Here is a 56,569-nt window from a genome sequence, read left to right on the forward strand (position 1 = left end):
AAGAACGTCCTCGACCGACGGTCCTGGAGCACACGAGAGGAACTACGGCTGGCGATCGTGTCCTGGATCGAGGGGAAGTACCACCGCAAACGCCGTCAACGCCGGCTCGGGAAACTCACCCCCGTCGAGTTCGAACTCATCATGAAACCAACCGCAACACTGGCGGCATAAACCCGGAGGTCAACCAAACCTTCAGCAGTCCCCAGCGGGGGTAGAAGTCCGCTCATCATCGAGGACCCCGACGTCTATCCCCAGCTACCCCCCATCACCGGCGCGCCCACACTCAACTCTGAAGAGCCAGTGAAAGACGCCGTAGTTGCGCCCCTTAGTCCCATTGGTGACAGACATCTGAAGTTTCGAACCATCGTCTGTGACGCTGAGTCCCTGATTGGCTCGGTACCAACGAGGGCCATCGCCTTCGGTGACGAAGATGGGTCCCATCGAAGCCTTTCCAAAATCCTCTGCGCGCATACCAAGGATGCCGCCTAGGGTCATATCCCGCCCGAAGAAACCAGTGAGGCTCTTGTCGTTGACAAGCTTGATGTCGACGAGCTTGGGGGTCTGGCTCGGATCCGTCACGGGAATCTGCTCGCCATCGCGCTCAACGGTCAGCCCATAATTGAGAATCCAGGTCTGAGCGATCATCGGGTCAAGGCGTTCGTTGCCCTCCCCAACGGAACCCGTATCGTGTTTAACGCCAGTTGGCATCACAAAGGACAGAACCGAGTAAAAGCGGCCATATACGGCTGCACTGTCCCCAGCAGCGTCGCGTGCCGACTTGGTGGCGTAGAACGCGCCTGTCGTTGCGTTGTAGTAACCGGAGAGCTTGAGCCCATCATCTCGGGGTCCTGTGTGCTATTGAAGAGATTGTAGTGACCCTCCACCGTTCCAGAAACGGATTGAGGGACTTCGGAGGTCTTGGCGCTCTGCTCGCTGTCCTCAACCAGCCATGAGGTGCGTTTAACCGTCACTTCATCTTTGTTGCCCGTCCTTGCCTGGGTGATCACAAGAGTGTTTGTGGAGACACCCGGGTTGGAGTCTACGACCGTCTGGTCACCACTTAGTGTGACGTAGGGGATATCATCAATAACGACCGTTTTGATCTTGGTGTTCAATAGCCATGATTGGTAGCCATCGACGTTATAGGCGCCATCAAAGACCCAGCCGTCCATGGTGGTGTAACTCGCCGAGGTCTTTGTGATCAGAAACTCGTGGTGCACCACTGTGTTCGTGAAGCCACTGTAGGTGCTGTCCTTGTTGATCTCGATAGCGGTCTCAACCTCGAAGGTGAGGTTCTGATTGGTCAGCGGGTTCTCATCGGCCGGCGTCATCTTGACGGAGGCGAGAGTTGAGTTCTCGGCGGCCTAGTTCTCAGCTCTGCCGCTGCTATCAGTGGCAGATGCTGTGCGGGGGGGGGGTAGTACGAGGGACGCTACTGCCAGGAGCAGCGTGAACAGCGCTAAGGGTGAGCGCACGACGCGTGTCATGCCTGCTGTCCTTCCAGGTTGAAGGCTCGGCCGCAGCCAGTCAGGGGAGGGAGAGGGAAAGTCGGGGAGGCCAAGGACTGTGTACAGGTCATGAAAAGGCTAAGTGACGGGCGAAGGGTGCAGCAAGCGGCGTCGCCAGGCGAACCGAGAGCCTGGAGCGCGCACGGGCAAGCCCCCGGGGGTACCCGGTTCACCTGCTGTGGTGAGCTGGGCGCCGCCCGGGGGCTTGCGTGCCGCGTGCCGGCTGCTCAGATCCAGGAGCCGAGCCACATATGCATGCGCCAGAAGCTGTAGCTCACGGTCTGGCCCGTCCAGATCGGCCACCACAGCACAGCACAGACCAGTGCTGCGACGACTACGGCTCCCACCAGCCACACGCCCTCGGTTCGTGTGCGCCACACCGGTACCCCGGTCCAGGCCTCGGGTAGGCCGCGCCGCGTTGGGCGCATCCCGAATCCCACCTGGGTCGCGAGCCAGCCCCGCGGCGCGGGACGCTCGGGACCGATCCTGCCCTCTGCCAGAGCGCCCTCCTGCGCCAGGGCCAGAGGAGAGCCGGGAACGGGCCTCAGCCAGCCGGTCATCACCCCGAGGGCCAAGGTGAGTACGAGGACCACGAAGGGCACGAAGGCCACCGTGTAGAAGGTGAAGATCGTGCGGTCACCGTAGAGGAACCAGGGCAGGTACAGGCCTACGTACCCGATGAGCGCCGCCCACATGCGCCAGTCACGCCGTCGCCATGCCAGCACGACCAGGCAGAAGGCGAGCGCCACCACGGCGCTCCACCACACGGCGATGTTCCCGATCGAGGTCACGGCCTGGACGCACTGGTCCGAGCCGCAGCCTGCCCCCGTCATCTCCTCGGTTCCCCGCCAGTAGAAGGAGGTCGGGCGCCACTGCACCAGCCAGCCGATCGGCTTGGACATATACGGGTGGGTGGAGTCCAGGCTGACGTGGAAGCGGTACATGGACAGGTGGTACTCCAGCAGGTCGTTGAGGGAGTCAGGCAGCCAGGACCGCACGGGCGTGCCCGCCTGGCGCATCTGCTCGGCCCACCCGTGCTTGTAGGCGCCCGCGTGCGTGAACCATGACCACCAGCCGGCCACGTACACGGCAAAGGCCACGGGCACCAGGTGGAGGAAGTCCAGGCCTCCACGGTGGAGGATGCCGTCAGCCAGCCAGCTGCGCGCCTCAAGCCGACGCAGGGCCGTGAGGTCCCAGACCACCACGAGGATTCCCACCGCGGCTAGCAGGTAGGCGCCGGACCACTTGATCGAGCAGGTCAGTCCTGCGTTCAGCCCTGCTGCCAGCAGCCAGGGCCGCAGCAGCGGAAGTGGAGCCCAGGCGCCGGGCAGGGTCCCATCGAGCCCGGCAGCGAGCCGGGAGCGGAACCACTCGCGGTCACGCACCAGGCAGTAGACGGTCAGCAGCCCGAACAGCCCGATGAACACGTCCAGCAGGCCGATGCGCGACTCGGTGATCCCGACGCCGTCGACCGCCAGCAGCAGTCCTGCCACCCCGGCCAGGGCCGGAGAGTGGGTGAGCCGGAGCGTGAGCCGGGCCAGCAGCGCCACGGTGAGGATCCCGGCCACCGCGGGCATGAAGCGCCAGCCAAAGGAGGAGTCCGCCCCAAAGATCTCCATCCCCAGCCCAATGAGCCACTTCCCCAGCTGCGGGTGGACGATGTAGGAGGGGTCCGTCGTCAGGGCTGAGAAGTCCCCCTTGGCGAACAGGGCGTCCGCCCCGTCCTTCCAGGTCGACTCGTAGCCGTTGTGCCACAGGGCGTAGGCGTCCTTGACGTAGTAGATCTCGTCGAACATGAGCGAGTGGGGATGGCTCAGGCTGATCAGGCGCGTCAGCGCCGCCACCACTGTCACCACGGCCGTCACCACCCAGCCGCGCAGGCGCACGGCGGGTGCCAGCGTCCAGCCCAGAGGATTCAGTCCCAGGCGTTCGCGCAGGAAGGTCTCGCTACGCGGCTGCGGCTCAGCGGGCTCGATGTTGCCTGCCTCGCCGCTGTCCCCGTCGAGGCCGTCAGTCAGCTCCTCGATGGCGGCCTGCGGGACCTGCGCGGTGGCGGCTGTGACCTGCTCGGCCTGCGCCGTCGGCTCAGGCCTGTCGCCCTCCGAAGGGCTCGGGGCGGAAGGGGGCACGGCTGCTGGCTCGTTCACGCCGCGAGTCTAGGGAACCAGCCATACTGAGCCCATGACTGAGGCCCCGCACCCTGATCGTGCCGACTCCACGCCTGCGACGCAGGAGGCACCGGCCGCCCCGCGCGCCGGCGTCATTACGCTGGCGGCCACGCCGATCGGCAACGTCGCGGATGCCTCGCAGCGGCTGTGCGCGGGACTCGCCGAGGCCGACCTCATCGCGGCCGAGGACACGCGTCGGCTGCTCAACCTCGCTCAGCGCCTGGGCATCCACGTAGCCGGGCGCGTCATCGCCTTCCACGAGCACAACGAGCGCGAGCGCGCCGGCGAGCTGATCGAGGCGGCCCGAGCCGGCCAGCGCGTCCTCATGGTCTCTGATGCCGGGATGCCCTCCGTCTCCGACCCCGGCTACCGGCTCGTCACCGCGGCAGCGCAGGCGGGTGTCCCCGTCACCGTGGCCCCCGGTCCCTCTGCGGTGCTCACCGCCCTCGCCTTGTCCGGTCTTGCCTCGGACCGCTTCTGCTTCGAGGGCTTCCTGCCTCGTAAGCCTGGCGAGCAGCGCCGCGCCCTGGAGCAGCTGGCCGGCGAGGAACGCACCATGGTCTTCTTTGAGTCGCCCCGCCGTGTCCATGCCACCCTGGAGGTCATGGCCGAGGTTCTGGGGGCCGGGCGGCAGGCGGCGATGTGCCGTGAACTGACCAAGACCTACGAGGAGGTGCGTCGCGCCACACTGGGTGAACTCGCGGCGGCGACGGCGGCCGGTGCCCTGGGTGAGATCGTCCTGGTGGTGGCCGGGGGACAGTCGGTGCAGGCCGATCCGCGCGACGCCGCCCGCCAGGCCCTGGCTCTGGCTGACGCCGGACAGCGGCTCAAGACGGCCGCCGCTGAGGTGGCCCGACAGTCGGGGCTGCGCCCGAATGAGGTCTACCGGGCTGCGCTCGCGCTACGCGACGAGCGGGCCCAGGACTGATCCTGGGCCCGCTCGCCGGCGAGAGCCTGGGGGCTTGGCCTGCCTGCGCCGTCGGCTCAGGAGCGTGGGCCGGGGCTGGCTTGCCGGAGGCCCTCAGACCACGATATCGGGGTAAGCAGGGGAGGGCTCAGGGGCGGAACTGCTGACCGTTCTGGTAGGGGGCGACGCCCGGCTGCGGCACGGACTGGGGGTAACCGGGCCGGGAGTAGGCCGGCCCCATGGCCTGAGCCTGGAGGATCCTGCGGTTGCGTGAACGGCGCACGAGGAGCCAGACGAGGCCGCCGATGAGCAGGCCGGCCCCCAGGAAACCGCCCAGCACCGATCCGACGGCGCCAACGGCCATCCGGCCGATCTCCTTGGCGTTGGTGGCCTCGCCGAGGAAGATCGGCTCGTTGCCGGAGGCCGTGCAGGCGATCGTGTAGGAGCCGGAGACGGTGGGGATGAAGGTAGACAGGAGCTTGTGGTCGTTGACCTCGATCGAGGAGTGGACCTCGATGAGCGGGACCTCGACTCCGTCGGGGTCGGCCACCGTGCACTGGGCGGCGGGGAGGGAGCTGGAGTAGATGCCGTAGACGCTGCCGGTCCTCAGCTCGGCTGCGACCGCGCTGCCGGACGGGATCTGGGACAGGGCCGAGGAGACCTGGGCGACGGAGACGACCGATCCGACGAGGACAGCCGCTGCTGCCACCAGGAGGACCACGCCGACGATGATGAGGGCGAGCGGCCCCTTCTTTCCCTTGATGCCGGGGACGGAGGTAGGCGGTGCCGCAGCGTAGGCGGGTGCCGGCGTCGTGTAGGGGCCGGGTGGTGTCTGCGGTGCGGAGGCGTAGGGCGATCCGGAGGCAGGAGGAGTGGACATCGTCAGGCCTTTGGTCGGAGTGCGTGTGGGGCGCAGGGCGCCGCTTGTAGCGCCCAGGGTAGGGGCCAGGCCGCCGTAGGGCCTCCTCCTGCGGAATGAGGGCGCCGCAGCGTCAAGGAGGAGAAACGGGGCCGGCGCTGGGCGGGATAGGCTTTGCCCCATGAGCCACATCCTGTCCGCGGTCGCCTGGCCTTACGCCAACGGCCCCCGCCACATCGGTCACGTCGCCGGCTTCGGAGTCCCCTCCGACGTCTTCTCCCGCTACATGCGCATGGCTGGTCACGACGTCCTCATGGTCTCGGGCACGGATGAGCACGGCACCCCGATCCTCGTGGCGGCCGACGAGGAGGGCATCAGCGCCCGCGAGCTGGCTGACCGCAACAACCGCCTCATCGTGGAGGACCTGGTCGCCCTCGGCCTGTCCTACGACTTGTTCACCCGCACCACCGCCGGCAACCACTACCGGGTGGTGCAGGAGATGTTCCGCACCGTGCGCGACAACGGCTACATGGTGGAGCAGGTGACGCGCTCGGCCATCAGCCCGTCGACCGGTCGCACCCTGCCCGACCGCTACATCGAGGGCACCTGCCCCATCTGCGGCACCCCTGGCGCCCGCGGCGACCAGTGCGACGCCTGCGGCAACCAGCTCGACCCCACCGACCTGATCGATCCCCACTCGCGGATCAACGGTGAGGTGCCTGAGTTCGTCGAGTCCAACCACTGGTTCCTTGACCTGCCGGCGCTAGCCGAGGCCCTGGGGGCCTGGCTGGACGAGCGCGAGGCCTCTGGCACCTGGCGCCCCAACGTCATCCGCTTCTCCAAGAACATCCTGGAGGAGATCCGCCCGCGTGCCATGACCCGAGACATCGACTGGGGGATCCCGGTCCCCGGCTGGGAGGACCAGCCCACCAAGCGCCTGTACGTGTGGTTCGACGCCGTCATCGGGTACCTGTCCGCCTCCATCGAGTGGGCCCGGCGCACCGGGGACCCCGAGGCCTGGCGCCAGTGGTGGAACGACCCGCAGGCCCTGTCCTACTACTTCATGGGCAAGGACAACATCGTCTTCCACTCCCAGATCTGGCCCGCCGAGCTCCTGGGCTACAACGGTCAGGGGGACAAGGGTGGGCACAGCGGTGAGCTGGGCGTGCTCAACCTGCCCACCGAGGTGGTCTCCAGCGAGTTCCTCACCATGGAGGGACGTAAGTTCTCCTCCTCCCACGGCATCGTCATCTACGTGCGTGACTTCCTGGCTCGCTACCAGGCTGACGCCCTGCGCTACTTCATCTCCGCCGCGGGGCCTGAGACCGCGGACGCTGACTTCACCTGGGCCGAGTTCGTGCGCCGCACCAACGGTGAGCTCGTGGCCGGCTGGGGCAACCTGGTCAACCGCACGGCCTCGATGATCCACAAGCGCTTCGGTGAAATCCCCGAGCCGGGCGAGCTGGAGGAGATCGACCGCGTCCTGCTGGACTCCATCGAGACTGGCTTCACCACGGTCGGCGAGCTCATCCGCCACCACCGCCAGAAGGCGGCTCTGGCCGAGGCCATGCGGCTGGTGGGTGAGGCCAACAAGTACGTGGCGGACACCGAGCCCTTCAAGCTCAAGAGCGAGGAGCAGCTGCCGCGCCTGGCCACGATCTTGCACACCCTGGCCCAGGCGGTGGCGGACCTCAACCTCATGCTCTCCCCCTTCCTGCCCCACGCGGCCAACGACGTCGACCGCATCCTGGGAGGTGCGGGCGAGATCGCTCCGATGCCGCACATCGAGGAGGTGGCCGAGCTTGACCTCGAGGTCCTGCCTGCCGCCTTCGACGGCCGCGACGGCTACCCGATCATCACTGGCGACTACACCGGTGCTCCGACCTGGGGCCGCCACGAGGTGGTGGTCGGTACCCCGATCGCCAAGCCCTCGCCGGTCTTCGTCAAGCTCGATGAGGCCATCGTGGAGGAGGAGCTGGCCCGGTACGCCGACTCCCGTCCTGACGACGTCACCGGCGCCTGAGGGCCCGCGCCGCTGATGAGCCGCAAGCACCGCGACCGCTCCTGGCCGCCGGCCGACGCCGTCGCCCCACTGGCGGGTGAGGTGACGGACAACCACACTCACCTGCCGGTTCCCGGGCTGCCGGCCAGCGGGCCGGGCAGCCAGGAGCCGCTGACCGCGGCCGAGCTGGTGGCTCGGGCGGCCGAGGTGGGCGTGACGCGCGTGGTCACCTCGGCCTGCGAGACGCCGACCTGGGCCGGCTCGGTGGAGCTGGCGCGGAGCCTGCCGGGGGTGCGCGTGGCGCTGGCCGTCCACCCCAACGAGGCCGTGCTCCACGCCGGCGTGCGCGAGGTCGGGCCGGACGGACTGGAGCCCGCTGCGGCCCCTCACCACGACGAGCCTGTGGACGCCGCCATGGCGCGGCTGGAGGCGACGATCCGGGAGTGCCGGGACGTCGTCGTCTCCGTGGGGGAGAGCGGGCTGGACTACTTCCGCACCGGCGAGCGTGGCCGCCAGGTCCAGCGCGAGGCCTTCCGGGCGCATATCGCCCTGGCCAAGGAGCTCGGGCTGGCGCTGCAGATCCACGACCGTGACGCGCACGAGGACTGCGTGCAGGTGCTCCTGGCCGACGGCGCCCCTGAGCGCACCGTCTTCCACTGCTTCTCCGGTGGGGCCGAGCTAGCCCGAGCGTGCGCCGAGCACGGCTGGTACGCCTCGGTGGCCGGGCCGGTGACCTATCCGGCCAATGAGGAGCTGCGCTCTGCGCTGGCCCTGGTTCCGAGCGAGCTGCTCCTGGTTGAGACCGACGCCCCCTATCTGCCTCCCAAGGCGTGGCGCGGGCGTCCCAACGCCTCCTACCTCATGGGAGACACGGTCCGTTTCCTGGCTGCCTCACGCGAGGTGGATGAGGCTGCGCTGTGCCAGATGCTGGCACGCAACACTGAGGCGGTGTACGGCCGCTGGCGAGCGGCGCCGTCGGGCCAGGTACGGGGCGGAGGCGTGGAGCGCCGTCGTTCCTCGTCGATGTGGTGAGGACACGCCGCATGTGATCAATTCGTGATCAAATTTATTGCGGGAGCCTGGTGCATCGGCTACCGTCGTTGCCGGTCCCCTAAGGTGAGGAAGTTTAATCGTGGGTCGTCACTCTCAGAGCAGCTCTGTCAGCACGACGCTCGTCGGTCTCGGAGCACTGGCTCAGCGGAGTCTGACCTCGGGCTCTCGTGACCACGGCCGCCGTCGTGCTGAGGGCCCTGCGCGCACCTCGATGACGCCCGTCATGATGCGTGCCGGTGGTACCGCTGCCACCCTGGCGCTGGCCGTCTCCGGTGGTGCCTACGCCGCGGTCAACGCCTCCGGCACGGACGTGCGCCCTCTCAGTGAGACGCAGACCCAGCTGCGAGCGATCGGCGCGCAGTCCGAGAGCGCGACGGCGCAGACGGCCAGCCTCACGGTCTCGGGCGCACAGTCTCAGGTCTCGACCGTGACTGAGGACGTCGAGCAGCCCTACGAGACCGTCGAGGAGCGCACGGACACGCTCCTGGAGGGCGAGACCCAGGTCAAGACCGCAGGCGTCAACGGCGTGGTCCGCACGACCTACCAGGTCACCACCACTGACGGCACCGAGACCTCGCGCGAGGTCCTGTCCCAGGTCACTGTGAGTCAGAAGGTGGACGAGGTCGTCCTCGTGGGCACCGGTACCGCTGCGACGACGGCGGGACTGGCGGCCGCTGGTACGGATGCCGCCTCCGCCCAGGCTATCGCTCGCTCGATGCTCTCCTCCTACGGCTGGGGGGACGAGCAGTTCTCCTGCCTGGTCAACCTGTGGACCCGCGAGTCGAGGTGGAACTACCAGGCGCAGAACTCCTCCTCTGGCGCCTACGGCATTCCTCAGGCGCTGCCCGGCTCGAAGATGGCCTCGGCTGGCTCGGACTGGGCGAGCAACCCTGCCACGCAGATCACCTGGGGCCTGGGATACATCTCTGGGCGCTACGGCAGCCCGTGCGGCGCCTGGGCCCACTCCCAGAGCGTCGGCTGGTACTGATTCCTGGGCGCCGGCGAGTGTGCAGGTAGGTGCACGGGTGTGCACCTTGGGACTGCACACTCAAGGGTGCACCTGCACACTCGCGATGAGAACCGGGGCGTGAGAAGCCTCATTGTGCGCGTCGTGATCTTTTCGTTACCGTGATGGCTCCCGACGAAAGGACGGTTCTCATTGTGGGACACCGCACCTCAGCTCATTCCACGCACGCTCACCACGCCGAGCACGGGCGCTGCGGCGCTCACCACCACGCTGCGGCGAGCGACCACCACGTACTGCGCAGCTCCCTGCTGCGCGCCGGTGGGATCGCCAGCGTGCTCGCGATCGTGGTCAGCGGTGGAGCCTACGCGGCTGTCCAGGCAGCCGGCCCCGATATCGCGCCCTTGAGCGCCGCGCGGGCCAGCCTGACCGGGATCGGGTCCGCGGCGCAGGCCACAGACGGCCAGGAGGCGTCAGCCTCGATCGGTCTGACTGTCACGGGTGCTCAGACCACGGTCTCTACCGTGACCGAGGACTCTGAGCAGGCCTTTGAGACTGTTCGCGAGGAGACCGCCTCCCTGCCCGAGGGGGAGACCCAGGTCAAGACGGCAGGTGTCAACGGCGTGGTCCGCACCACCTACCAGGTCACGTCCCAGGGCGGGCAGGAGGCCTCACGCGAGGTGCTGTCCCAGGTGACCGTCACGCCCGCCACCCAGGAGGTCATCCTCGTGGGCACCGCCTCGGCCTCCTCTGCCACCACCTCGACCACCGCGGACTCCAGCGCCGGCGCAGCCTCGGGCGATGTGTGGGCGGCGCTGGCCCAGTGCGAGTCCGGTGGCAACCCGGCGACCAACACCGGTAACGGCTACTACGGCATGTATCAGTTCTCCCTGAGCACCTGGCAGGCGCTGGGAGGCACCGGCCTGCCCTCGGAGGCCAGCGCTGAGGCGCAGACCGCCATGGCGCAGAAGCTCCAGGCCCGCTCCGGCTGGGGCCAGTGGCCCGGCTGCAACTCACGCCTGGGCCTGCGCTGAGGCCGCAGCCCTCGGGTCGGCCAGGCCGTTACGCTGGCCCCATGCCCGAACCCACTGTGCAGCCCGACGGCGCCGCCTCCGGTCTCCTTGGGCCTGCCGACGTCCGTGCGCTGAGCCAGGCCCTTGGGGTGCGCCCCACCAAGACCTTGGGGCAGAACTTCGTTCACGATGCCGGAACCGTGCGCCGCATCGTACGCGCCGCCGGCGTGCGCAACGGTGAGACGGTTCTGGAGGTCGGCCCAGGCCTGGGCTCGCTCACCCTGGCCATCCTGGAGGCCGGAGCCAGCGTCATCGCCGTCGAGATCGACCCGCCGCTCGCGCAGGCCCTGCCCGTGACCGTCGCCCAGCGCATGCCTGAGGCAGCCGGGCGCCTGCGGGTGGTGGGAGCCGATGCGCTGAGCATTGACGGCCCCGCCGCTCTCGGGCTCGCCGATGGTGACCCGCTGCCCACGCGCCTGGTGGCCAACCTGCCCTACAACGTCGCCGTCCCCGTCCTGCTGACCCTGCTGGCCGCCTTGCCGAGCCTGGAGTCGGTCACCGTCATGGTGCAGGCTGAGGTCGCCGACCGTCTGGCCGCCGGCCCCGGCTCCAAGGTCTACGGCGTGCCCTCGGTCAAGGCCGCCTGGTACGCCTCCGCTCGCCGGACCATCACCATCGGTCGCACCGTCTTCTGGCCGGTTCCCAACGTCGACTCCGCCCTAGTGGAGCTGGTGCGCCGCGAGCCGCCGAGCACCCGAGCCAGCCGCGAGGCCGTCTTCGCCGTCGTCGATGCCGCATTCGCCCAGCGACGCAAGACCCTGCGCCAGGCCCTGGCCGGCCTCGCTGGGAGCCCGCAGGCAGCCGAGGCTGCGATCCGGGCGGCCGGCATCGACCCGACCCGGCGTGGCGAGACCCTCGACGTCCACGACTTCGCCGCCCTGGCTGAGGCCCTGGAGGACCAGGGATCCGACCCCAAGGAGGAGACAACCCGATGAGCCACCTGCGCGTTGTCCCCGGTGGCGCCCCGCGCGCCGCCGGCCCCAAGGCCGGCTCGGCAAGCTCCGTGCGCGTCGAGGCCCCCGGCAAGGTCAACCTCTTCCTGTCCTGCGGCGCCCCTGGCGCGGACGGCTACCACCCGCTGACCACGGTGTTCCAGGCTGTGCGGCTCATCGAGACCGTCACCGCCCGGCGCCAGGCCGCTGACGCCCGCGGCGCCGTCACCCTCACGCTGGCCGAGCCTGACGACGCCGTCCCCACTGACGAGCGTAACCTCGCCGTCCGCGCCGCCCGCCTGCTCGCACGCGAGACCGGCGTGGAGGAGGGCGTTGACCTGCTCGTGCGCAAGCGCGTGCCGGTGGCCGGCGGGATGGCGGGTGGTTCGGCCGACGCCGCGGCCACGCTTCTGGCCTGCAACCAGCTGTGGGGCACCGGCCTCGCTCTGGGTGAGCTCATGGAGCTCGCCACCCAGCTCGGTGCGGACTGCGCCTTCCCCCTCATCGGCTCGGCCGCCGTCGGACACGGCCGCGGGGACCAGCTCAGCCCTCTCATGACGCGCGGCACCTACCACTGGGTCTTTGCCACGGCGCGGCAGGGTCTGTCCACGCCGGAGGTTTTTACCCGCCTGGACCAGATACGCGCGCAGCACGAGGCCGCCGAGGCCCAGCCCACGCAGGCCCCCGACGCCGTCGGCGCGCCGGCCGGGCAGGCTGAGCCGGCCGCACCGGAGCCGGTCCCCGAGGAGCTCACCGCCGCCCTACGCAGCGGTGATGCCCGGGCCCTGGCCGCCACCATGCACAACGACCTGCAGGCTGCCGCCCTCGACCTGCGCCCTGAGCTCGCCGAGGTCATCGAGGTCGCCGAGGCCGCCGGCGCGCTGCGGGCCATCGTCTCCGGTTCCGGCCCCACCATCGCGGCCCTGGTCGCGGACACCGGCGCCGCGATGCGCGTATCCCGTGCGCTTTCGGCCTGCGAGCTGGTGGCTGACACCGTGCGGGCAGACGCCCCGGTGGCAGGCGCGAGGGCGGTGGGCTGATGGCGCACCTGCTTGGCCTGGAGTCCATCAGCGTCATGGTGGGCTCGCGCATCCTGCTCGATGACGTCACCTTGGGTATCGAGGACGGCACCCGGGTGGGCGTGCTCGGCCCCAACGGTGCGGGCAAGTCCACGCTGCTGTCAGTCCTGGCCGGAACCCGTCCGGTCGACGGCGGACGCGTCACCCGCGCCGGGGACACCCGCGTGGCCATGCTCACCCAGACTGACGACTTTGCCCCCGGTGCCACGGTGCGCCAGGCGGTCCACGGCGACGTGCCCGAGCACGTGTGGGCCTGCGACCCGGCCGTGCGCGACGTGCACGCCGGGTTGCTGGCGGACCTCGACCTGGACGCCGAGGTCGCCCGGCTCTCCGGCGGCCAGCGTCGCCGGGTCGCGCTCGCGGCCGTACTCACCGCTCCTAGCGACGTCATCATCCTGGACGAGCCGACCAACCACCTTGACGTCGAGGGCGTGGACTGGCTGGCCCGGCACCTCAATACCCGCTTCTCCGGGCGCCGGGCCTCCACCGGCGCGCTGGTCACCGTCACCCACGACCGCTGGTTCCTCGACGCTATCTGCACCAATGTGTGGGAGGTCGTGCCGGGGATCGACCCAGGCGGCGGTCGCCCTCAGGTGCCCGGTCGCATCGAGACCTACGACGGCGGTTACGCCGCCTACGTCCTGGCGCGCGCTGAGCGGGCCCGACAGGCCGCCGTCGCCGCTGAGAAGCGGGAGAACCTCCTGCGCAAGGAGCTGGCCTGGCTGCGCCGGGGCGCGCCCGCGCGCACCTCCAAGCCCCGCTTCCGCATCAACGCCGCCGAGGCGCTGATCGCCGACGTCCCGCCGCCGCGCGACAGTGTTGAGCTCATGGCCATGGCGACTGCGCGCCTGGGCAAGAAGGTGCTCGACCTGGAGGACGTCACCGTGCGCTACCCGCTGGAGGGCGGCGGTGAGCGTGAGGTCCTGCGCAAGGTCACCTGGCGCCTGGCGCCGGGCGAGCGCGTGGGGATCGTCGGTGTCAACGGAGCGGGGAAGACCACGCTGCTGCGTCTGCTTGAGGGCGTCCAGGAGCCGAGCGAGGGGCGTGTGGTGCGCGGCAAGACCGTCAAGGTGGCCACGCTGTCTCAGTCCACCCACGAGCTCGACTCGCTGGCCGACATGCGCGTGGTCGAGGCTGTGGCGATGGTGAGCGAGCACGTGAGCGTGGGTGGCAAGGAGCTGACGGCTGCCCAGCTCGTTGAGCGCCTGGGATTTACGCGTCAGCGCGCCTGGACGCGCGTGGGCGAGGTCTCCGGCGGTGAGCGCAGGCGTCTGCAGCTGCTGCGCCTGCTTATGACCGAGCCCAATGTGCTGCTGCTCGATGAGCCCACCAATGACCTGGACACGGACACGCTCGCTGCGGTGGAGGACATCCTCGACTCCTTCCCCGGCACGCTGGTTGTGGTCTCTCACGACCGCTACCTCCTGGAGCGCGTCACTGACCACCAGGTCGCTCTCCTGGGGGATGGGAGCGTGCGCGACCTGCCCGGCGGCGTCGAGCAGTACCTCCAGCTGCGGCGCGAGGCTGAGGGCTGCGCAGGCGCCCCCGCCCGCTCGGCCTCGGCATCGGCGGGGAACGACGGCGCAGCGGCGGGAGGAGCTGGATCAGCTGGGCTGACGGGCGCCGCGCGGCGTGAGGCCCAGAAGAACGTGGCTCGCATCGAGCGCAAGATGGACAAGGCCGCCCAGGCGGTGGAGGCGCTGCACGCCAGGATGGAGCAGGTCTCCGCCGATCCGGCGCGTGTGGGGGAGCTGGTCGAGCTGGGCCGCCAGCTGGCGGCTGCCGAGGCTGAGCAGGCCGAGCTGGAGACCCAGTGGCTGGAGGCGGCCGAGGTCCTGGAGCAGTAGCTGACGGGGAAGGCCCGGGCGAGGTTGGGGCAGGTGCCTTTGGCTACCATCCGCGTCGCTCGTTCCTCGCTCCGCTCCCGCCAGACCCGCCATGCCTGCAGGCACCTGCCCCAGCCTCGCCCCTGGCATCGCGGCCGATCCTGGCCCCGGATCAGCCGCTACTGGCCGGTGCTGGTGGCTTCGTCGTCGCCGCTGTCGGCGTGCTCGCGCAGCTGGGGCCGCGGCTCCATGGCCTTGAGCCCGTTCCAGGCGAGGTTGACCATATGGGCAGCCACCTCCTCCTTGCTCATCCGGCGGTTCTCCAGCCACCACCAGGCCGGTGAGGAGACGATGCCCACGAGCATCTGCGCGTACAGCGGCGCGGTGCGCGGGTCGAGGTCGTGGGCCGAGAACTGCTCGGCCAGGATCCCTGAGACCTGGATCGCGACGTCGGCCAGCAGGGTCGAGTACGTCCCGGCCGCGCGGTCGGTGGAGGAGGACAGCAACCTGAAGCCGTCGGGAGAGTCCTCGATGTAGGTCAGCAGCGCCAGCGCGGCGCGCTCGACCACGGCCGAGGGCGGGGCCGGGGAGGACAGGGCCGCGGTGATGGTGGAGGAGATCGTGCTCAGCTCGCGGTCCACGATGACGGCGTACAGGCCCTCCTTGCCGCCAAAGTGCTCGTAGACCACGGGCTTGGAGACCTTGGCGCGGCTGGCGACCTCTTCGATGGAGGTGCCGTCAAAGCCCTTCTCGGCAAACAGGCCGCGGGCGACGTCAATCAGCTGCTCGCGCCTCTCGCTGGCACTCATCCGGGTCCGTTTGCTCGCTTTGGTCGACATAACACCATCATGCCGTCTTCTGCGTGCGCCGCCGGCAGCGCGGGCATGAGAGGATGTGACGGCCTTGCCGTCCCGCGCTCGTACGGGCAGGATGACGACGGCTGATCCGCCCTGGTGTAGTGGCAGCACGCAGGCCTTTGGAGCCTTGAGGCCCGGGTTCGAACCCTGGGGGCGGAGCGAGTGCGGGCCCAGGAGGGCGTGGTGGGTGGCATCCGCCCCGACGTCGTAGAATGGCCTTGCACTGCGCCCGATACGTCCGTGTCAGTCCCCACGCGCGTGGGGCAGGCACGCTCACCAGCGAGAAGAGGACCCGTGGTACCCACTGCCCCCGCTGCCGTCATCGTCATGGCTGCCGGTCAGGGAACCCGCATGCGTTCGGCCACCCCGAAGGTCCTGCACCGCATCGGTGGACGCAGCCTCGTCGGCCACGCAGTCAGTGCCGCTCGTGGACTGGACCCCGAGCACCTCGTCGTCGTCGTGCGTCACCAGCGTGACGCCGTCGTCGCTCACCTGGCTCAGGTCGCTCCGGATGCTGTGCCCGCGGACCAGGATGAGATCCCCGGGACCGGGCGCGCCGTGGCCTGCGGCCTGGCGGCGCTTCCTGGGGACCTGGACGGCGCCGTCGTCGTGACCTCCGGTGACGTCCCCCTGCTGGACACGGCCACACTGGAGGCGCTGGTCGCCCAGCACGTGGACCGCGGTGACGCCGTGACGTTGCTGACCACCGAGCTGGAGGACCCCACCGGATACGGCCGCGTCATCCGGGCGACCACCAGCGCCCCGGACGCTGACCCGCTGGCTGTGGCCGCCGTCGTCGAGCACCGGGACGCCACCCCTGCCCAGCGGGCGGTGCGTGAGATCAACGCCGGTGTCTACGTCTTTGACGCCGCCTTCCTGCGCCGCACCCTGGCCAGCCTCGGTACGGACAACGACCAGGGCGAGGTCTATCTCACCGACGTCGTCGCCGCGGCCTGGCAGGCCGGGCGTTCCACCTCCGCGCTGACCGTGAGCGATCACTGGCTCGTCGAGGGCTGCAACGACCGGGCCCAGCTGGCCAGCCTCGGCGCTGAGCTCAATCGGCGCGTGCTGGCCCGGTGGATGGCTCAGGGCGTCGGCGTGGTCGATCCGGCCTCGACCTGGGTGGACGTGGACGCCACGCTGGCCCAGGACGTCATGCTGGAGCCCGGTGTGCTCGTGCATGGACGCACCCGCATCGGGCAGGGCGCCGTCGTCGGGGCATACTCCATTCTTGAGGACGCTGACGTCCCGGCAGGCGCCGTCGTCGCGCCATACAGCCAGCTTGACGCCAACGAACCACAGACCTCAGCTGCCGTGGACCAGGCACGGCACTGATCGCGTGACAGGACACTCCACACGCAGGAACCAGGTCCCCAGGGGACTCGAGAGGGGTACTCGCTCATGACGGGCATCATCACCAGCGGCGAGAAGCGACTCGTCATCGTCTCGGGGCGCGCGCACCCCCAGCTGGCGGCCGACGTCGCAGCCGAGCTGGGGACGGAGGTGCTGTCCTCGACCTCCTACGACTTTGCCAACGGCGAGACCTACGTCCGCTTCAACGAGTCCGTACGTGGCTGCGACGTGTTCGTCATGCAGTCTCACGGCGACCGCGTCAACGACTGGCTCATGGAGCAGCTCATCATGGTCGACGCGCTCAAGCGCGCCTCGGCCAAGCGTATCAGCGTGGTGGCGCCCTTCTTCCCCTACGCCCGCCAGGACAAGAAGCACCTGGGGCGTGAGCCCATCAGCGCGCGCCTGGTGGCGGACCTGTACAAGCAGGCCGGTGCCGACCGCCTCATGAGTGTGGACCTGCACACCAGCCAGGAGCAGGGCTTCTTCGACGGGCCCTGGGACCACCTGTGGGCCCAGCCGGTTCTCGTGGACTACATCCGCGGCCGGGTTGATCCTGCCAACACCACCGTGGTCTCGCCGGATGCGGGCCGTATCCGTGTGGCTGAGCGCTGGGCGAACTCCCTGGGAGGCACGCCGCTGGCCTTCGTCCACAAGACGCGTGACATCACCCGGCCCAACGAGTCGGTGGCCAACCGCGTGGTTGGTGAGGTCGCGGGTCGCTCCTGCGTCCTGGTTGATGACATGATCGACACCGGCGGCACCATCGCCAAGGCGGTCAAGGTGCTGCTGGACTCCGGCGCCAAGGACGTCATCGTCGCGGCCACGCACGGCGTGCTCTCCGGCCCGGCCGTGGAGCGTCTGTCCACCTCGGGTGCGCGTGAGGTTGTCATCACCGACACCCTGCCGATCTCTGAGGTCAAGCGCTTCGACCAGCTGACGGTGCTGCCGATCGCCCCGCTGCTGGCCCGGGCGATCCGCGCCGTCTTCGACGACGGGTCGGTGACCTCGCTGTTCGAGACTGCTGGGGTGTGAGGCGTTGCCTGCCGGGTTTCCTTGCGTGAGGTAACCGGGGTCTGAGGCGTTGCCTGCTCTTCCTCCCTGCCTTCCCGCGTGTACGACTGCAGGATGGCGGAGCTGACCGACTTGCGGGAGCTCCTCCCTTCCTTCCCACGTGTATGACGCCGCGTCACCAGCTTGTGGTGGCGCGGCGTCGTTGTGGGTGTGGGTCTGGTCCGTGTTGTTGCTGCCCCTCTGTTTTTGTCGCTACCCGTCGTCTGCGGTCGCTACCTCTCTCCTTCTGCCGCTACCCCTTTGTTTCCTTCGCACCCCCTCTGCGCGCGCTGCGGGGTGGCGGAGGACGGGAAGGGGCGGCGACGGAAGGGAAAGGGTGGCGGGGGAAGGGAAACCACGGACAGGCTGGGGATCGTGCAGATGCACCTGTGGTGCTGTGGAGAGAGCGCGGCGTCGTGCCGTAGTGTGGAGGTCAGCAGCCCGGAGCGGGGAGGGGGGCAACATGGCACAGCGGACTTATCTGACCACAACCTACGTGCGCGTCTCAGACCAGCATCAGCTGCACGAGATGACTGATCTTCTTCGCGAGATGTTCGTCGAGGCGGTTCGGGATGTTGCTGATGTCTGCGTCGATGACGTGCGGGCGGCGTCATCCCTGTGCTCAGTGGTTGTCACGCTTCGTGTGGAGGCGGAAGGAGCGCAAGCGGCCGCTGATCGCGCTGACCGGATTTATGACACAGCCATGAACCTCATGGGTCAACGGGCGGATGGACTCGTGCAGCGTCAGTCCTCGCTGACATATGCATAGGTGTCGTCATGGGGAGTGGACCGCGCGGTGAGCCGTCGACAGACAGAATTCTGACGCTGCGGGCTCGCCGGTGGATCGAGGGCAACGCTAGTGATCTGCTCTCGCTGCTGGCGGCGCTTCTTCTTCTCATTCCGAGCCTTTTCAACGGTGAGGACAGCACCGGGTGGCACGGACGTACATGGTGGTGGCTGACTGCTCTGGTCTTGGCGATCGTGCTCATGATCGTGTCAGTGGTGTGGAAGGTCAGAATCCGACCAACGCGAGAACAGCTGTTAGCCGAGGCCGATCGGCTATCTGAGCACCAGGAGCGTTGGCGCCGGGAGCTGCGCGAGGCGGTGCGTGTGGTCGCGATGGAGCTCTTTGTCCACACTGTTGCCCGTCCTACAGAGGCACGTGTCACGGTGTACTTCCATCGGGATGGCGGTTTCGTCCAGGTTGCTCGGGCTTCGCGCAACCCAAAGCTTGATACGGCGGGACGGGTTCGTTATCCGGACAACGTTGGGGTGATCGCGCAGGTATGGGAGAACGGTGCGGCAGTTGTCACGGGGTTGTCGGGTGATCGGGACGAGTGGGTGAGAAGCGCGGTCGAAGAATATGGGCTGGATCCTCTCGACGCTGAGAACGTTGCGGATCGCATGATGAGCCGATCAATCGTCGGAAAGCGGCTGGAGCACGGGCGAGGGTTATCGGGCATCTTGCTCGTTGAGCCCCTGTCTCCACGCGGTGTCTCTGGGCAGACTCTCGACCTTCTCAATGGTGACGAGCCTTTGGCCAAGAGCCTGCTGTCTGTGTTGAACGAGGTTCTTGACGTGATGAGTGAGAACTTCGAAGAAGCAGCAGATGATGGGGTGGTTCCCTCGTTGTTTGAGACTGCTGGGGTGTGAGGCGTTGCTTGTTCTTCCTCCCGTCCTTCCCGCGTGTATGACCACAGGGTGGCGGAGCTGACCGGCTTGCGGGAGCTCCTCCCTTCCTTCCCGCGTGTATGGCGCCGCGTCACCAGCTTGTGGTGGCGCGGCGTCATTGTGGGTGTGGGCCTGGTCGGTGTTGTCGCTACCCCATTGTTTCCTTCGCACCCCCTCTACGCGCGCTACGGGGTGGCGGAGGAAACAAAGGGGTAGCGGGGGAGGCAGAGGGGTAGCGATGGGCGCTCAGGGGCAGCGCAGCCCCTCGTGCGACGGCCCCGCACGCCCTAGAATCCCCGGCGATGCGACTGACCGCCCTCCTTCCTGTTCTCCTGACCGACCCGACGACCGCCGCACTCGTGAGCGCCGCGGGCTCGTCCGCGCGCACGGACCGCACCACCGTGGTCGCGTGTGGGGCCCGGCCAGCCGTCCTGGCCGCCATGGCGCTGGGTGAGGACGGGGTCGCCAGAGCCGTCGGCTCCGTCCACGCCACGGCCGCCGCGCGCCCAGACGCCGCCGCGTCCCAGAGTCAGGGCACACCTTTGCTGGTCATCACCGCGACCACCCGTGAGGCGGAGGAGACCGCCGCGGCGCTGACCTGCTACCTGCCTGAGAGTGACGTCGCTGTTTTCCCCGCCTGGGAGACCTTGCCCCACGAGCGTCTGTCCCCTCGAGCGGACACCGTGGCCACCCGTCTGTCCGTCCTGCGTCGCCTGGCTCATCCCGAGGACGGCGACGCCGGCGCAGACGGTCCCGGAACCGCAGCCGACCCCTCGCGCGGCCCCATCCGGGTCCTGGTTGTCCCCGTGCGCGCGTTGCTGGCCCCCGTGGTTGATGGCCTGGGGGAGCTCGAGCCCATCCACCTGGCCCCGGGCCTGGAGCTCGGGCTGGAGGCCACGGCCCAGCGTCTGGCCGACGCCGCCTACACGCGGGTCGACATGGTGGAGAACCGCGGCGAGTTCGCCGTGCGTGGCGGCATCCTCGACGTCTTTCCCCCGACCCAGCCCCGGCCGGTGCGTGTGGACTTCTTCGGTGACGAGATTGAGTCCGTCTCCTCCTTTGCCGTCGCCGACCAGCGCACGATCGAGGAGGTCGGTGCGGTCACCGCGACCGCCTGCCGCGAGATCCTGCTGACCGAGGAGGTGCGAGGGCGCGCCAAGCGCCTTATGGGCGTCATTCCTTCCGCGGCCGACATGCTGGAGAAGATCGCCGCCGGCATCCCGGTTGAGGGGATGGAGTCCCTCGCTCCTGTTCTCGTGCCCCGGATGGTGCCCCTGCTTGACCTCGTCGGTGACCGGCTCGTCGTCGGCCTGGAGCCTGAGCGAGTGCGTAAGCGGGCCGAGGACCTGACCGCCACCACCCAGGAGTTCCTCGCCGCTGCCTGGACCTCGGCCGCCTCGGGAGGCCAGGCTCCGGTGGACCTGTCCGCCGCCGCCTTCGCTCACCTGGCCGAGGCACGCGGCCTGGCGCTGTCCACCAACCGCGGCTGGTGGTCCTTCACTTCCCTCAAGGCCAGCCCGGACACCGTCGAGCTCGACCTGCGTGACCCGCGTGGTTACGCAGGCAGCCTTGACGAGGCGGTCACGGACCTGGGCCGCCTGGCGCGCGAGGGCTGGAGTGTCGTCGTCGCTACCGATGGCCCCGGCCCCGGCCGGCGCATGGCCCAGCTGCTGGGCGACGGCGGAGTGCCGGCCCGGATCGTCACCCAGCTTGACGAGCCCGCAGACCTCGGCGCGGCTCGCGATGACGGCGGGGTGGAGGGCGACGGCGTCGTGCGCGTCACGCAGGCCAGCGCCGGTCACGGCTTCGTGGCCGAGGACCTGCGCCTGGCCCTCATTGCCGAGTCTGACCTGACCGGGCGAGCCTCGGCCGGGCCGCGCTCGCGCAAGGTGATGCCCGCCCGGCGCTCGCGGCGCAGCGTCGACCCGCTCTCCTTGCACTCCGGTGACCTTGTGGTCCACGCCCAGCACGGTGTGGGGCGCTTTGTTGAGCTCATGCGCCGCAACGTGGGCACCGGCAAGAACGCCGCCACTCGCGAGTACGTGGTCATCGAGTACGCCCCCTCCAAGCGGGGCCAGCCCGGCGACCGCCTGCTTGTGCCCACCGACGCCCTGGACCAGGTGAGCAAGTACGTGGGCGGGGACAACCCGACCCTGAACAGGATGGGCGGGGCGGACTGGGCCAAGACCAAGTCCAAGGCCCGCAAGGCCGTACGTGAGATCGCCGGCGAGCTCGTGCGGCTGTACGCCGCCCGCTCGGCCACCTCCGGCCACGCCTTCGCCCCGGACACCCCCTGGCAGTCCGAGCTGGAGGAGTCCTTCCCCTATACCGAGACCGCTGACCAGCTTGCCACGATCGACGAGGTCAAGTCGGACATGGAGAAGGCCCAGCCCATGGATCGCCTCATCTGCGGCGACGTCGGCTACGGCAAGACCGAGATCGCGGTGCGCGCCGCCTTCAAGGCCGTCCAGGACGGCAAGCAGGTGGCGGTGCTCGTGCCCACCACGCTGCTGGTCTCCCAGCACGCCGAGACCTTCACCGAGCGCTACGCGGGCTTCCCGGTGCGCGTGGCCCAGCTCTCGCGCTTCCAGTCGGCCAGCCAGTCCGAGGAGGTCTTGAAGGGCTTGGCATCCGGGGCGATCGACGTCGTCATCGGCACCCACCGCCTCATCACCGGGCAGGTGCGTTTCAAGGACCTGGGGCTGGTCATCATCGACGAGGAGCAGCGCTTCGGGGTTGAGCACAAGGAGACCCTCAAGGCCCTGCGTACGGACGTGGACGTGTTGTCCATGTCTGCCACCCCGATCCCGCGCACCCTGGAGATGGCGGTGACTGGCCTGCGCGAGATGTCGACGCTGGCCACCCCGCCCGAGGACCGCCACCCGATCCTGACCTACGTGGGTGCCTACGAGACCAAGCAGGTCTCGGCCGCGATCCGCCGTGAGCTGCTGCGCGACGGCCAGGTCTTCTACGTCCACAACCGCGTGGAGGACATTGACCGTGTGGCCGCCCGCATCCAGGAGATGGTGCCCGAGGCGCGTGTGGCCACCGCCCACGGGCAGATGGGGGAGGTACGCCTGGAGCAGGTCATCGACGACTTCTGGCACAAGGAGATCGACGTCCTGGTGTGCACGACTATTGTGGAGACCGGCCTGGACGTGTCCAACGCCAACACCCTCATCGTCGACCGGGCTGACCGCATGGGGCTGTCCCAGCTCCACCAGCTGCGCGGACGCGTGGGGCGCGGTCGTGAGCGGGCCTACGCCTACTTCCTCTATCCCGCGGACAAGCCGCTGACCGAGACCGCCCTGGAGCGTCTGCGCACCATTGCCACGAACACGGACCTGGGCGCCGGCATGCAGGTGGCCATGAAGGACCTGGAGATCCGCGGGGCCGGCAACCTCCTGGGAGGTGAGCAGTCCGGGCACATCGCCGGGGTCGGATTCGACCTGTACGTGCGCATGGTCTCTGAGGCGGTGGCCGCCTACAAGAAGGCCCTCAAGATCAACCCCGAGACCGCTGGCGACGCCGCTGAGGCCGAGGCGGAGATCGACCAGGACCTGCGGGTCGAGCTGCCGGTGGACGCCACGATCCCCGAGGACTACGTCCCCCACGAGCGCCTGCGTCTGGAGGCCTACACCAAGTTCGCTGCCGCTCGTAGCGACGACGACGTCGCCGACGTCCTGGACGAGCTCACCGACCGCTACGGTCCGGTTCCCGAGCCCACCCAGCGTCTGGCGGCCCTGGCGCGCCTGCGTGCGCTCGCGGCCCGGTTGGGGGTGCGCGAGATCGTGGCGCAGGGCAAGTCGATCCGCTTCGCGCCGCTGGACCTGGCTGAGTCCGCGCGTATGCGGCTGACCCGGCTCTACCCCGGCACCACGCTCAAGCCCGCCACTCGCACCATTGTGGTGCCGGCCCCGGGCACGGCCCGGATGGGTGGGGGCCCGGTGGAGGGCGAGGCCCTGCTGCGCTGGGCCGAGGTGCTGCTGCGTGCGGTGGTCGAGGGGGACAAGGACTACGAGGTCGAGGCCACGACCTACCGACGCCGCCGCTAGCCTTGCGCCGGGCGGGCTACCATGTGCCTGTCCCGACGCCTCGTCACAAGGAGATCCTCGTGCTCACCACCGCCTCGCGCCGCGTGCGTGCCCTCGCTGCCGGCGTCCTTCTTGTTGCCAGCGGGGCCCTGACCGCTTGCTCCGTGCACCCGGGCCAGGCCGCCGTGGCGCAGTTCACGGGGCTGGACGGCGCTCAGCAGGAGATCAGCGTCTCCGAGACTGATCTGGCTGAGGCCACCAGCGACCTTGCCCCGCTGGGGTGGACGCGCGACCGCGTCCTGAACGGGCTGCTCCAGGCGCCGGTCTACTTCGAGCTGGCCGAGAAGTACGGGCTGTCGGTGCCTGACGCGGACGTGGAGACGATCCTCGCCCAGGCCAACCCTGAGGCCTCCTCCTTCTCCGAGGGCGCCAAGACCATCGCCCGCCTGTCCGCCATCAGCGCGCAGCTTCAGGGCGTCAGCGCCGATGAGGCTGAGCAGGCGCAGGCCGACTTCACCGCCATGGCCCAGTCCTTCCAGCCCACGGCCTCGCCGCGTTACGCCGCCGAGCGTCCCTGGGAGATCCAGGACGCCTCGGCCCTCTCGCTTGACGGCGCCCAGGAGTGATTCGGGCGAGGCAAACGTCACGCCCGGCGTGAACATGGGAATCACGGGGGACCTCCGCCCTCGTGCCTGAGGGGCAGGCCCGGTAGTCTGGGCCTTGCATCCTGATATCAATCCAACAAGGAGCACCCACAGTGGCCCTCATCGAGAACGTTCACGCACGCGAGATCCTCGACTCCCGTGGCAACCCGACCCTCGAGGTCGAGATCCTGCTTGAGGACGGCGCCTCCGCCCGCGCTGCCGTCCCCTCCGGCGCCTCCACCGGCGCCTTCGAGGCCGTCGAGCTGCGCGACGGCGACAAGTCCCGTTACCTGGGTAAGGGCGTTGAGAAGGCCGTTGCCAACGTCAACGACGTCATCGCCCCCGAGATCATCGGCTACGACGCCGCTGACCAGCGCGGCCTGGACCGCCTCATGATCGAGCTCGACGGCACCCCCAACAAGGGCAAGCTCGGCGCCAACGCCATCCTGGGTGTCTCCCTCGCCGCTGCGCAGGCGTCCGCTGAGTCCGCCGGCCTGGACCTGTTCCAGTACGTCGGTGGCCCCAACGCCCACGTCCTGCCCGTGCCGATGATGAACATCCTCAACGGTGGCTCCCACGCTGACTCCAACGTGGACATCCAGGAGTTCATGATCGCCCCGATCGGCGCCAAGTCCTTCCGCGAGGCCCTGCGCATGGGTGCTGAGGTCTACCACTCGCTCAAGGCCGTGGTGAAGGAGAAGGGCCTGTCCACCGGCCTGGGTGACGAGGGCGGCTTCGCCCCCAACCTTGAGTCCAACCGTGAGGCCCTGGAGCTCATCTGCGCCGCCATCGAGAACGCCGGCTACAAGCCGGGCGCTGACGTCGCTCTGGCCATGGACGTGGCCTCCAGCGAGTTCTTCGACGCCGAGACCAAGACCTACGCCTTCGAGGGCGAGGCCCAGGACACCGCCTCCATGGTGGCCTACTACAAGAAGCTGGTTGAGGACTTCCCGATCGTCTCCATCGAGGACCCGCTGAGCGAGGACGAGTGGGATGACTGGAAGCACCTGACCGAGGAGATCGGTGACAAGGTCCAGCTCGTGGGTGACGACTTCTTCGTCACCAACCCCGAGCGTCTGGCCAAGGGCATCGAGCTCGGCGCCGCCAACGCCCTGCTGGTCAAGGTCAACCAGATCGGTTCGCTCACCGAGACCCTCGAGGCCGTCGAGATGGCCCACCGCGCTGGCTACAAGACGATGACCTCCCACCGCTCCGGTGAGACCGAGGACGTCACCATCGCCGACCTCGCCGTGGCCACCAACTCCGGCCAGATCAAGACCGGTGCTCCCGCCCGTGGCGAGCGCATCAACAAGTACAACCAGCTCCTGCGCATCGAGGAGGCCCTGGGCGAGGACGCCGTCTACGCCGGCCGCTCCGCCTTCCCGCGCTTCCAGGGCTGAGCTCCTGGCTTGAGGTTGCACGTGGCACAGGGTGACCCCTGAGCCGCACGCACCGACGGGGTGCGACCTGACGATCAGGTCGCATCCCGTCGTCGTCTGCGGGCGCGGTGGCAGTAGACGCGTGAGCAACGCACCGGCAGGGCGTGGTGCCACTTCCCAGGCCCGTGAGGCAGGATCTCCCCATGACACCGCGCCGACCCTCACCTGCCCGCCCGGGCGCCCGTCCGGGCGGGCGCGCTGGCGGTCGGCCGGCTACGGGGCGCCAGGGGCCGGGCGGACGCGAGAGCGCCACCGGCCAGTCGCGCGCGAGCTCGGCCTCAGGCTCGCAGCCGGCGCACTCCTCCTCAGCCTCAGAGGCAGGTGCACGCCAAGAGCGTGAGGACCAGGAGCCGGTACGTCCCTCGGCCCGCACAGCACCGGAGTACACGATGCTCCGGCTGGGTGGCCCGGACGGCATTGCCGTGCCCGCCCGGGTGCTCATCCTGGCTCTGGTGCTCCTGTTCGCCTTCGTCATCACCTTCCCGGCGCTGCGCGGCTACCTGTCCCAGCAGGCTCAGTACGACGCGATCATGAGACAGCTCCAGGAGGCGCGAGCCACCTCCACCGCGCTGGAGTCAGAGCTGGCCCGGTGGGACGACGACGCCTACGTGCGTGCTCAGGCGCGCGAGCGCTTGTCCTACGTCATGCCGGGAGAGACCACCTACGTCGTCGTCGGCGCTGACCAGTTCGAGGACCAGACCAAGGCGGCGGCCAAGGCCGCGGCTGAGGCCGAGGCTGGCAGCCCGTGGTACTCGGTCCTGCGAGAGTCGGCAGAGGTCGCCGGGGCTACCGATGAGCAGGCGCCGCCGGAGGAGTCTCAGCGTGGCTGGTCCACCGCGGTCCCGACCGTCCCCACCCCGACGCCTGAGCCGGCCGACGAGTCCGGCGCACAGTAACGCTCCCATCACCCTCCCATCGCGAAGGAGCTCCATGAGCACGCAGCCCGAGCACACGAGCACCCCGGCCCAGCCCGGTCAGGCTCCCGACCAGGAGCCCGCGGTGACGCCGGGCCGTACCCGCAGCGATGAGGTGACGCAGGCCGACCTGGAGGCGCTGCGTGAGCAGCTGGGCCGGGTGCCGCGCGGCGTCGTCTCCATCGCTGCGCGCTGCGTGTGCGGGCTCCCGACCGTCGTGCGCACGGCTCCGCGTCTGCCTGACGGCTCACCGTTCCCCACTAGCTACTACCTCACTCACCCGGCGGCGGTGAAGGGCTGTTCCACCCTGGAGGCCGAGCACCTCATGGAGGACTACAACGCCCGGCTCGCCGAGGACGCTGAGCTTGCCGCGGCCTACGCCCGCGCTCACGAGGACTACCTGGCACGTCGCGCTGAGCTGGGAAGCGTGGAGGAGATCGACGGCGTCTCGGCCGGCGGCATGCCGACCCGCGTCAAGTGCCTGCACGCCCTGCTCGGCCACGCCCTGGCCGCTGGCCCTGGCGTCAACCCCATCGGTGACCTCACCCTGGAGGTGCTGCGCGAGCGCGGGATGTGGGACCCGCAGCGGTGCAGCTGCTGAGCGCTGCCCGGCGGCCCTTGCTGCTCGGCGGCCCTTGCTGCTCGGCGGCCCCGGCCTGACAGCGGCTGGCCTGCTGCTGACCGGTGGACCGGTGGGACCTGACAATCTAGAGGAGAACTGACATGACGCGTGTGGCCGCGATCGACTGCGGGACCAACACCATCCGCCTGCTCGTGGCTGACCTGCTCCCGCGCGAGGCGGGCACCGGCCTCGCCCAGCTGGTGCGTGACAACGAGATCGTCCGACTGGGCCAGGGGGTGGACCGCACCGGCCGTCTGGACGAGGCGGCGCTGGAACGCACCCTCGCCGTCGTGGACTCCTACGCGGCGACCTGCCGCGCCCAGGGGGTGGAGCGCATGCGCTTCGTAGCCACCTCGGCCACGCGCGACGCCTCCAACCGCGCCGTCTTCGTCGACGGTGTGCGCGAGCGCCTGGGTATCGAGCCGGAGGTCATCAGCGGGCAGGAGGAGGCCCGGCTGTCCTTCTCCGGCTCCTCCCTCTGCCTGGACCGGTTCGTTGGCACTCAGCCGGAAGGTCCCCACCTCGTCGTCGATCTCGGCGGCGGCTCCACCGAGCTGGTCCTGGGACGCAGCGGCCCCCAAGCCGCCTTCTCCATGGACACCGGTTCGGTGCGCGTGACCGAGCGCTACCTGGCCGACGGCGTCACGCCCGCCTCCGAGGCGGCGGCGCGTGCGCACGTGCGTGAGCTGCTGGACCAGGCCAGTGACGTCGTCGACCTGTCCGCCGCTACCAGGCTCGTGGGGCTGGCGGGCACTATCACCACCGTGACGGCCCACGCCCTGGGGCTGGCCGACTTCGATGCCGCGGCCCTTGACGACGCCGTGGTTCCGGCTGAGACGATGCTGGCCTCATGCGAGGCGATCGTGCATTCCACCGCGGCTGAGCGTGAGTCGTGGGCCTATCTACGGCCCGGTCGCCGCGACGTCATCGCCGCCGGCGCTCTGGTGTGGTCCGAGGTAGTAGCGCGCGTCATGGCTGAGACCGCCGCGGGACCGGCACCGGTGACCTCCTCGATCACCTCGCTGTCCGACATTCTGGACGGGATCGCCCTGTCCATGGCCGACGGCGCCGGAACGGCGGTGAGCGCGTGAGTACGGGCCTGCCGGCGGGCCTGGCCGCGCAGCTGGAGCGGATCGCCGCCTCGGTCCGCGCCTGCGGGCTCGCTGTGCCCGGGTCCCCTGCCTGCCCGGGCCCGCGTACCTGGCGCGGTGCGCGCCTGGGTGGCCGACTCCCAGTGGTTGCCGTGTCCACGACCGGGCGCACGCCCGCCGAGGCTGCCTCACACGCCGCAGCAGCCTGCGCGGCCGGTGCTGACGTCGTCGAGCTGCGCCTGGATCTGCTGGACGCTGCAACCGGGGCCGGGCCTGTGCTCGGGGCCGAGGCTGGCCGACGGCTTGCGGAAGGTGTGTGGCCCGCGGTCCAGCAGGTGGCCGCGGCCGTGGCCACCACGCGCCTGCCGCTGCTGGCCACGCTCCGTACCTCCGCCGAGGGCGGCGGGGTCGAGATCGACGACGATGCCTACCGGGCGCTGCTGAGCGCAGTGCTCGCAGCCTGTAGCCAGGACGAGGCAGCCCGCCAGGTGGTCACGGCCCTGGACGTCGAGCTGGCGCGCGACTGCGTCAGTGAGCTGGCGGCGCTGGCCGGGCCGAGCGGGATCGATGTTCTTGCCTCGGCGCACTTCTTCTCCTCCGCCCCGGCCGAGGATGAGATCGTCAGTGTCCTGGAGAGGATGGAGACGCAGGGGGCCCAGGTTGCCAAGGTGGCGGTCATGCCCGCCAGCCAGGACGACGTCGCTCGTCTCCTGCGCGTTGCAGTGCGGGCGCGAGGCCGTCTCCAGGTTCCGGTGATCGCGATCGCGATGGGGGAGGACGGAGTCATCAGCCGGCTGGCGGGTGGGGTCTTCGGCTCTGCCCTCACCTTCGCCACCGCCGGCGCCACCGCGTCAGCGCCCGGCCAGCTCCCGGTGGCACAGGTGCGCAGCGCCATGGAGGAGCTGGAGGCCGGCGAGGAGCGGGCCTCGGCCTGGAGCGGCAGCGCGCTGGAGGGGCGGTGAGTCCGGTCTCACCGCGGCGGCGTCTGGCCCCGCCTGCGAGCGAGCAGGTAGTGTAGGCGACGTTGCCCCGGCGAGGGACACGTGCTGCGCACGTGCATCCGTGATCGACGTGGTGGTACCAGGAGGTACTGCGCGTCGCCGCGCCCTCCCGGACCACCAGACCTGCGGGGCCCGGCCCCGCCTTAAGAAGAGGAGAACCCTCATGGCGAACAAGGCCATCACCCTCAAGGGCACTGACCGCACCAACTTCGGCAAGGGCTCCGCCCGCCAGGCTCGTCGCAACGGCCAGGTCCCGGTCGTCGTCTACGGTCACGGCACCGAGCCGCGTCACTTCCTCCTGGAGGAGCACGCCACCCGCCTCGCCCTGCGCGGCAACGAGAACGCCCTGGTCGAGCTCGCCGTGGACGGCGAGACCATCCTGGTCCTGACCAAGGACGTCCAGCGTCACCCCATCCGCCCGGGCGTCCAGCACGTGGACTTCCAGCTGGTCAACCGCAACGAGCGCGTTGAGGTCGAGGTCCCCGTCACCGTCATCGGCGAGCCCGTGGCCTCCACCATCCACATGGTCGAGGCGGCTCACCTGCTCGTCTCCGCCCCGGTGATCTCCATCCCCGAGGCCATCGAGATCGACATCACCGGCGTCGAGGCCGGCACCACCATCCGCGTCTCTGACATCACCCTGCCCGAGGGCGTCGAGGCCGTCACCGACGCTGAGGAGGACGTGGTCAACGTTGTGGACGAGGCCTCCATCGCCGTCGATGTCCCGGAGCCCGAGGCTGGCGCTGAGGCGGCTGACGAGGCTGAGGCTCCTGCCGAGGCTGAGTGAGCCTGACCTGACGTGAGCGGCAGGCGGCTGCGCCGCTGACCGCATGACGACAGACAAAGGAGCTCCTATGAGCGACCCCTGGCTCATCATCGGGCTGGGGAACCCCGAGGCCCGGTACGCCCGCAACCGCCACAACGTCGGCCATATGGTGATCGACGTCCTGGCTGGGCGTGCCGGGTCTCGGCTCTCCAAGCACAAGGCTCGCGCGCAGGTGGCTGAGGTGCGGCTGGGCATGGCGCCCGGCGGCGCCCCAGGACCGCGTGTCATCCTGGCCGAGCCCGCCACCTTCATGAACCTGTCCGGAGGCCCGACGGCGGCGCTGGCGAAGTTCTACGGCATCGACCCGGCCACGAACCTGCTCGTCATCCACGACGAGCTTGACCTGCCGGCTCACACGCTGCGCCTCAAGCGCGGTGGCGGCGAGGGCGGGCACAACGGGCTGCGTTCCATCAGCCAGGCGGTGGGGAGCCGGAACTACGCACGCCTGCGTGTGGGGATCGGTCGGCCTCCAGGGCGTCAGGACCCGGCGGACTTCGTCCTGTCCGACTTCCCGGCCCGCGAGCGGGCAGAGCTGGACGTCACCCTGGAGCTGGCGGCAGACGCCGTCGAGGCAGTGGTGAGCGCGGGCCTCGAGGCGGCCCAGCAGCAGGTGAACTCGCGCTAGCGAGCAGCGGTGTGGTGGTCAGGCCATCAGGCCGGTCTCGTAGGCCACGACGACAGCCTGGACCCGGTCACGCACGTCCAGCTTGGCCAGCACGTTACCCACGTGGGTCTTGACCGTGGTGGCCGAGACGACGAGCTGGTCCGCGATCTCCGAGTTGGACATGCCCTGGGCGATGAGGACCAGGATCTCGCGCTCACGCGGGGTCAGCGAGGCGATCCGCGGGTCCTCGGCGGCGTCCTGCGCGCCGTCCTGCGGCAGTTGGGAGGCGAACATCTCCAGCATCCGGCGCGTCACGCGCGGGGAGACCACGGCCTCGCCGCTGGCCACGGTGCGGATCGCCTCGGCCAGCTCGGCGGGGCGGGTGTCCTTGAGCAGGAAGCCGGCGGCCCCGGCGCGCAGCCCGGCAAAGGCGTACTCGTCCAGGTCGAAGGTGGTCAGGATGAGGATCTTGGTGCCCGGGCACTGCTGAGTGATGGCCTCAGTAGCCTCGATCCCGTTCATCCCCGGCATACGCACGTCCATGAGGATGACGTCGGGGTGCAGGGCGCGCGCCTGGGCCAGGGCGGAGGCGCCGTCGGAGGCCTCACCGACCACCTCGATACCCTCCTCAGCGTCCAGCACCATACGAAAGCCCATGCGCATCAGCGCCTGGTCGTCAGCCAGCACCACGCTGACTGGACGTGAGGGGACAGCGCTATCGTCCTGCGCCTGCGTCTGCGCCTGGGCCGGCTCGTTCTCGTTCAGAGCGGCAGCTGCCAAGGTGAAGTCCCTTCGTCGTCCTCGTCCCAGCGCAGCACGGCACGAACCTGCCAGCCGGTGGGTGTTGGTCCAGCATCAACGGTCCCACCATAGACGGAGGCCCGCTCACGCATGCCGATCAGTCCCTTACCCGAGCCGTGCATCGGCGTGGCGCCTGGGGCGGCCTCGTTGGTGACGGTCAGGACCACCGTGCCCGTGTGGCGCTGCACGGTGACCTGGACGTCCTTGGTGGTGGGGGCGTAGCGCAGGATGTTCGTCATCGACTCCTGTGCGATACGGAAGAGCGTGAGCTGCAGGCCCTTGTCCTCAGGCAGGGCGGCGCCGGTCCACGTGTAGGACACCGGGACCCCGGCAGCCTGGAAGCGCTCGACCAGGGCCTCCAGGTCCGCGGTCTCGGGTGCCGGGGCCATCGGGATCTCACCGGTGGTGCAGTCCTGGGCGGCATCGGTGGCACGACGGCGAAGATCGGCGATCGGCTGGCTCGGCTCGCTGGATGCCACGGTGTCGGGCGGGGCGAACTCGGGCACCGGAAGCTCTCGCACCACCGGCAGCGGGCCGGTCGACGGCGGAAGTGGGGGCAGGGGGCCCGTCGCCTCGCCTGCCGCCCGCGTGGGGCTGGCGTCGTGGGAGGCGAGGTCGCCGGCAGGATTCTCGGCGGCGGAGGACTGCGGGGCCGAGTAGGCGCCCGGGTCGTCACGCAGGACACCGACCAGCCGGCGGGTGTCAGCCAGGGCCGATCGCCCGGTGTCACCCAGGACTGTCAGGGCCTGCTTGGCCATCTGCGGGTTGCGGTCCACCGCGGCGGCGGCGCCGTCGGCCATCGTGATCATGACGGCGAGGGAGTGGGCGATGATGTCGTGCATCTCGCGGGCGATGCGGCTGCGCTCGTTGGCTGCGGCCAGCATCATCGTCTGCTCACGAGCCAGGGACAGTCTCGCCGATCGCTCGCGGACCTGGACGAGCTGGGCGTGCTGAATGCGCAGGATGATGCCCACCAGTGTCCCGATGACGTCAATGAGCGCCAGCGGCAGCAGGCTGGAGCTGACCGCGCCGCAGGCCAGGATCGACACGGCGCAGGCCGCCCAGGCCCAGCCCATGCGGTAGCGGGTGGCCAGGGTCGCCAGGCTCAGCGGTGTGCCAAGCACGATGACGGCGGTCAGGGCCTGGCTCGCCGCGGCGGCGTCAGCGCCCTGGAGGTCAAAGACTGTCAGGCTGGCGACCAGATGCGCAGGCGGCGTAAAGGTGACCACTGCCCAGGTCAGGATCGGTAGCCGACGCCGTAGTGCCAGTCCTAGGCTGCAGGCCGCCCAGATGGCGTAGGTCAGGGCGAGCCAGCCGCCCTGGGAGGCCGTCATCGCCCACTGGGCGGCTGGCTCGCCCATAGGCAGGCCCAGGACGAGGATGACCAGGGCGAGCAGCGCGTCTGCCAGCGCGGCGTGGCGCTCCTGCCAGCGCATGAGACGCGTGGCGGTGGGGGAGACGGTCGTCAGGTCGTCCTCGGTTGGTGGCATGGGGTCATTGTGGCCCGAACGGAGCATGGCCGACGTGGCGCCACCCGTGGTGGTCAGGAGCTGATCGTGGCGGTGGGCAGTGCCTGCCAGGCTCAGGCGTCGCGCTTGGAGAAGGCCAGCCAACCGGCCAGCAGCGGGATGACGCACCAGGCGATGAAGACCAGGACTCCCTGGGCGTGGGTCAGGGAGAGGCTGGAGCCCTCAGTACCTGCCCAGGCGACCTGGGTGGAGTAGGGGTCGACGACTGCGGTGGAGACCTGGCTCAGGGTGTACTCCATGGCCTTTCGAGCCCAGCTCCAGACGCCTCCTGCGAGACTGAGCGGGATGTTGATGACGAACAGCAGGACCGTGACCACCGTGATCGCGCCGGCGGTGGAGCGCAGGAGGAAGCCCAGTCCCAGGGACATCAGCGCGATACCGGCGTAGGCCAGGCCGGATCCCCACACGTAGCCGAGGAACTCGGTGCGTCCCAGGGAGACAGGCTCGCCCTGCACCAGCGGCGCTGAGATGGCCCAGGCCGCCAGGATCGAGACGGCACCCAGCAGGAAGGACCACACGGCGATGGTGAGGGCCTTGGCCCAGAAGGAGCGCGAGCGGCGCGGGATCGCTGCGAGGGTGGAACGGATCTGGCCCGAGGAGTACTCGCCGGTGACGATGAGCGCTCCCATGACGGCCACGACGATCTGGCCGAAGGTCGTGCCCACCATCATGTAATGCCAGGACTGGTCCCCCATCTTCTCGGGGTCCGAGCCGATGATGACCATGGCGGCGCCGATGCCAGAGGTGATCAGGAGGGTGATGAGGCTGGAGATCCAGGTCGAGCGCAGGGTGGTGAGCTTGAGCCACTCGGCGCGCACGGCGCGCCAGAAGGTCTGGCGGCCGGCGATACGTAAAGAGCGGGAGGAGCGCGCGCCTCGGGCGGCAGGAGCAGCGGTGGTGGAGGTGGTCATGGTCGTGTCTTCTCCGAGATCAGTTCGTGGGCGGGATGAGGGGGCCTGTCTCAGGCGTGGGTGGCGGCCGGGGCCATCGCGGGAGCCTGGCCTGCCTGGCCGGTGGCGTACTCAACCTCACCGCCGGTCAGCTCCAGGTAGGCCTCCTCCAACGAGGCGTGCTGGGTGTGCAGCTCGTGCAGGACGATGCCCTGGGCGGCCGCGATCTCACCGACGCGGGCGGCGGGCGCCGTCGTCATGAGGGAGTCTGCACCGGTGGACCGCACGTCCAGGCCGGCGCGGCTCATGGCCTCGGCCAGGGCCGGGGCGGAGGGGCTGACGATGCGGACCGTGTCCGAGGCCGCCGAGGCGATGACCTCCTGGACCGGGCCCTGGGTGAGGATCTTGCCGCGGCCGATGATGATGAGGTGGTCAGCGGTCAGGGCCATCTCGCTCATGAGGTGAGAGGAGATGAAGACCGTGCGGCCATCGGCGGCGAGGTTGCGGCAGGTCTCGCGCACCCACTTCACGCCCTCGGGGTCCAGGCCGTTGACGGGCTCATCGAAGATGAGCACCTGGGGGTCACCCAGAAGAGCGGCGGCGATGCCCAGGCGCTGGCCCATGCCGAGGCTGAAGCCCTTGACGCGCTTCTTGGCCACGGGGGTGAGCCCCGTCAGCTCCAGGACCTCGTCCACGCGGGTGGTGGGGATGCCGTTGGACACGGCCAGCTGGGTCAGGTGCGCGCGGGCCGAGCGCGAGCCGTGCAGACCCTTGGCGTCCAGCAGGGCGCCGACCTCGCACAGCGGCGCCGCCAGGTCCCGGTAGGCGCGGCCGTTGACCTTGACGGTGCCGGAGGTGGGCTTGTCCAGGCCCATGATCATGCGCATCGTGGTGGACTTGCCGGCACCGTTGGGGCCGAGGAAGCCTGTGACGGTGCCCGGCTGGACGGTGAAGGAGATGCTGTCGACTGCGGTCTTGTTCCCGTAACGCTTGGTCAGGCCGGTGGCTTCGATCATGATCGTCCGATCGTTCCTCGTGGGTGAGTAGGTAGGTGGGGAGGGCGGGCAGGCGGGCCGCTGTGGTGGCCGTCTGTCTCCCGGTGCCCTCGGTATGGCCTCAGCCTAGGAACGGGGCAAGTGGGAGCCATCGCCCCGGGTGACGAACCTGGAGGAGGGTGCTCCTCCTCGTCAGGTGGGGGAGGAGTCCTCCTGAAGGAGGAGTACGGGCAGCGGTTCAGGACGCTCCCAGGAATCTCCGGGATGATGGACGCGTTGACCAAGGCACGGCGGCACTGCTCGCCGCCTCGCGACGACGCCCGTCCCCAAGGAGAGAGGACACTGCCAGATGAGCAACCCCTACTTCGATCGCAGCCCTGCCTTTAAGGAGGGCGGCACCGCCGTCGTCGAGCGCACCCCGCACGGCTACCCGACGATGCCTGGGTACGAGCCAGGGCGCGTGGGCCAGACGGCCACCAGCGGCCAGCAGGCCGCCCGGTACGGGCAGGTGAGCCCGCAGCAGGTGGCTGGTCTGGAGCAGCAGTACGCGGCGCCGTCGGCCGTGAACGTGGACCGCGGCCGCATGACCTATGACGACGTCATCATGCGCACCGCCGCGATGTTCGGCGTCATCGTCGCGGTCGGCGCCCTGACCTGGAACCTGGCGACCAGCCCGGCGACCTCCGGGATCGGCATGATGGTCATGATGGCGGGCGCCATCGGTGCACTGGTGCTCGGCCTGGTCAACAGCTTCAAGCGTGAGCCCAGTCCCGTCCTCATCCTGGCCTACGCCGCCTGCGAGGGGGCGATGCTCGGTGCCTTCTCCGGTGTCATGGAGCTCGCCTACCCCGGCATCGTGCTGCAGGCGGTGCTCGGTACCCTCGCGGTCTTCGCCGTCATGCTGGCGGCCTACAAGGTGGCTGGTTTCCGCGTCAGCGGCAAAGCTGCCCGCATCCTCCTGCTCGCCATGGGCGGCTACCTCATCTTCAGCCTGGTCAACTTCCTCCTCATGGTCACTGGCGTGGTCTCCGACCCCTGGGGCCTGCGCGGAGTGACCGTGGCGGGTATCCCGCTGGGTCTGGTGATCGGCGCGCTCGCGGTGGTCATGGCCGCCTTCAGCCTGGCCATGGACTTTGAGTCCATTCAGCGTGGGGTTGAGCGGGGACTGCCCACCCGCTACGCCTGGGCGGGGGCCTTTGGCCTCACGGTCACGCTCGTGTGGCTGTACGTGGAGATTCTGCGGATCCTGGCGATCCTGCGCGGGGACGACTGACCGCGACCGCGGTCCCGTAGGCTGAGACCATGATCAACACGCACATGCCCGCCGTTGACGGCGCGAAGGGCACCAAGCCGGTTCTCACCTTCCCCTCCGATGAGGCTCCCGAGGGCCTGCAGATCCAGGTTCTCGACGCCGGTGACGGCCAGGTCGTCGAGGCCGGAGACCACATCGTCTGCCACTACCTGGGCCAGACCTGGAACGGCGACGTCTTTGACAACTCCTACGACCGTGGCGCCCCGCTGGACTTCCAGATCGGGGTCGGCATGGTCATCCGCGGCTGGGACGACGGCCTGGTCGGCCAGCGCGTGGGCTCACGCGTCCTGCTGTCGATTCCCTCCGAGCTGGGTTACGGCGAGCGCGGCGTGCCGCAGGCCGGAATCAAGGGTGGGGACACCCTCGTCTTCGTCACGGAGATCCTCGGCGTCATGTGAGCCCGTTGAGGGCAAACGACGTCCTGTGGGTGGGCTGACCATGCCAGTCATGGTCAGCCCACCCACATTCGTCCTGACGGTGTGATCGGCCCTTCGCGTGTATGTCCGGGGCGCACGCAAAGGATGAAGGAGAACGGGAGCTCCCGAAGGTCATGAGTGAGGTTCACCTTGGTCCGCGTGATGACCCTCGCGCGTCCCGACCGTTGGAATCGCACTACCCTGAGACCAGCTTTCAGCACACGTTGTCAGGAGCACTCATGCCTCGCTATCGCAGCGCCACTTCCACCTCCGGACGGAATATGGCTGGTGCCCGCGCCCTGTGGCGCGCCACCGGCGTCAAGGACGCCGACTTCGGCAAGCCGATTATCGCGATCGCCAACTCCTTCACCGAGTTCGTCCCCGGTCACGTGGGCCTGCGCGACGTCGGCAAGGTTGTGGCCGAGCAGATCGAGGCCAGCGGCGGTATCGCCAAGGAGTTCAACACCATCGCCGTGGATGACGGCATCGCCATGGGCCATGACGGCATGCTCTACTCCCTGCCCAGTCGTGACCTCATCGCTGACTCGGTGGAGTACATGGTCCAGGCCCACTGCGCCGACGCCCTGGTGTGCATCTCCAACTGCGACAAGATCACCCCCGGCATGCTCATGGCCTCCCTGCGCCTGAACATCCCGACGATCTTCGTCTCCGGTGGCCCGATGGAATCGGGAAAGATGACAACCGCGGACGGGGCGACCCGCAAGCTTGACCTCATCGACGCGATGATGGACTCCGCCGACCCCACGGTCTCCGACGCCGAGGTTGACGCCATCGAGCGCCTGGCTTGCCCCACCTGCGGTTCGTGCTCGGGTATGTTTACCGCCAACTCGATGAACTGCCTCACCGAGGCCCTGGGTATGGCCCTGCCGATGAACGGCTCCCTGCTGGCTACCCACTCCGACCGTGGTGAGCTCTTTGCCGAGGTGGGACGCCAGATCGTGGCCATCACCCGCGCCTACTACGAGGACGACGACGCCTCCGTCCTGCCGCGCTCGATCGCCACCAAGGCGGCCTTCGAGAACGCCATGAGCCTGGATATTGCCATGGGTGGTTCCACTAACACGGTGCTTCACCTGCTGGCTGCCGCCCAGGAGGCGGAGGTCGACTTCACCATGGCGGACATTGACCGCCTGTCGCGTCACGTCCCCCACCTGTGCAAGGTGGCTCCCTCGACCGCGCTCTACCACGTCGAGGACGTCCACCGTGCCGGCGGCATCATGGGCATCCTTGGCGAGCTCGACCGCGGTGGGCTGCTGGACACCTCCACCTCCAACGTGCTCGGTTCCACGCTCGCTGACGCCCTGGCCGCCTATGACATCGCCCGTCCGGGTGCCGACGGCGTGCCGGGCTCGGATGTGAGCCCCCAGATTCGTACCCGCTACCTCGCTGCCCCTGCTGGCGTGCGTACGACCCGGATGTTCTCACAGTCCTCGCGCTGGGAGTCGCTGGACACCGACCGCGAGAGCGGCTGCATCCGCGACATCGACCACGCCTACTCCGCCGACGGCGGGCTGGCCGTGCTGTTCGGCAACATCGCGGAGAAGGGCTGCATCGTCAAGACCGCTGGCGTGGACGCCTCGATCCTTACCTTCGCCGGACCGGCTGTGGTCTTTGAGTCCCAGGAGGACGCCGTCGAGGGGATCCTGGGTGGCAAGGTCAAGAGCGGGGACATCGTGGTCATCAACCACGAGGGTCCGCGTGGTGGCCCAGGGATGCAGGAGATGCTCTACCCGACCACCTACATCAAGTCGATGCACCTGGGTAAGGAGTGCGCGCTGCTGACCGACGGCCGTTTCTCTGGCGGCACCTCAGGCCTGTCCATCGGCCACGTCTCCCCGGAGGCTGCGGCTGGTGGCCTCATCGGTCTGGTCCACGACGGCGACCGCATCGAGATTGACATCCCCGCGCGCCGCATCGAGCTCATGGTGGACGAGGCGGAGATCGCTCGCCGTCGCCAGGCCGAGGAGGAGCGAGGAGACGCCGCCTGGTCCCCGCACGTGGAGCGGCCCCGTCAGGTCTCCACGGCCCTGCGTGCCTACGCCATGCTCGCCACCAGCGCGGACCTTGGTGCGGTGCGGGACAAGTCCAAGCTGCCGCGCTACTGAGCCTCAGGCTCGCAGCCCCAGTCGCGCGCGAGACTGGGGTCTCCGCTTATATTGATAATGAGTATCATGTAGATATAGTCTCCCTGTGTGACAATCATTCTCAACAACTTGCGGGTGATGACGCAGGCATCTCGCCGCAGTCGACCTCAGCTCCTGCTGGCCGGGGTGGGGTGCTGCGTGCCGCAGGGTGGATCTCTGGCCATCCTGGGAGCATCGGGCGCCGGGAAGTCCCTCACCGGTGCGGCGATCGCGGGCACGCTGCCGGCAGGCCTGGCTGCAACAGGGTCGCTGACCATCAACGGGCACGAGGTGCTGGACCAGCCCGCCTCCAGGAGACAGGCCTCGGCCCGGGTCTGCCTCATGCGCCAGGACCCGGCGACGGCCCTCCACCCTCTGCTCCCGATCGCGGCCCAGGTGACTGGGGCGGCCCGGGCGGCAGGGGCGGACCGTCGTCGTGCACGTGAGCGTGGCGAGCAGGTGATGGGCGAGGCAGGTCTTGACCGGCTGCTGTGGCCGCGCCTTCCGGGGCAGATGTCCGGTGGTTAGCGCCAGCGCGCGGCCCTGGCCCTGGCCCTGGCGGCCAGCCCGATCGCGCTGGTGGCCGACGAGCCAACCAGCTCCCTCGACTCCGTCGCCCGGGCGAGGTTCGTGCGCCTCCTGCACCATCTGCGTGCTCAGATGCGCGGCCTGGTCCCGGCGCTCATCCTCATCACGCACGACTGCACCGTTGCCGAGGCCTGCGACCAGGTCCTCGTGCTTGACGGCGGCAGGGTCGTGGAGACCGGCGCGGCCTCGACGCTCCTGACCGCTCCGCGCCACCGCGTGACTCGTGGGCTCGTGGACGCCTGGCGCCAGGAGCGCGACGCCGTGCTTGGGGCACGGCCGCGAGCGCGTCAGCCTCAGGGATCCCGGCGCCGGGCGGTGGGAAGGTGACGGCCTCTGCCCTCGCTGCGCAGGGGCTCGTGCGCTCCTACGCCGGCCCTGGCGGCCGGGTGCGCACGGTGGTGCAGGACGTGGACCTGTCCGTCTCGCAGGGCGAGCGAGTGGCCCTCGTGGGTGAGTCAGGATGCAGCAAGACCACCGTGCTGCGGGCTCTGGCTCTCCTGGATCGCCCCGGTCGCCATGGCGGCGGACGAATCCTGCTCGACGGCGTGCCGCTGACTCGCGCCCGGCTTGCGGGCACTGGCCGACGTGCCTACCGCAAGGCGGTGCAGTACGTCATCCAGGACCCGGCCGCCAGTCTTGACCCGCGGCGCGACCTCCTCTCTCAGGTCCTCCTGCCGCTGCGCTACCTCGGCCTCGGCGACGGGCGCCAGGAGCGTGAGGCGATGGCGGCGCACCAGCTCATGTCCGTCAACCTTCCGGACCGCCTGTGGAGGCGCTATCCCCACCAGGTCTCGGGAGGCCAGGCCCAGCGCGTGGCGATCGCGCGGGCCCTGGTTGTCAGCCCGCGCTTCCTGCTCATGGATGAACCGCTCTCCGGGCTGGACCCAGCGACCAGGCGCATGGTGACCGACCTCCTGGCCCACCTAGCCCGGCCGGGCAGCCCTGGCAAGGCCGGCGGCGCCGCCCAGCCCGGCGGTGCGGCGCCGCCTGAGCAAGGGCCTGCCCTGCTCATGGTCTGCCACGACCTGGGTGCGGCCTGCCGGCTGTGCGAACGCACCCTCGTCATGGAGGCGGGGCGCGTGGTCGAGGACGTTGCCACCTCCCAGCTGCTCAACGCCCCAGGCCACCGAGCCTCCCGGGCGCTGCTGGACGCGCTCGCGCCCGCCACCGATGTGATCACTCCCGCCAACCCTGACCGACAAGGAGAACGATGACTGTCTTGACCACATGCCCTCCCGTGTGCTCGCGCCGCCGGCTTCTCGCGCTCGCCGGCGTCGTGGCACTGGCGGGCGGCGGCGCTGCCTGCACCGCTTCCCCTGCCTCCGCTCCCAACGGACGCCTCCGCCTGGCGATGCTCCAGCCACCGCGCTCGGGCCTGAGCCCCTTGAGCGACGACGCCTTCAAGCTCTCGCGCTGGGCGACGGCACAAACCCTGCTCTACCTCGACTCAGACGGCGGGATCCTGGCCGGTCTGGCCACCGCTTGGAGCCGCGAGGACGAGTTGACCTGGCGACTGTCACTGCGTCAGGGCGTGACCTTCCATGACGGCACGGAGATGACCAGCGACCATGCCGCAGCCAGTCTGGCCTACGCGGCGGGCTACAGCGTCCCGCCACGGATCCTCGACGGTGTGCGCATGAGCGTGCGGGCGGACGGGACGGACCTGGTGGTCTCGACGGCGGAGCCGGACGCCCTCCTGCCTCAGCGCCTGACCAGCCCCCAGCTGGCGATCCTCTCCCCGGCTGCCTATCCCCCCGACGGCAGGGCGGATGGTCCGGTGGATCCCGTGGGGCACGGCACCGGCCCCTTCGTGCTGACGGCGGTGGACGGCACCGCCAGAGCCACCCTCGACCGTTTTCCTGGCTACTGGGGGAGTGCGGCCACGCTGGAGGGGATTGACGTCACCTTCGTGCCGGACGGCACGGCCCGGGCTGCCGCCCTGCGCTCAGGCGAGACGGACCTGGTCGAGGCGGTCCCGGTCTCCCAGGCGGCGACCATCGATCCCTCCCTGGTCCACGAGGTTCCCATGCCTCGCACGGCCACGCTCTACCTCAACACCGCCCGCGGGCCCATGAGCGATCCTGCCGTCCGCGCCGCGGTGCGCGACGCCGTCGATCCGGGGACGCTGGTGGACACGATGTACGAGGGCCACGCCGACGTGGCAGCGGGCCTGCTCGGCCCGGCGCTCAGCTGGGCGGCACCTCGACGCGGCTGGGGCTCTCAGCCCTACGCCGGGGCGCAGGGAGCCGCAGCGCGTGGCCTGGTGCCGGGAGCGCAGCAGGCCGGGACGGTCGCCCCGGGAACGGCGATCACGATCGGCAGCTACTCCGACCGTCCCGAACTGGCCGAGGCCGTGGTCGTGATCGCCCAGCAGCTGGAGGCAGCCGGCTTCACCGTGGCCACCGACGTACGGGAGTACGCACAGATCGAGGCCGACGCGCTGGCCGGACGCTTCGACGTCTTCCTGCTGTCACGGGCCACCGTCCTCGACTCAGGCGACCCCGTGGCCTACATGGTCTCTGACTTAGCCAGCACGGGGTCCTTCTCACTGTCCTTCCTGTCCGACGACGAGGTGGACCGGGCGGGGGACCTGCCGGTGGGGCAGGAGCGTCAGGATCTCATCATGCGGGCGGAGGAGAAGATCCTTGCCTGTGGGGCGGCCGTGCCGCTGCTGCACGAGCGGGTCCTGCACGGCGAGGCCGCCACCGTCAAGCAGGCCCAGCGCGATCCGCGGGAGCGGGAGCTCGTGACGACGAGCACGCGTCTGGCATGACGGCGCCCGCTCTTCCGTCTCTGACGCGGCTGGCACGCGGCGCGGACGGGGTGGTCCTGCTCTCGCGTGTGGCGGCGGTAGCCGGGGTGCTCCTGGGGATCGGTCTCATGCCCTGGTGGTCGAGCCACGACCCGGCGCTCACGGTCCTGCGGGCCTCCAGCACGGAGAGGGAGGCGACTGAGGAGGTCGTGGCCTCCCTACGCCGTCGCCTCGGGATCCAGGACGGGCCGTGGGCGACGATCGGTCACTGGCTGGCCAGGCTGGCCCACGGGGACCTCGGCACCTCCTGGGTCTCCGGGCAGCCGGTGGCCCATGGGACGGGTCAGGCGCTGGCGGTCTCCCTTACGCTCATGGCGGCCGCGATGGCGCTGGCGCTTCTCATCGCCGTCGGCCTCATGGTCCCGGCCCTGCGTGACGGGCTGGCTGGTCGGCAGCGACGACGTTCGGGTGCGCTCGGCGCTGCCCTGACCGCCCTGCCGGATTACCTTCTCGCGCCCGTGCTCGTGCTGAGCGTGTGCGTCGGTCTGGGCTGGCTGCCGCCCTACGGCTGGGGGCGGGCCGAGCAGGTCATCCTGCCGGTCGTGAGTCTGGGCGTGCCGGCGGGCGGGCTGCTGGGCGCGCTCGCGGTCGACGCCGTCACGGAGGTCTTTCGCCAGCACTGGGTGACGACGTGGGTCACGGCAGGTATCCGTGGACGCCGGCTCGTCCTGGCAGTCCTTCACCAGGCCCTCGTCCCCCTGCTCGGGCAGGTGGCGCTGGTCGTCGTCGGGCTGACCGGGGCCGGCGTGGCGGTGGAGAAGGTCTTCGCGGTCCCCGGCCTGGGGCGGGCGCTTCTTGGCGCGGCCAGCGCCCAGGACGTCCCGGCGCTCCAGGCCGGGATGCTCCTGCTCCTCCTGGTCGCCCTCGTCGCAGGAGCGCGGCCAGCGCCCCTGCGACGAGGGCTGGCTGGGGGTGCCGACGGCACAGGGTCCCTGGCTGCCGCACCACCGGCGCAGCCGAGTGGCCGAACGTCCCTGGTCCTGGCGTTGGCCGGTAGCGGTGGCCTGGCGGTCCTCATGCTCCTGGGAGCCGGCCGTGACCCCTACGCCGTCGTCGCCTCCCGCCTGGCCGGGCCGACGGCGTCGCTACCGCTGGGGGCGGATGCGCTCGGCCGCGACCTCCTGGCCCGGGTGGCGCACGGCGCCGTCGCCACACTGAGCAGCGCGGTGGTAGTCACCGGCGCCTGCCTGGTCATCGGGATCCTGGCGGGTCTGCTCCCGCGGGCGAGCACAGGGCTGGTCGAGGTCGGCAACGCGGTCCCCGCGGTGCTAGCGGGGCTCGTCGTCGCCGCCGTGGCCGGTCCCAGCCGGCACGGTGCGGCGATGGCCGTGGCCTGCGTGTCCTGGGCGCCGCTGGGTGCCCACGCCGCTGCCCTCATGCGCTCGGTGCGAGAGCGGCCCGACGTCGTCATGGCGCCGGCGCTCGGGGAGCCTTCCTGGCTGACGACGCTGACCCGGGTGCTGCCCGCCGTCGTCCCGGTGCTCGTCCGGCACGCCGCGCTGCGGCTGCCGGGGGTGGCCCTGGCCCTGACCGGGTTGGGCTTCCTGGGCCTGGGCGCCAAGGCGCCCTCCCCTGAGTGGGGGCTGGTGCTGGCCGAGGGGCTGGCCTACCTGGAGCGGGCGCCCTGGGCGGCCGGGGCGCCCGCCCTGGCCCTCGTGGCCCTGGCTGTCAGCGCGCTGGCCACCAGCCGGGTCCGGTGACGCACGCTGGACCAGCGCGGCCCGCTCCGGTGCGCCACGGCTACCCTGGGCGCGTGAACGAGCTCGGAAGCAATGGCACGACCTGGGACTCCGCCCGATACCTGCGGGAGGTGCTGCGAGCCCCTGTCTACGAGGCGGCGCAGCACACCCCGCTCCAGGTCATGGCGGGACTGAGCGCTCGGCTGGGTAACACCGTTGAGGCCAAGCGCGAGGACCTCCAGCCCGTGCACTCCTTCAAGATCCGTGGGGCCTACAACGCCATGCGCGCGCTCAGTGATGCCGAGCGCTCGCGTGGCGTGGTCACCGCCTCGGCGGGCAACCACGCCCAGGGCGTGGCGCGCTCGGCCGCGCTGCTGGGCGTGAGCGCCACGATCGTCATGCCGGTGGTGACCCCGCGGATCAAGGTCGACGCCGTGCGCGAGCTGGGCGGCCAGGTCCTGCTCTTCGGGGACAACTTTGACGCTGCCCAGGCAGAGGCTCGCAGGCTCTGCGAGGCGGAGGGACGCACCTTCATCCCGCCCTTCGACGATCCTCGCGTCATTGCGGGACAGGGAACGATCGGCCTGGAGATGATCCAGCAGGACGCCGAGCTCGATCGCGTGTTCGTTCCGGTGGGCGGAGGCGGTCTGGTCTCCGGGGTCGCCGTGCTCATCAAGCAGCTCATGCCCCAGGTCAGGGTGATCGGCGTGGAGCACGAGGAGTCGGCCTGCCTGACGGCCGCCCTGGCGGTGGGTGAGCCGGTGACGCTGGAGCGAGTGGGTCTGTTCGCGGAAGGCGTGGCCGTCAGGCGGATCGGGGATGAGACTTTCCGCATGTGCTCGGCCCTTCTCGACGACGTCGTCACGGTCTCCTCCGACGAGGTCTCCGCTGCCGTGCGGGACCTGTTCGAGGACCTGCGGGCGGTGCCCGAGCCAAGCGGTGCCGTGGGGCTGGCGGGTCTGAAGAAGTATGTGGCGGAGCACGCGATCCGCGGCGAGCGGCTGGCCTGTGTGCTCTCGGGCGCGAACCTCAACTTCCATCAGCTGCGCTATATCTGTGAGCGCAGCGAGATCGGTGAGCAGCGGGAGGCGATCCTCGGGGTGCACATCCCTGAGGTCCAGGGCGAGTTCCTGCGCTTCGCCTCCGTGCTGGGCGGGCGCGCGGTCACGGAGTTCAACTACCGTGTCTCGGCCTCGGCTGAGCCAGGGACGCCGGCGCGCATCTTCGTGGGTGTGCGGCTGACCCGTGGGCGTGAGGAGCGCGCCGAGATCGTGGCGGACGTGGAGAGGGCGGGCTACGCCGTGGTCGACCTGACGGATGACGAGCTGGCGAAGGTGCACGTGCGCTCGATGATCGGTGGGCGGGCACCGGTGGGGGTGACCGAGCGGCTCTTCTCCTTCGAGTTCCCTGAGGCTCCCGGCGCGCTGGTGCGCTTCCTGGAGGTCCTGGGCGCGCGCTGGAACATCACGCTCTTTCACTACCGCACCGACGGTGCGGACTACGGGCGGATCCTGTGCGCCTTCCAGACCGGGCAGGAGGCCGGTGAGCTGGAGGACCTGGTGGCTCATATGGACCAGCTGGGCTACGCCTACCGGGACGAGAGCCAGGATCCCTCAGCCCAGTTCTTCCTGGCGCGGTGAGGCCTGCAGGATTATTTGATGAGCTGATACTTGCGTGGGGACTCATCACGACTTAAAGTAGTTTACGGATCAATTAATTCTTCGTGCTAAGGAGTTCGTCATGGCCAAGATCGCCGTCGTCATCGGTTCTGTCCGTCCCAACCGGATCGGCGCCCAGGTCGCCGAGTGGGTGGCTGGCAAGGCCGCCAGCGTCGAGGGCGTCGAGGCCCAGGTGGTCGACCTGCGTGAGCTGGACCTGCCCCTGTTCGCCGAGGAGCTGCCCACCGCCATGGCGGCCCCCAAGGAGCCCAAGGCCCAGCCGTGGCTGCAGGCGATCAGCGAGGCTGACGGCGTCCTGTTCGTCACCCCCGAGTACAACCACTCCATCCCGGGTTCCCTGAAGAACGCCCTCGACTTCCTCACTCCGGCCTCGCTGGCTCACAAGGGTGTTGGTATCGTCTCCTACGGCTTCACCGGAGGTGTGCGCGCCGCCGAGCAGCTGCGTCTCATCCTGGCCAATTTCGAGGCGGCCACGGTCAACGCCCAGGTCATCCTGTCCATCCCGACCGACTTCGAGAACATGAGCGTGTTCAAGCCTGCTGCCTACCACGACGGCGAGGTCGAGAAGCAGACCGAGGCCGTCGTCGCCCGCAGCCAGGCCCTGGCCTCCCTGCGCTGAGCCCGGCTCGGGGCGCGCACGCCGTCCCGACGGACCACGAGTGCCTCGTTCGACCACAGTAGTGACGTCACTACGGTGGTCGAACGAGGCACTCGTGGTCGTAGGAGACCGAGATGGTCCGACGCGGCCTGAATCCTCAGGCCAGCTCCAGGCTGCGGTAGCGGTTGACGGCCGCGGCGACGTCAACCATGCGTGGACGGGCGAAGAAGGCCGGTCGCTGGCCAGGAGCGGCGACGGCGTCCAGCCCCTCCTCGTCCAGGAGCGCCTCGAGGTCCTCCAGGCACTGGGCGAGGGACGACTCGCCGTCGAAGCGCTGCTCCAGCAGGGCCCGTAAGCAGAAGGCAACCGCCTCGGCCTGCCCCGGGTCCACGATCCCAGCCACGTCGGCGACGTCGATCTCCTCGCGGTCGAGCGTCAGCGCCTGGGTGCCGCGCGAGCGCGTGCGCACCGGACCGCGGCGTACGCGCTCGGGCGCCGGCAGGGGCACGCGGGAGGCAGGCTCGGCGAAGTCGGCCAGAGCCGTGGCCTGGCGCGGTTGCTCAGCGACGACGCTGGCGGCGGCCTGGGTGGCGTCGCGCAGCTGGTAGGAGTCCAGCAGCAGGACGCGGTCGGCGACGTCGAGGTAGTCACCGGACCCGCCCATGACCAGGACCGTGGAGACACCCCGCTGCTCGGCCAGGGCGCCCACGCGGTCGACCAGCGGCGTGATCGGCTCGCGGTCGTCAGCCACGAGGGCGCGCATACGTCGGTCGCGAATGAGCAGGTTGGTCGCAGAGGTGTCCTCGTCCAGCAGCAAGGCGCTGGCGCCGGCCTCCGCCGCCTCAATGAGGGAGGCTGCCTGGGAGGTGGAGCCCGAGGCGTTCTTCGTGGTGAAGCTGGCGGTGTCACGGTCCCCCGGCAGGTGGGAGATGAAGGGCGTGAGGTCCACCCCGGTCACCGCACGACCGTCCGCGGCCCGCACCTTGACGGCGTCGGGCACGGTCGCCACGAGCTCACGGCCGTCACCGGGCACGTGCGGGTAGACACCCCGCTCGATGGCTGACAGCAGAGTCGACTTGCCGTGGTAGCCGCCGCCCACGATGAGCGTGACACCGGAGCCGATCGCGGTGCCGCGCACCGTGCCCGCATGAGGCAGGGACACCGTGGCGGCCAGGGACTCCGGAGCGGTCAAGGGCAGACCGCCAGAGCGCATGGGCTCGTCGCTCACGCCCGAGCGGCGGGGCAGCAGCGATCCGTCAGCGAGGAAGGCTACCCAGCCGTTGGTCATGACGGCCTCGCTCAGGGCGCGGTGGTCCTCCAGCGCCGCGACGTGGGCGAGCAGCCGCTCGGCGCGCTCGCCGGTCAGATCGAGGGCGGCACCGACCTCACGGGTCAGGTCGCGGTTGAAGATCCGCGAGGCCTCATGCCCCTGGATGGAGCGGCCGCGGGCCGGCAGCGCGACCCGTGCGCGGATCTCGATCATCCATGCCGCGGCGTCGGCCTGGCCCTGCTCGGTCTCCTGGGCTGGCCTCAGGGTGACGCTGGAGCGCTGAAGGATCTCCTGGCCGGGTGCGGCGATGGACAGGTTCGTGCCCTTGAATCCGGCGTGCAGCTCGCGGGTAAGGAAATCGGCCAGGGCGATCCGGCGATCGGTGGTGGCGAGCAGCTCGTGCTCGCCGAGCAGCGCCAGGCTTGGCAGGCTCGCGGGCACGAGGACGCGGATCTGGGTGGGCGGGGCGTAGGGGTCGGGCTGGACGCGGTCGACGTGCAGGGTCCACCCCTGCGGGGTGGAGTAACGGCCGACGATCGCCTTGTATGCAGCGTAGGAGCGGTTGTCCAGGGCGTGGAGATGGCCGACCAGGTCAGCCAGCACGCCGTCGCGCGGCTCGTCGTCATAACGACGCCGTGGCTCGCCGGAGCGTGAGCCGTGGCGGCCTCCGCCCTCGCCGCGCTGGTAGTCCTGGTTGCTGCGGCGAGAGCCAGGGCCACCTCGGTACCCACGGTCACCCCGACCACGCTGCCCGTGTCCTCCGAAGGTAGGTCCGTACTCACTCATGGCCCTGATCCTGGCACAGGAGCAGGGCCATGAGTGAGTACGGACGCATCCCCTGCTCGCGCGGGGGACACGGTCTCCTGCCTCAGCCCTCCAGGGCGTCGGGCGCGAGGATGTCCGTCTGGGCCGGCATGCTGGCGATACCGACCGGGCAGGTCACGCCGTTGGGTCCGTGGTTGCAGTAGCCGTCCGGGTTCTTCTCCAGGTAGCCCTGGTGGTACTCCTCGGCCAGGTAGAAGGGGCCGCCGAAGTTACGGTAGAGCGAGGCGGCGTCGTCGATCGTGGTGACGCACTGCCCCATGCCGAGCCGGGTGAGCTCGCCCTGGAAAAGCCCGCGGATCTCGCGGGCGGCTGCGGCCTGCTGCGGGGTCGTGGTCCACACCGCGGAGCGGTACTGGGTGCCGATGTCGTTGCCGTGGCGGTTGAGCTGGGTGGAGTCGTGGTTCTCCCAGAAGGTGCGCAGCAGCGCCTGCGCGCCCTCGCCGACGACGGCGGGGTCGTAAGCCACCCGGACCGTCTCGGCGTGGCCGGTCTCGCCCGTGCAGACCTCGCGGTAGGTGGCGTTGGGGGTGGTGCCGCCCATGTATCCCACTGCCGTGGCGACGACGCCGGGCTGGCGCCACAGGAAACGCTCGACACCCCAGAAGCAGCCGCCAGCAAGGTAGATGACCTCGGTGCCCTCGGGCCACGGGCCGGACAGGGGTGTGCCGAGGACGGCGTGCTCGCCGGGCTCGGGTAGCAGCGTCTCCTCGCGGCCGGGAATGAGGGTGTTGCGTGCGGGCTGGCTCGTCATAGGAACCACGCTACCGGGCGGCCGGGGACGGGTGAGTGTGAGGAGAAGCAGGATCCGCCGAGGGCGGAGTCGGATGGTGCGAGCGAGGCAGGTCGCATGGGGGGCGACGGCGCCGGCGCGGTAGGTGGACCGGGCGGGAAACGCGTTGCGGGGCAGGGCTACAGTGGCGGCTCAGCCGGTCGGGCCTGGCGTAAGGCTCGCGCGGACAGACAAGGAGCCAGGAGGGCACGTATGGGGTTCGATCGTGCGCCGCAGGTCCAGGTACGGCGCTGTACGGCCCAGGACGCGGCTGTGCTGGCACAGGTCTGCGCCGAGACCTTCCAGGACACCTTCGCCGCAGACAACACGGCCAAGGACATGGAGGTCTTCCTCGCCGAGTCCTACAGCCCGCAGGTCCTGGCCGCCGAGCTGGCGGACCCGGAGAGCAGCTACTGGCTGGCCACCGTGGACGGCATTCCGGCCGCCTACCTCAAGACCAACGTCGGCAAGGCGCAGACCGAGCCGGTGGAGGGCCGTATCCCGCAGCCGTCCCTAGAGGTCCAGCGGATCTACGTCCGCCTGCCCTACAAGCGCCGAGGGCTGGGAGCCAGGTTGATGGGGGTGGCCTTGGACGAGGCTCGCGCGCACGCAGCGGCCTCGATCTGGCTGGGAGTGTGGGAGCGCAATACTGCTGCCCTGGCCTTCTACGAGCGTCTGGGCTTCACCCGCTTTGGTGAGCACGTCTTCCAGGTGGGCTCTGACGCGCAGACGGACTACCTCATGGTCTGTCCGGTGGAGCGGCTTGCCATGGTGTGACCTCGCGCGGTGCCACCGCCCACGTGCTGGGCGGTGGGCTACAGTGAGGAGTTCCATCTCAATCGTCGACTTCAAGGAGAGGTCATGGCCCAGGACACGGAGGCCACCAGCCAGGGCACCTGGCTCACCAAGGACGCCTACGACCGGCTCACCGCTGAGCTGGCCCGGCGCCAGGAGGTGGACCGCAAGGAGATTGCCCAGCGCGTCGAGGCTGCTCGCCAGGAGGGCGACCTGCGTGAGAACGCTGGCTACCACGCGGCGCGAGAAGAGGCGGCGCTCAACGAGGCCCGCATCGCCCAGCTCACCGAGCTGCTGGAGAAGGCGGAGATCGGAGAGGTCGCTGACGACGGCACGGTCTCGGCCGGCACGATCGTCACCGCCAAGATCGGTGCCAAGGAGCAGGTATTTGCTCTGGGGGGGCAGGAGATCACGGCTGACGTCCCCGAGGGTGTCAAGGTCTTCTCCCCGGACGCCCCGCTGGGCAAGGCCCTCATGGGGCACAAGGCTGGCGAGACCGTCTCCTACCAGGCCCCTAACGGCAAGGAGATCAAGGCCGAGATCATCGACGTCAAGGTCCTGTGAGCCCTGCGGGGCTCTGAGAGCCCACAAGGGCCGGGGCCGGGCTGTCCGGACGGGCGGGTGTGCATGCGGCGCACCCGCCCGTGCCTTGTCCCGGCGCCTGTCAGCCCAGCACCGCGAGGTAGCAGGCCACGCACTGGCAGACCCACGCTGCCACGGTGCACACGTGGAAGACCTCGTGGAAGCCGAACCACCGCGGGAAGGGATCAGGGCGCTTGCGGGCGTAGATGACTCCGCCGATGGTGTAGATGACGCCGCCGGCCACCAGCAGCCACACGATCGCCGCCCCGCCCGCGACCCAGAACTGTGGCAGGAACCAGACCGCGACCCATCCCAGCAGGATGTAGAGCAACGTGGAGAACCAGCGCGGCGCCGTCGGCCAGGCCAGCGAGGTGATGATGCCGGCCGCCGCGCCTCCCCACACGATCCCGAGGACCAGCAGTGCGGTGCGTGGGTTGAGCAGCGAGACGGACAGGGGCGTGTAGGTCCCGGCGATGAGCAGGAAGATATTGGCGTGGTCGAAGCGCTGGAGGGCGGTCGAGACCTTGGTGGGCCAGTAGCCGTTGGACAGGTGGTAGATGCCCGAGTTGCCGAACAGCAGCAGGGAGCACACGAGGTAGGCGGCGCAGGCCCAGCTGCGCGCGGCACCGGGGGCCAGGACCGTGAGCACGATGCACGCCGCCAGTGCCAGGGGCGTGGTGCAGGCGTGGATCCATCCACGCAGCCGTGGCTTGACCATACGTACCGCCCCGGCTGCGGCCTCCTTGACGGAGCCGACCGTACTAGCGACGTTCTTGGTCACGGCGCCAGCCGTCTGCGGCGTCGTGGGGGTCTTCCTGGGCACCGTGGCCTCCTCGGTGTCGGGGTTGGGCGGCGACGGCGAAGCGTGGCACCTACGGAACCTACGGTTCCGTAGGTTACGCATTCGTAGGTTACTCCTGTGGTGGGGAGGGTGGGTAGCGGGCGTGCGTGTCATGCCCGTGCTGATCCGCCACGACGGGGCGACGCGCTACCGTTGCCGCAAGGCCCAGGTCCCTGGGTTGCCCGGCGTGTGGCGGGTGCGGAGAAGGAAGGCTGGTAGAGCGTGGCTGGAGACGGTCTTGTCTACGAGATCTACGAGCGTCGCCTGGCTGCTCAGGTCGACCCGCAGCAGGTGCCTGGGCACGTAGGCGTCATCCTGGACGGCAACCGTCGGTGGGCCAAGCAGATGGGCTTCGTCACCTCTCAAGGGCACAAGCGCGGTGCGGACAAGATCGAGGAGTTCCTCGGCTGGGCCGAGGACGCCGGCGTGAGGGTGGTGACCCTGTGGCTGCTGTCCACGGACAACCTCTCGCGCGACCCCGCCGAGCTCTCCCCTCTCCTGGACATCATCGCCCAGGCGGTTGAGAGCCTGGCGGCCGCGCAGCGCTGGAGCCTGCGACTGGTCGGAGCGGTTGATCTGCTCCCCGATCCTCTGGCTGAACGCCTGCGTCAGGCCGTGGCCTCCACCCACGCCGCCGGCGGTGAGGCGGACCCGGGTGACGGACGGGTCCAGGTCAATATCGCCGTCGGCTACGGCGGGAGGCAGGAGATCGCCGACGCGGTCCGCGATCTCCTGCGCGAGCGGGCCGCGGCCGGGGCCACCCTGGAGGAGGTAGCGGACTCGCTGTCCGAGGAGGACATCACCGAGCACCTGTACACCAAGGGGCAGCCTGATCCGGACCTGGTCATCCGCACCTCGGGTGAGCAGCGTCTGTCCGGCTTCCTGCTGTGGCAGTCGGTGCACTCGGAGTACTACTTCTGTGAGGTCTACTGGCCGGATTTCCGGCGTATCGACTTCCTGCGCGCGCTGCGCGACTACTCGCGCCGGGAGCGCCGCCTGGGCCGTTAGCCCCTCGATCTGGGGCCTAGTGGCGCTGAGCGAACTCGTTACGCAGTGTTCGCCTGACCTTTGCCCGGATTGGCCGCAGGTGGCGAGTGTGAGGAGCGTAACGTCGAGGCAAGAGGTGGGTGGCCACCAGGGCGCCTGCCGCGACACCGGAGACGCGCCCCATGCGTACCTACGTCCTGGACACCTCCGTCCTCCTGTCCGACCCCCGCGCCATTCTCCGCTTCGACGAGCACGCGGTGGTGCTGCCGATCGTCGTCATCACCGAGCTGGAGGGCAAGCGGCATGATCCCGAGCTGGGCTACTTCGCCCGCTCGGCACTGCGGCTGCTGGACGCGCTCAGAGCCAGGCACGGCAGACTGGACCGCCCCGTTCCGCTCAATGACGACGGCGGAACCCTGCGAGTTGAGCTCAACGGCACCGATCCCACGGTCCTGCCGGCGGGGATGCGCCTGGGGGACAACGACACGCGCATCCTGTGCGTGGCCGTGTGCCTGGCCGAGGAGGGACAGGACGTCACGGTCATCTCCAAGGACCTGCCGATGCGTATCAAGGCGGCCTCGGTCGGCCTGCACGCCGACGAGTACAAGGCCCAGCTCGCCGTGGACTCCGGCTACACCGGTATGACCTCGCTGTCCGTGACTGCTGAGGAGATGGCCGGGCTGTGGGACGCCGGGGTGCTGGACCTGGAGGGCCTGGCGCAGGGAGAAGGCGGTGCTGAGCTTGCTCGCCAGCCGGTGCACACCGGGGTCGCCGTCACCTCCCCGCGCGGCAGCGCCCTGGCGACGGTGGTCGACGGCGCCCTGCGGCTGGTGCGTCCCGACCGGGAGGTCTTCGGGGTGCGGGGACGCTCGGCCGAGCAGCGGGTGGCGATCGATCACCTGCTCAACCCGCAGATCGGCATCGTCTCCCTCGGGGGCCGCGCCGGAACGGGCAAGTCCGCGCTCGCGCTCGCGGCCGGGATCGACGCCGTGGTCAATCGCCGTGAGCACCGCAAGGTCCTGGTCTTCCGGCCGCTGTACGCGGTGGGCGGTCAGACGCTGGGATTCCTACCGGGCGACGCGACGGAGAAGATGCAGCCGTGGAGTGAGGCGGTCTTCGACACCCTGTCCTCGGTGGTCCCGCAGGAGCGCATTGACCGGATCGTCCAGCTCGACCAGCTGGAGGTCCTGCCGCTGACCCACATCCGAGGGCGGTCCTTCCATGACGCCTTCGTCATCGTTGACGAGGCGCAGTCCCTGGAACGCAACGTCCTGCTCACGGTGCTCTCCCGCGTGGGCCAGAATTCCAAGGTGGTACTCACTCACGACGTCGCCCAGCGTGACAACCTGCGCGTGGGCAGGTGGGACGGTGTGGCCTCGATCGTCGAGTCGCTCAAGGGCAACCCGCTGTTCGCCCACATTGACCTGGTGCGCACCGAGCGCAGCGAGATCGCCGAGCTCGTGACCACGATGCTCGACGACGTGCCGTTGTACTGAAGGCTGTCAAGGAGCCGCCCTTGGTCCCGGGCGGAGCGCTGGCGCTGGTATTACCCTGGTCACACCCTGACTGTCCCTATAGAGGTACCGGCATGTCCGTGTCATGCCCGCAATCGTCGTGCCCGCGCGCCCAGGAAGCCGCTGAGAAGCACGAGTCCTCCCGTTCTCGCGTGACCCTGGCGGCGCGTGCTCTCATGGCGGGTGCCGTGTCCCTCAGCCTTCTTGGGCTGGCCGCGTGTGGCGGCGGTGACGAGACCGTGGCTGAGGACAGCGCCAGTGCGACGGTCGTGGACACGGCTGCGGCCAAGGCTTCCGCCTCAGCTGCCGCGGCTCGAGCCTCGGCCTCGGCTGAGGCCGCCGCCCAGCAGGCTGCGGCGCAGCAAGCTGCCGCCAACACCTACTACCCCAACTGCGCGGCTGCGAGGGCTGCCGGCGCGGCGCCGATCTATCGGGGAGAGCCGGGATACAGCGGCAAGCTGGACCGCGATGGTAGCGGCGTCGCCTGCGAGTAGTCGCGGGTCACGGTGCGGGCGGCCGGACTGAGCGGCCGGCTGCGTACGCTCGCGCTTCGAGCACATCGTTGATACATCAGGAGGGCCCTGCCGGAACACATCCGGCAGGGCCCTCCTGATCAGTTCTGGTTCGCAGCCAGATAAGGCCGATCAGGCCTCAGCGAGCTCGGCGCGGGTGGGTGGGTTGGCCCCGGCCCGCGAGACCGTGATGTCAGCGATGGCAGCCGCGTGGCGCACCACGCGCTCCAGGGTCTCGGCGTCGATAGCGCGCAGCGCCTCACGCTGCCCGGCCCCGACGAGCCCCTCACTCCACAGCCCGTCCTCCAGGCCGCCCATGAAGGAGTCGCCGGCACCCACCGTGTCCGCTACGACGACGCTGGGATCGGCAGGAACCTCGATCCGCACCCCCGAGGCGGACAGCGCCAGGGCACCTCGCTTGCCACGGGTGACAACGACGAGCGCCGCGCCCAGATCGAGCCAGATTTGCAGGACCTTCTCCAGGGCCTCGTCCGAGCTGGAGTCCACGGAGTAGAGCCACTCGATGTCCTCGTTCGAGCACTTGACCAGGTCCGACAGGGAGACCAGGTCCTCGACCGTGCGACGAGCCTGGTCCGGCTCACCCATGAGCTGGGGACGGGCGTTGGGGTCGTAGCAGATGGTGGAGGAGGCCCGATAGGTCTCCAGCGTGCGGCGGACGGTGTCCGTGCCGGGGGCGAGGATCGCAGCGATCGAGCCGGTGTGGACGAGCACGGGCGCCTGGTCGCTGGTCAGCTCGGGGAAGGGCGGGTTCCAGTCCAGGTCAAAGAGGTAGGTGGCAGCGCCGTCGGCCCCGATCGAGGCCTGGGCCGTGGAGGTGCGCTCCGCCTCGTCCGAGCCGGGGGTCAGGCGCACCCCGGAGGCCTCCAGGTGCGCCCGTACGGCGAGTCCGCGCAGGTCCTTGCCGATCCAGCAGTCGAGCTCGGCGTCACGGCCGAGCCGCGCCAGGCCCAGGGCGACGTTGGCCGGCGAGCCGCCCGGGATCTCCTGCGGCTCGGCACCCTCGTTGAGGACGACGTCGACCAGGGCCTCGCCGATAACGAGTGCGGTTCCGCTAGGGCCGGGTGTGACATGGGTGATCATGGGGTGCGTGTCCCTTCGGGTCGCGTGAGGGGGCTAGTGCTTGGTCGTCGGGGCGTTGGTCTCGCGCTGGCTCACGGCGTCCAGGCGACGCCGGGCCTCGTCCAGCCAGGCCTGGCAGCGCGCGGCAAGAGCCTCGCCGCGCTCCCACAGGCTCAGTGCGTCCTCTAGCGGGACCTGGCCCGCCTCAAGGCGCTGGACGACGGTGACAAGCTCCTCGCGGGCCTGCTCGTAGGGCAGGGAGGGGACGTCAGCATTGGCGTCGTCACCGGTAGGCGAGCTGACAGGCGTGAGGCTCATGGGCTGATTCTTACACGTTGGCAGTATGGACGATAGGACGTTAGGGGGAGAGGAGATGGCGGAAAATCTGTTGTCAAAACGTCTTGACGGGGCGCGATGGAGCTACTTACGATCTCGATGTCAAAAAGATTTGACAATGTCCTGAGCGTGGCCCTCCTCCCGAAGGACAATGATGTCGACCTCTCGTAGCGCCTCTTGGCGGGGGTACTCCCTCACTCCTGGCACGTGTGGCCCGGCACTGGCAGCTCTACCTGCTGCTGGCACCCGCCGTCATCTACCTCATCGTCTTCAAGTACTGGCCGATGTACGGCGTCCAGATCGCCTTCCGCAACTACAACCCGATTGACGGCTTCATGGGGAGCGAGTGGGTGGGGCTGGAGCACATCTCCCGTTTTCTGCACTCATTCCAGTTCTCCCGGGTCTTTGTCAACACGATCGCCATCAACGTCCTGGGTCTGGTCTTCGGCTTCCCGGTGCCCATTGTTCTGGCGCTCCTGATCAACCAGCTCGGATCGCGCAGGCTGAAGTCCTTCATCCAGACGGTGCTGTTCTCGCCGGCCTTCATCTCCACGGTGGTCGTGGTCGGCATGCTCTTTGTGCTGCTGTCGCCTCGCTCAGGCCTGGTCAACAACGTCATCTCACTGGCAGGTGGTACCCCGGTCAGCTTCATGAATGAGGAGGGCTGGTTCAGACCGATCTACGTCCTGAGCGATATCTGGCAGAACGCGGGATTCTCGATGATCATCTACCTTGCGGCCTTGGCCGGGATTGATCCCAGTCTCCACGAGGCCGCGCGCGTGGACGGCGCCAACCGCTGGCAGCGGCTGTGGCACATTGACCTGCCCGGGATCCGGCCGGTGATCTCGATCATGCTCATCCTGGCAGTCGGGAACCTGCTCAACATCGGCTTCGAGAAGGCGCTGCTGATGCAGACCGACCTCAACCTCGGCACCTCGCAGATCATCCAGACCTATGTCTACGACGTCGGTCTCAAGAGCGCCCAGTTCTCCTATTCTGCGGCGATCTCGCTGTTCAACTACGTCCTCAACATGATCCTGCTCCTGGTGTTCAACCAGGGTGCCAAGCGCGCGGGTCAGACCAGCCTGTTCTGAGAGTCGAGGTCCACATGAGTTCCGCTACTGCTTCCGCGACGGGC

The 56,569-nt window shown here is 69.5% G+C and carries 52 protein-coding genes, 1 tRNA gene and 1 pseudogene (1 of these 54 cut by a window edge); 40 read left to right on the plus strand and 14 right to left on the minus strand.

The genetic code is table 11. The annotated features are described in order from the left end of the window. Nucleotides 1-171, plus strand: a pseudogene (locus CYJ26_RS09430) (IS3 family transposase); the annotation flags it as partial. 84 nt (nt 172-255) lie between these two features. Here CYJ26_RS09430 and CYJ26_RS09435 read toward each other — a convergent pair. The 3 genes from CYJ26_RS09435 to CYJ26_RS09445 form a co-directional block, all read right to left on the minus strand. Further along, on the minus strand, nt 256-645 hold the full coding sequence (locus CYJ26_RS09435) for a hypothetical protein (RefSeq protein WP_006548834.1): 390 nt from the start codon (nt 643-645) through the stop codon (nt 256-258). Nucleotides 646-707: 62 nt separating this feature from the next. Beyond that, nucleotides 708-1,331, minus strand: a complete 624-nt coding sequence (locus tag CYJ26_RS09440; RefSeq protein WP_101638323.1) for a hypothetical protein — start codon at nt 1,329-1,331, stop codon at nt 708-710. 404 nt (nt 1,332-1,735) lie between these two features. Continuing rightward, nucleotides 1,736-3,655: a dolichyl-phosphate-mannose--protein mannosyltransferase gene (locus CYJ26_RS09445; RefSeq protein WP_244902063.1), complete on the minus strand. Its 1,920-nt coding sequence runs from the start codon at nt 3,653-3,655 to the stop codon at nt 1,736-1,738. A 34-nt stretch (nt 3,656-3,689) separates the two neighbouring features. Between CYJ26_RS09445 and rsmI the strand changes: the two genes are divergently transcribed. Beyond that, entirely contained in the window at nt 3,690-4,604 is a 915-nt protein-coding gene (gene rsmI / locus CYJ26_RS09450; RefSeq protein ID WP_006548837.1) for a 16S rRNA (cytidine(1402)-2'-O)-methyltransferase, read from the plus strand. Nucleotides 4,605-4,731: 127 nt separating this feature from the next. Here the strand turns inward: rsmI and CYJ26_RS09455 are convergent, their stop codons facing one another. Continuing rightward, complete coding sequence (locus CYJ26_RS09455) at nt 4,732-5,463, minus strand: hypothetical protein (RefSeq protein WP_024035104.1); 732 nt, start codon at nt 5,461-5,463, stop codon at nt 4,732-4,734. Nucleotides 5,464-5,623: 160 nt separating this feature from the next. Here CYJ26_RS09455 and metG point away from each other — a divergent pair, with 160 nt between their 5' ends. The 7 genes from metG to CYJ26_RS09490 all read left to right on the plus strand — a co-directional run bounded on the left by metG (nt 5,624) and on the right by CYJ26_RS09490 (nt 14,392). Beyond that, a complete protein-coding gene (metG, locus tag CYJ26_RS09460; RefSeq protein ID WP_034236214.1) occupies nt 5,624-7,465 on the plus strand; it encodes a methionine--tRNA ligase in 1,842 nt (613 codons plus the stop codon). Between the two features lie 15 nt (nt 7,466-7,480). Beyond that, the gene (locus tag CYJ26_RS09465; RefSeq protein ID WP_052039813.1) at nt 7,481-8,476 is read left to right on the plus strand and encodes a TatD family hydrolase; all 996 of its coding nucleotides are present in this window, start codon (nt 7,481-7,483) and stop codon (nt 8,474-8,476) included. Between the two features lie 100 nt (nt 8,477-8,576). After that, nucleotides 8,577-9,485: an aggregation-promoting factor C-terminal-like domain-containing protein gene (locus CYJ26_RS09470; RefSeq protein WP_034236213.1), complete on the plus strand. Its 909-nt coding sequence runs from the start codon at nt 8,577-8,579 to the stop codon at nt 9,483-9,485. Nucleotides 9,486-9,658: 173 nt separating this feature from the next. Next, nucleotides 9,659-10,495 (plus strand): resuscitation-promoting factor, encoded by an 837-nt coding sequence (locus CYJ26_RS11155; RefSeq protein ID WP_276327965.1) that lies wholly within the window; start codon nt 9,659-9,661, stop codon nt 10,493-10,495. Nucleotides 10,496-10,536: 41 nt separating this feature from the next. Continuing rightward, nucleotides 10,537-11,469, plus strand: coding sequence for a 16S rRNA (adenine(1518)-N(6)/adenine(1519)-N(6))-dimethyltransferase RsmA (gene rsmA / locus CYJ26_RS09480; RefSeq protein WP_006548844.1), 933 nt, complete (start codon nt 10,537-10,539; stop codon nt 11,467-11,469). Further along, entirely contained in the window at nt 11,466-12,506 is a 1,041-nt protein-coding gene (locus CYJ26_RS09485; protein ID WP_024036623.1) for a 4-(cytidine 5'-diphospho)-2-C-methyl-D-erythritol kinase, read from the plus strand. Before rsmA ends, CYJ26_RS09485 begins: the two co-directional genes overlap by 4 nt. Then, the gene (locus CYJ26_RS09490; RefSeq protein ID WP_101638326.1) at nt 12,506-14,392 is read left to right on the plus strand and encodes an ABC-F family ATP-binding cassette domain-containing protein; all 1,887 of its coding nucleotides are present in this window, start codon (nt 12,506-12,508) and stop codon (nt 14,390-14,392) included. Before CYJ26_RS09485 ends, CYJ26_RS09490 begins: the two co-directional genes overlap by 1 nt. Nucleotides 14,393-14,550: 158 nt before the next feature. On the opposite strand, the gene CYJ26_RS09495 is transcribed toward CYJ26_RS09490, so the two are convergent. Continuing rightward, nucleotides 14,551-15,180, minus strand: coding sequence for a TetR/AcrR family transcriptional regulator (locus CYJ26_RS09495; RefSeq protein WP_006548848.1), 630 nt, complete (start codon nt 15,178-15,180; stop codon nt 14,551-14,553). Nucleotides 15,181-15,315: 135 nt separating this feature from the next. On the opposite strand from CYJ26_RS09495, the gene CYJ26_RS09500 reads away from it, so the two are divergent. The 14 genes from CYJ26_RS09500 to pth all read left to right on the plus strand — a co-directional run bounded on the left by CYJ26_RS09500 (nt 15,316) and on the right by pth (nt 30,498). Continuing rightward, nucleotides 15,316-15,387 (plus strand) — tRNA-Gln (locus CYJ26_RS09500). 135 nt (nt 15,388-15,522) lie between these two features. Then, complete coding sequence (locus CYJ26_RS09505; RefSeq protein ID WP_101638327.1) at nt 15,523-16,563, plus strand: bifunctional UDP-N-acetylglucosamine diphosphorylase/glucosamine-1-phosphate N-acetyltransferase GlmU; 1,041 nt, start codon at nt 15,523-15,525, stop codon at nt 16,561-16,563. 66 nt (nt 16,564-16,629) lie between these two features. Further along, entirely contained in the window at nt 16,630-17,613 is a 984-nt protein-coding gene (locus tag CYJ26_RS09510; protein ID WP_006548850.1) for a ribose-phosphate diphosphokinase, read from the plus strand. 481 nt (nt 17,614-18,094) lie between these two features. Then, nucleotides 18,095-18,400 carry a hypothetical protein gene (locus CYJ26_RS09515; RefSeq protein WP_006548851.1) on the plus strand — a complete coding sequence of 102 codons (306 nt, stop codon included), beginning with the start codon at nt 18,095-18,097 and terminating at the stop codon, nt 18,398-18,400. Between the two features lie 8 nt (nt 18,401-18,408). Beyond that, the gene (locus tag CYJ26_RS09520; protein WP_101638328.1) at nt 18,409-19,284 is read left to right on the plus strand and encodes a hypothetical protein; all 876 of its coding nucleotides are present in this window, start codon (nt 18,409-18,411) and stop codon (nt 19,282-19,284) included. Nucleotides 19,285-19,604: 320 nt separating this feature from the next. Next, complete coding sequence (mfd, locus tag CYJ26_RS09525; RefSeq protein ID WP_048679313.1) at nt 19,605-23,357, plus strand: transcription-repair coupling factor; 3,753 nt, start codon at nt 19,605-19,607, stop codon at nt 23,355-23,357. A 59-nt stretch (nt 23,358-23,416) separates the two neighbouring features. Next, the gene (locus tag CYJ26_RS09530; protein ID WP_024034467.1) at nt 23,417-23,962 is read left to right on the plus strand and encodes a hypothetical protein; all 546 of its coding nucleotides are present in this window, start codon (nt 23,417-23,419) and stop codon (nt 23,960-23,962) included. 131 nt (nt 23,963-24,093) lie between these two features. Then, the gene (gene eno, locus CYJ26_RS09535) at nt 24,094-25,380 is read left to right on the plus strand and encodes a phosphopyruvate hydratase (RefSeq protein WP_006548856.1); all 1,287 of its coding nucleotides are present in this window, start codon (nt 24,094-24,096) and stop codon (nt 25,378-25,380) included. 182 nt (nt 25,381-25,562) lie between these two features. Next, complete coding sequence (locus CYJ26_RS09540) at nt 25,563-26,315, plus strand: FtsB family cell division protein (RefSeq protein WP_053091445.1); 753 nt, start codon at nt 25,563-25,565, stop codon at nt 26,313-26,315. A gap of 34 nt (nt 26,316-26,349) precedes the next feature. Continuing rightward, nucleotides 26,350-26,934, plus strand: a complete 585-nt coding sequence (locus tag CYJ26_RS09545; RefSeq protein ID WP_244902064.1) for a DUF501 domain-containing protein — start codon at nt 26,350-26,352, stop codon at nt 26,932-26,934. A 122-nt stretch (nt 26,935-27,056) separates the two neighbouring features. Further along, nucleotides 27,057-28,046 carry a Ppx/GppA phosphatase family protein gene (locus CYJ26_RS09550; RefSeq protein WP_006549914.1) on the plus strand — a complete coding sequence of 330 codons (990 nt, stop codon included), beginning with the start codon at nt 27,057-27,059 and terminating at the stop codon, nt 28,044-28,046. Beyond that, nucleotides 28,043-29,008 carry a type I 3-dehydroquinate dehydratase gene (aroD, locus tag CYJ26_RS09555; protein WP_048679317.1) on the plus strand — a complete coding sequence of 322 codons (966 nt, stop codon included), beginning with the start codon at nt 28,043-28,045 and terminating at the stop codon, nt 29,006-29,008. Before CYJ26_RS09550 ends, aroD begins: the two co-directional genes overlap by 4 nt. Nucleotides 29,009-29,210: 202 nt before the next feature. Next, a complete protein-coding gene (locus CYJ26_RS09560) occupies nt 29,211-29,834 on the plus strand; it encodes a 50S ribosomal protein L25/general stress protein Ctc (RefSeq protein WP_006548858.1) in 624 nt (207 codons plus the stop codon). 67 nt (nt 29,835-29,901) lie between these two features. Then, the gene (pth, locus tag CYJ26_RS09565; RefSeq protein WP_048679319.1) at nt 29,902-30,498 is read left to right on the plus strand and encodes an aminoacyl-tRNA hydrolase; all 597 of its coding nucleotides are present in this window, start codon (nt 29,902-29,904) and stop codon (nt 30,496-30,498) included. An 18-nt stretch (nt 30,499-30,516) separates the two neighbouring features. On the opposite strand, the gene CYJ26_RS09570 is transcribed toward pth, so the two are convergent. The 4 genes from CYJ26_RS09570 to CYJ26_RS09585 form a co-directional block, all read right to left on the minus strand. Continuing rightward, entirely contained in the window at nt 30,517-31,167 is a 651-nt protein-coding gene (locus CYJ26_RS09570) for a response regulator (RefSeq protein WP_101638341.1), read from the minus strand. Between the two features lie 71 nt (nt 31,168-31,238). Next, a complete protein-coding gene (locus tag CYJ26_RS09575) occupies nt 31,239-32,768 on the minus strand; it encodes a sensor histidine kinase (RefSeq protein ID WP_034236203.1) in 1,530 nt (509 codons plus the stop codon). A gap of 92 nt (nt 32,769-32,860) precedes the next feature. Further along, nucleotides 32,861-33,718: an ABC transporter permease gene (locus CYJ26_RS09580; RefSeq protein ID WP_101638329.1), complete on the minus strand. Its 858-nt coding sequence runs from the start codon at nt 33,716-33,718 to the stop codon at nt 32,861-32,863. Between the two features lie 50 nt (nt 33,719-33,768). Continuing rightward, on the minus strand, nt 33,769-34,713 hold the full coding sequence (locus tag CYJ26_RS09585) for an ABC transporter ATP-binding protein (RefSeq protein ID WP_034236201.1): 945 nt from the start codon (nt 34,711-34,713) through the stop codon (nt 33,769-33,771). Between the two features lie 328 nt (nt 34,714-35,041). Between CYJ26_RS09585 and CYJ26_RS09590 the strand changes: the two genes are divergently transcribed. From CYJ26_RS09590 to CYJ26_RS09635, 10 genes are all read left to right on the plus strand, one after another. Beyond that, on the plus strand, nt 35,042-35,965 hold the full coding sequence (locus tag CYJ26_RS09590) for a Bax inhibitor-1/YccA family protein (RefSeq protein WP_006548867.1): 924 nt from the start codon (nt 35,042-35,044) through the stop codon (nt 35,963-35,965). A gap of 29 nt (nt 35,966-35,994) precedes the next feature. Next, nucleotides 35,995-36,402, plus strand: a complete 408-nt coding sequence (locus CYJ26_RS09595; RefSeq protein WP_006548869.1) for an FKBP-type peptidyl-prolyl cis-trans isomerase — start codon at nt 35,995-35,997, stop codon at nt 36,400-36,402. A gap of 257 nt (nt 36,403-36,659) precedes the next feature. After that, nucleotides 36,660-38,546: a dihydroxy-acid dehydratase gene (gene ilvD, locus CYJ26_RS09600; RefSeq protein ID WP_034236198.1), complete on the plus strand. Its 1,887-nt coding sequence runs from the start codon at nt 36,660-36,662 to the stop codon at nt 38,544-38,546. An 87-nt stretch (nt 38,547-38,633) separates the two neighbouring features. After that, a complete protein-coding gene (locus tag CYJ26_RS09605; RefSeq protein ID WP_101638330.1) occupies nt 38,634-39,092 on the plus strand; it encodes an ATP-binding cassette domain-containing protein in 459 nt (152 codons plus the stop codon). Nucleotides 39,093-39,143: 51 nt separating this feature from the next. Next, nucleotides 39,144-39,479 (plus strand): ABC transporter ATP-binding protein, encoded by a 336-nt coding sequence (locus tag CYJ26_RS09610; protein WP_006548872.1) that lies wholly within the window; start codon nt 39,144-39,146, stop codon nt 39,477-39,479. Continuing rightward, nucleotides 39,476-40,366: an ABC transporter ATP-binding protein gene (locus tag CYJ26_RS09615; RefSeq protein ID WP_244902065.1), complete on the plus strand. Its 891-nt coding sequence runs from the start codon at nt 39,476-39,478 to the stop codon at nt 40,364-40,366. The genes CYJ26_RS09610 and CYJ26_RS09615 overlap by 4 nt, the downstream gene beginning before the upstream one ends. Beyond that, nucleotides 40,363-41,925 carry an ABC transporter substrate-binding protein gene (locus CYJ26_RS09620; protein ID WP_180950885.1) on the plus strand — a complete coding sequence of 521 codons (1,563 nt, stop codon included), beginning with the start codon at nt 40,363-40,365 and terminating at the stop codon, nt 41,923-41,925. Before CYJ26_RS09615 ends, CYJ26_RS09620 begins: the two co-directional genes overlap by 4 nt. After that, the gene (locus CYJ26_RS09625; RefSeq protein ID WP_101638331.1) at nt 41,922-43,664 is read left to right on the plus strand and encodes an ABC transporter permease subunit; all 1,743 of its coding nucleotides are present in this window, start codon (nt 41,922-41,924) and stop codon (nt 43,662-43,664) included. Before CYJ26_RS09620 ends, CYJ26_RS09625 begins: the two co-directional genes overlap by 4 nt. 53 nt (nt 43,665-43,717) lie before the next feature. Then, nucleotides 43,718-45,283, plus strand: a complete 1,566-nt coding sequence (ilvA, locus tag CYJ26_RS09630; RefSeq protein ID WP_006548879.1) for a threonine ammonia-lyase, biosynthetic — start codon at nt 43,718-43,720, stop codon at nt 45,281-45,283. Nucleotides 45,284-45,383: 100 nt separating this feature from the next. Next, nucleotides 45,384-45,941 (plus strand): NADPH-dependent FMN reductase, encoded by a 558-nt coding sequence (locus CYJ26_RS09635; protein WP_006548881.1) that lies wholly within the window; start codon nt 45,384-45,386, stop codon nt 45,939-45,941. Nucleotides 45,942-46,077: 136 nt separating this feature from the next. Here CYJ26_RS09635 and CYJ26_RS09640 read toward each other — a convergent pair whose 3' ends face one another. Beyond that, nucleotides 46,078-47,976, minus strand: a complete 1,899-nt coding sequence (locus CYJ26_RS09640; RefSeq protein WP_101638332.1) for an ABC-ATPase domain-containing protein — start codon at nt 47,974-47,976, stop codon at nt 46,078-46,080. An 82-nt stretch (nt 47,977-48,058) separates the two neighbouring features. Beyond that, on the minus strand, nt 48,059-48,766 hold the full coding sequence (gene msrA, locus CYJ26_RS09645) for a peptide-methionine (S)-S-oxide reductase MsrA (protein ID WP_101638333.1): 708 nt from the start codon (nt 48,764-48,766) through the stop codon (nt 48,059-48,061). Between the two features lie 231 nt (nt 48,767-48,997). Here msrA and CYJ26_RS09650 point away from each other — a divergent pair, with 231 nt between their 5' ends. Both CYJ26_RS09650 and CYJ26_RS09655 read left to right on the plus strand, forming a co-directional pair. Further along, on the plus strand, nt 48,998-49,561 hold the full coding sequence (locus CYJ26_RS09650) for a GNAT family N-acetyltransferase (protein ID WP_006548884.1): 564 nt from the start codon (nt 48,998-49,000) through the stop codon (nt 49,559-49,561). Nucleotides 49,562-49,645: 84 nt separating this feature from the next. Beyond that, the gene (locus tag CYJ26_RS09655) at nt 49,646-50,143 is read left to right on the plus strand and encodes a GreA/GreB family elongation factor (protein ID WP_006548886.1); all 498 of its coding nucleotides are present in this window, start codon (nt 49,646-49,648) and stop codon (nt 50,141-50,143) included. A 100-nt stretch (nt 50,144-50,243) separates the two neighbouring features. Here the strand turns inward: CYJ26_RS09655 and trhA are convergent, their stop codons facing one another. Next, entirely contained in the window at nt 50,244-50,984 is a 741-nt protein-coding gene (gene trhA / locus CYJ26_RS09660) for a PAQR family membrane homeostasis protein TrhA (RefSeq protein WP_006548888.1), read from the minus strand. A 240-nt stretch (nt 50,985-51,224) separates the two neighbouring features. On the opposite strand from trhA, the gene CYJ26_RS09665 reads away from it, so the two are divergent. The 3 genes from CYJ26_RS09665 (at nt 51,225) to CYJ26_RS09675 (ending at nt 53,997) form a co-directional block, all read left to right on the plus strand. Beyond that, nucleotides 51,225-52,010, plus strand: coding sequence for an isoprenyl transferase (locus CYJ26_RS09665; RefSeq protein WP_006548889.1), 786 nt, complete (start codon nt 51,225-51,227; stop codon nt 52,008-52,010). 161 nt (nt 52,011-52,171) lie between these two features. Next, complete coding sequence (locus CYJ26_RS09670; RefSeq protein ID WP_006548891.1) at nt 52,172-53,485, plus strand: PhoH family protein; 1,314 nt, start codon at nt 52,172-52,174, stop codon at nt 53,483-53,485. A 92-nt stretch (nt 53,486-53,577) separates the two neighbouring features. Further along, the gene (locus CYJ26_RS09675; protein ID WP_101638335.1) at nt 53,578-53,997 is read left to right on the plus strand and encodes an excalibur calcium-binding domain-containing protein; all 420 of its coding nucleotides are present in this window, start codon (nt 53,578-53,580) and stop codon (nt 53,995-53,997) included. Nucleotides 53,998-54,147: 150 nt separating this feature from the next. Here the strand turns inward: CYJ26_RS09675 and CYJ26_RS09680 are convergent, their stop codons facing one another. Continuing rightward, nucleotides 54,148-55,116, minus strand: coding sequence for a carbohydrate kinase family protein (locus tag CYJ26_RS09680; RefSeq protein ID WP_048679331.1), 969 nt, complete (start codon nt 55,114-55,116; stop codon nt 54,148-54,150). A gap of 33 nt (nt 55,117-55,149) precedes the next feature. Further along, complete coding sequence (locus CYJ26_RS09685) at nt 55,150-55,413, minus strand: exodeoxyribonuclease VII small subunit (protein ID WP_006548894.1); 264 nt, start codon at nt 55,411-55,413, stop codon at nt 55,150-55,152. Between the two features lie 227 nt (nt 55,414-55,640). Between CYJ26_RS09685 and CYJ26_RS09690 the strand changes: the two genes are divergently transcribed. Then, a complete protein-coding gene (locus tag CYJ26_RS09690) occupies nt 55,641-56,525 on the plus strand; it encodes an ABC transporter permease (RefSeq protein WP_034236225.1) in 885 nt (294 codons plus the stop codon). Nucleotides 56,526-56,539: 14 nt separating this feature from the next. Further along, on the plus strand, nt 56,540-56,569 hold the 5' portion of the coding sequence (locus CYJ26_RS09695) for a carbohydrate ABC transporter permease (protein WP_101638336.1). Its footprint extends 936 nt past the window's final position; only the first 30 of its 966 coding nucleotides appear in the window; its start codon is at nt 56,540-56,542; its stop codon lies off the right edge, out of view.

The organism is Actinomyces urogenitalis (genome assembly GCF_002861525.1).
Classification (GTDB): domain Bacteria; phylum Actinomycetota; class Actinomycetes; order Actinomycetales; family Actinomycetaceae; genus Actinomyces; species Actinomyces urogenitalis.

Coding starts and splice junctions, on each gene's coding strand:
- CYJ26_RS09435 (WP_006548834.1), bottom strand. CDS start 645: ATGATCGCTCAGACCTGGATTCTCAATTATGGGCTGACCGTTGAGCGC.
- CYJ26_RS09490 (WP_101638326.1), top strand. CDS start 12,506: ATGGCGCACCTGCTTGGCCTGGAGTCCATCAGCGTCATGGTGGGCTCG.
- rsmA (WP_006548844.1), top strand. CDS start 10,537: ATGCCCGAACCCACTGTGCAGCCCGACGGCGCCGCCTCCGGTCTCCTT.
- metG (WP_034236214.1), top strand. CDS start 5,624: ATGAGCCACATCCTGTCCGCGGTCGCCTGGCCTTACGCCAACGGCCCC.
- CYJ26_RS09585 (WP_034236201.1), bottom strand. CDS start 34,713: ATGATCGAAGCCACCGGCCTGACCAAGCGTTACGGGAACAAGACCGCA.
- CYJ26_RS09540 (WP_053091445.1), top strand. CDS start 25,563: ATGACACCGCGCCGACCCTCACCTGCCCGCCCGGGCGCCCGTCCGGGC.
- CYJ26_RS09620 (WP_180950885.1), top strand. CDS start 40,363: ATGACTGTCTTGACCACATGCCCTCCCGTGTGCTCGCGCCGCCGGCTT.
- CYJ26_RS09465 (WP_052039813.1), top strand. CDS start 7,481: ATGAGCCGCAAGCACCGCGACCGCTCCTGGCCGCCGGCCGACGCCGTC.
- CYJ26_RS09520 (WP_101638328.1), top strand. CDS start 18,409: ATGGGGAGTGGACCGCGCGGTGAGCCGTCGACAGACAGAATTCTGACG.
- pth (WP_048679319.1), top strand. CDS start 29,902: ATGAGCGACCCCTGGCTCATCATCGGGCTGGGGAACCCCGAGGCCCGG.
- CYJ26_RS09680 (WP_048679331.1), bottom strand. CDS start 55,116: ATGATCACCCATGTCACACCCGGCCCTAGCGGAACCGCACTCGTTATC.
- CYJ26_RS09655 (WP_006548886.1), top strand. CDS start 49,646: ATGGCCCAGGACACGGAGGCCACCAGCCAGGGCACCTGGCTCACCAAG.
- CYJ26_RS09650 (WP_006548884.1), top strand. CDS start 48,998: ATGGGGTTCGATCGTGCGCCGCAGGTCCAGGTACGGCGCTGTACGGCC.
- mfd (WP_048679313.1), top strand. CDS start 19,605: ATGCGACTGACCGCCCTCCTTCCTGTTCTCCTGACCGACCCGACGACC.
- msrA (WP_101638333.1), bottom strand. CDS start 48,766: ATGACGAGCCAGCCCGCACGCAACACCCTCATTCCCGGCCGCGAGGAG.
- CYJ26_RS09590 (WP_006548867.1), top strand. CDS start 35,042: ATGAGCAACCCCTACTTCGATCGCAGCCCTGCCTTTAAGGAGGGCGGC.
- CYJ26_RS09560 (WP_006548858.1), top strand. CDS start 29,211: ATGGCGAACAAGGCCATCACCCTCAAGGGCACTGACCGCACCAACTTC.
- CYJ26_RS09625 (WP_101638331.1), top strand. CDS start 41,922: ATGACGGCGCCCGCTCTTCCGTCTCTGACGCGGCTGGCACGCGGCGCG.
- CYJ26_RS09670 (WP_006548891.1), top strand. CDS start 52,172: ATGCGTACCTACGTCCTGGACACCTCCGTCCTCCTGTCCGACCCCCGC.
- CYJ26_RS09580 (WP_101638329.1), bottom strand. CDS start 33,718: ATGACCACCTCCACCACCGCTGCTCCTGCCGCCCGAGGCGCGCGCTCC.
- CYJ26_RS09510 (WP_006548850.1), top strand. CDS start 16,630: ATGACGGGCATCATCACCAGCGGCGAGAAGCGACTCGTCATCGTCTCG.
- CYJ26_RS09545 (WP_244902064.1), top strand. CDS start 26,350: ATGAGCACGCAGCCCGAGCACACGAGCACCCCGGCCCAGCCCGGTCAG.
- CYJ26_RS09635 (WP_006548881.1), top strand. CDS start 45,384: ATGGCCAAGATCGCCGTCGTCATCGGTTCTGTCCGTCCCAACCGGATC.
- CYJ26_RS09440 (WP_101638323.1), bottom strand. CDS start 1,331: ATGACGCCGGCCGATGAGAACCCGCTGACCAATCAGAACCTCACCTTC.
- CYJ26_RS09485 (WP_024036623.1), top strand. CDS start 11,466: ATGAGCCACCTGCGCGTTGTCCCCGGTGGCGCCCCGCGCGCCGCCGGC.
- CYJ26_RS09455 (WP_024035104.1), bottom strand. CDS start 5,463: ATGTCCACTCCTCCTGCCTCCGGATCGCCCTACGCCTCCGCACCGCAG.
- CYJ26_RS09495 (WP_006548848.1), bottom strand. CDS start 15,180: ATGAGTGCCAGCGAGAGGCGCGAGCAGCTGATTGACGTCGCCCGCGGC.
- CYJ26_RS09575 (WP_034236203.1), bottom strand. CDS start 32,768: ATGCCACCAACCGAGGACGACCTGACGACCGTCTCCCCCACCGCCACG.
- ilvD (WP_034236198.1), top strand. CDS start 36,660: ATGCCTCGCTATCGCAGCGCCACTTCCACCTCCGGACGGAATATGGCT.
- CYJ26_RS09550 (WP_006549914.1), top strand. CDS start 27,057: ATGACGCGTGTGGCCGCGATCGACTGCGGGACCAACACCATCCGCCTG.
- rsmI (WP_006548837.1), top strand. CDS start 3,690: ATGACTGAGGCCCCGCACCCTGATCGTGCCGACTCCACGCCTGCGACG.
- CYJ26_RS09595 (WP_006548869.1), top strand. CDS start 35,995: ATGATCAACACGCACATGCCCGCCGTTGACGGCGCGAAGGGCACCAAG.
- CYJ26_RS09675 (WP_101638335.1), top strand. CDS start 53,578: ATGTCCGTGTCATGCCCGCAATCGTCGTGCCCGCGCGCCCAGGAAGCC.
- CYJ26_RS09640 (WP_101638332.1), bottom strand. CDS start 47,976: ATGAGTGAGTACGGACCTACCTTCGGAGGACACGGGCAGCGTGGTCGG.
- CYJ26_RS09685 (WP_006548894.1), bottom strand. CDS start 55,413: ATGAGCCTCACGCCTGTCAGCTCGCCTACCGGTGACGACGCCAATGCT.
- CYJ26_RS09515 (WP_006548851.1), top strand. CDS start 18,095: ATGGCACAGCGGACTTATCTGACCACAACCTACGTGCGCGTCTCAGAC.